A 56,164-nucleotide genomic window follows, 5' to 3' on the forward strand; every position below is an offset into this window, starting at 1 on the left:
CTGCGCACTATAAGATAGGCACAAAAAAACCGCTAGACTACGGGAGCGGGTACCGCTGACGTGAGGTTTCTAGGCCTCACATATGAGTGTGAAACACAACCCCACAACCTGTCAACGCCCAAACCCAAAACCTCCCCCACTCATGCATTTCTGCAACGGTTGGGTGAGGCCCCCCGATTTCCCTCAGTACAGGTCATCGCTGGTAAAGCTACCCTACTGTGTCATCTCCCTCGAAGCAGCCCCTACGGTGTCATCCCGGGCGAAGCGCAGCGAAGACCCGGGACCCATTCCACCTCACCACCAACGCCACACTCACCAATCAACAAAGCCCTCACCACAAACACCCGAAAGCTCTCCAACCATAGTGCTCGCAATAAAACGCAAAGCAGCCCCCACGGTGTCATCCCGGGCGCAGACCCGGGACCTATACCCCCTGTATTAATGGGTAAATTAGCGCAGTAGCGACAAAGGAATGCCAGCTGCATACTCAGTGCATGCCTTACTACATGTACATTCTGGCGAGCCGAAAGCATGGGACACTCTACATGGGCGTGACCAATAACCTGCCTGAGCGTGTGCATCAGCATAAGACCAGGATGAACTCTGGCTTTACGGCAAAGTATGGCGTTTCCAAGCTTGTTTACTATGAACTCTACGAAGAACCGCACGAGGCTATCCGCAAAGAAAAGCAGGTAAAGCGCTGGCGACGGGAGTGGAAAATCCAGGCCATCGAAGAGATGAACCCTCATTGGGAAGACTTGTCACTCTCATTGCACTTTGAGCATACGTAAGTGGTTATAGATCCCGGCTCTTTGGCCGGGATGACACCCGAGGTGACCGCTCTGCTCATCTGTCTCACTGCAAAGCCAGCCCTCACCTCAAACCATAGCGCCCTCACGCCCTATGCCTCCATTCAAAGCCTGCAACCCTGGATCCCCTCCCTGTGTCATCCCGGGCGAAGACCCGGGATCCATAATCACTGAGCTAGGTGCTTCAGGGGATGATCACTCCTCTTTAAGCCTTTCAGCTTTTACCTCGTCAATTACTGCTTGTAGGCGCTCCTCTCGCTCATCAATAAACCCATCTTCATAATGAGCTTCTCTCTCGAGTATTCTTTGATCAATTCGCTCTCTCTCGAGTTGATCAGGGAGGCCATACCGATCAAATGAACGAGCATAATGCTCCAACATTTCAAGCCGTCTCTCTATTCTCTCAAGTTTTCGAGAAGTAGTTCCAAAGAAACCCAAATCTCCTCCTAAACCATCAAGTTTCTTATTAACTCGGTAGTTTAGCTCTCTGAGGCGATATGTATTCCAAGCAATAGACGCAAGAAGACCAACCACTAAGTATATGATGTAATCGAAGACCATAGATTTGCTTTAACTCAAGCCCATAGATACATGTAGTAATTCGGAAATTGTTTTAAATGAAACCTTAAAATGGCTTTACGTAGTCACCAACCTCTGCATTTAGGCTGATTAAACTCGATTCTCGTTCTTCAATAACTTCTTCTGTTCCGAATGCCGATAAACCATGACTTTTTTTGAGTATTCTCTTTCGGGGGAGTGAATTTTCAAATTCAATACTCTTTAGGGTGGCTATTTTTTCTTGAACATGAATGACTTCTGCCCGCCCTCTGACTAACTCTAATTGGCCCAATGATTGGCCATCTGTTGGGTCAATGATTTCGTCGCCTAATTCAAATATTAGAAACTTATCGCCTAGTTCAACATCAGAAGATGAGCCTGCATTAATTGCAACTGTAAGTCTGTCGATGATTTTGACGACGCGGTGCATGTTTTTATAATAATCACTCATGAAACTACTCCAGGCTTAATTAGTAACTCTTCTTTGTTTTCTTTTATTGTTCTAAGTAATTCTTGATCGTCATATTCAGTCGATTGAGTGGCAATCTGAACTAAGGAGTTTTCTTGTACGTTTATTACTACACCTTGGCACAACATTTGTTCAAACTCATTCTGAAGTAAGAAAATTGAGACTTGCACTCGGTTTCCAAGCCATGGACTCCTGTTTACTAAGAGAATGCCATCAGCTGTAACATTTCGTACCTTTGGTAAAGCATATGGATCATTCGCTTTGGTGGAGACGTGATACCACAAGCCGGCTAAGATGATTGCAATATAGATCATATGCACAAAGATAAGCAGCTTATTAGCGTCTATCCAGACCGGCCCCATGAACAAACTTAGCAACACGTATGTGAAGCCTAGAACTCCGCCGATAGTAGCAAATGCTATTAGTGAATCTTTAAACCAATGTCGCAAAGCGTGGCCCTAGTCTTTTAAACTCCTGAAGTATTGTCATAAATTACATGATTTCAAATTTTCCCTCCAGTAAAAACTTCCCATCATCACCCATTTCCGCTACCCTCAACACACCACCACCAATCCTCAAAGGATTCCCAATGCCGTTGCGCGTGCACATCGCTGTAAAAATCACCGCCCGTGTCCATGATGGTCCGGCGTGTGGGCGATTTATGCGCTTGGCTTAAAAGCTCCTAATGCACGAGTGAGAACCGCACTGCAGAGCTATTGTGCTCGCCCGTTTGTGCGTGTGCATTCAGGCAAGAGCGTTTAGGCAGCGGGGCAGGGCGTGCCATTCCACGAGCAGCCCCAGCGGGTGTTTTCATCGTAATTCCTCAGTTTCCGCTGAAAAACGGGAGTATTGAGGAAATCTAAGAGGCTGATTATCAATCAGCCCCTTTATTGCGCTGCCAGCATTCGCTAAAAGACCTCCACGAATTTTATTTGCCCGGCTGGGACTCAGGTCCCAATTAGCTGCTGGCACATCCAAACCCTTGAGGGATTATGTCCGACCTCGAAACACTCGAAGCCGAGATTAACACCGCGATTGCCGGTGCTGACTCCGAAGCCGCACTGGAAGACGTGCGCGTTGCCGCCCTTGGCAAAAAGGGCAGCGTTTCTGAAAAAATGAAAACGCTTGGCAAAATGAGCCCGGAAGAGCGCAAGGAAATGGGTCCTGCACTCAACGGCCTGAAAAACCGCGTTGGTGAGGCGATCACCGCTCGTAAAGACGTGTTGAAGGTTGAGGCACTCAACGCGCGCCTCGCCTCTGAAACCGTTGATGTGAGCCAGCCACTGCGCGCCACTCCGGCAGAAGAAGGCCGCATCCACCCGATTTCTCAGGTGACTGACGAGCTGATCGCCATCTTCGCTGACATGGGCTTCTCCGTTGCTGAAGGCCCGGACATCGAGACGGATGAGCTGAACTTCACCGCGCTCAACTTCCCGGAAGGCCACCCGGCCCGCGAAATGCACGACACCTTCTTCTTCAACGAGAAGGAAGACGGCGAGCGCATGTTGCTGCGCACGCACACATCCCCAGTGCAGATCCGCGCGATGAAATCTCAGGAGCCACCGCTGCGCCTGATCATGCCAGGCCGCACATACCGTTGTGACAGCGACCAGACCCACACACCAATGTTCCACCAGCTGGAAGGCCTCGTGATCGACAAGACCACGCATATCGGTCACCTGAAGGGCACATTGGAAGAGTTCCTCAAAGCGTTCTTCGAAGTGGATGATGTAGAGCTGCGCTTCCGCCCAAGCTTCTTCCCGTTCACCGAGCCATCCATGGAAGTGGACGTGAAGTGCGACCGCTCCGGCGCTGAAGTGAAAATCGGAACCGGCAACGACTGGATGGAAATCCTCGGCTGCGGCATGGTGCACTCCAACGTTCTGCGCAACTGTGGTCTCGACCCGGATGTGTACCAGGGCTTTGCATGGGGCATCGGCATCGACCGTCTGGCAATGCTGAAATACGGCATGAACGATCTGCGCGCCTTCTTTGATGCAGACGTCCGCTGGCTCAAGCACTACGGCTTCCGCCCGCTGGATATGCCAGCGCTGGTCTCCGGTCTTTCCAAGTAATTTGGTCCAAACGTAAAGAGCTAATAAAATGAAATTCACCCTTTCCTGGCTCAAGGACCATCTTGAGACCGATGCAAGCCTTGATGAAATTGTAGAGCGCCTGACGCTGATCGGGCTGGAAGTGGAAGAAATCTCCAATCCAGCTGATCGCCTTGGCACGTTCAAAATCGCCCGCGTTCTGGAAGCCGAGCAGCATCCAAATGCAGACCGTCTGCGCGTGCTGAAAGTGGACACTGGCGAAGGTGAACCCCTGCAGGTTGTCTGCGGCGCACCAAACGCCCGCAAAGGTCTGATTGGCGTGTTCGCAAAACCGGGCGATTACATCCCCGGTCTCGACGTAACATTGTCCGTTGGTAAAATCCGCGACGTGGAAAGCCACGGCATGATGGCCTCCGAGCGCGAGCTGGAGTTATCCGACGAACACGACGGCGTCATCGACCTGCCAGAAGATGCACCAGTCGGCACCCCGTTTGTTGCATATGCTGGTCTGGACGATCCGGTCATCGAAATCGGCCTGACCCCGAACCGCTCCGACTGTGCAAGCGTGTTCGGAATTGCGCGTGATTTGGCTGCTTCCGGCTTAGGAACGCTAAAAACCCCGCAAAAAACGCAAGTGAACGCACATAGCAACGCAAACGACCTAAAAATCCTTTTGGATCTAGGGGATAGCCCGGAACACTGCCCTGCATTCGGCTATCGTGTGGTCCGTGGCATCAAAAACGGCCCGTCTCCTAAATGGATGCAGAAGCGTCTGGTTGCTATCGGTCTGCGCCCGATTAATGCCCTCGTGGACATCACCAACTACATGACCTTCGATCAGGGCCGCCCGCTGCATGTCTTTGATGCAGATAAGGTTTCCGGCAACCTGACTGTTCGTCACGGTAAGGCTGGCGAAGAACTTGTTGGCCTCGACGGAAAAACTTATGCCGTTGACGAGAGCGTCGTAGTCATTGCTGACGACAACGGCCTGGAGTCTCTCGGCGGAATTATGGGTGGAGAATCAACAGGTTGCGACGAAAATACCACAAACGTGGTGATTGAAAGCGCTCTCTGGGATCCGCTCAACATCGCCCGCACAGGTCGTAAACTGGGAGTATCTACCGACGCCCGCTACCGCTTCGAGCGCGGTGTAGACCCGGCGTACATGGTAGAAGGCCTTGAAACTGCAACGAAATTGGTCATGGACCTGTGTGGCGGCGGCGAAGCATCCGACGCGCACGTTGTAGGAGAAGTGCCACAGGAAGAGCGCATCATCGACTTCCCACTCAGCGAAGTCAAACGCCTCTCCGGTCTGGAAGTATCCCACGGTGAGATCAAAGCTATCCTCTCCCTGCTCGGCTTCTGGGTCGCTGGCAACGGCGATGTCGTGAAGGTTTCTCCTCCTAGCTGGCGTCCGGACATCCATGGAAAAGCTGATTTGGTAGAAGAGGTTATGCGCATTGTCGGCATCAACAAAGTGCCAACTGCTACCCTGCCGCGCATGGAGCCAATCTCCCAGAAGGTTCTGACTGTTAGCCAGATCCGCCGCTCTAATGCCCGCCGCGCACTCGCAACACGCGGCATGGATGAGGCCGTTCTGTGGTCCTTCATTCCAAAAGCCCACGCCGAGCACTTTGGCGGTGGTAACCCACTGCTATCATTAGCAAATCCGATCTCCGCAGACATGTCCGACATGCGTCCGTCCCTGCTGCCTGGCCTGCTCACCGCAGCACAGCGCAACGCAGACCGCGGCTACGCCGACGTAGCTCTCTTCGAAGTCGGCCAAGTCTTTGAAAACGATAGCGAAAAAGGCCAGAAGATGGTCATCGCCGGCATCCGCCGCGGTACCGCCAAACCAACCGGTTCTGGTCGCCACTGGTCCGGAAACGCTGAAAACATTGATGTTTTCGACGCGAAGGCCGATGCGGGTGCGGTCCTGCAGTCCATCGGTGCGCAAGTTGGCAACCTGATGGTCTTCACCGACGCCCCATCCTACTACCACCCAGGCCGCTCCGGCGCCCTCAAAATGGGTCCGAAAAACACCCTGGCGTACTTCGGTGAGATTCACCCTAAGACCTTGGAAGCATTGGACATTGAAGGTCCGCTCGTGGCGTTCGAAGTCTTCATTGACGCTGTTCCTCAGCCGAAGAAGAAAGCGACCAAATCCAAAGGTGCGCTGAATGCTGCGGATCTTATGCCGGTAAAACGGGACTTTGCGTTCCTGGTAGACAGCTCTATCCCGGTTGAGAAGCTCCTGAAAGCTGCCAAAGGCGCGGATAAGGCGTTGATCACAAACGTGAATCTCTTCGACATCTACGAAGGGCAGGGCGTGCCGGAAGGCCAGCGCTCTCTCGCGATTGATGTAACCCTGCAGCCGACCAAGAAGACCCTCACCGATGAGGATATCGAGGCGGTCTCAAACAAGATTGTTGCGTCCGTTCAAAAGGCTACCGGCGGTACCCTGCGCGGATAACTCCCGCTGAACGGCGCTGACGAAACACAAAAACGCGGATTCCGGAAAATTTCGGAATCCGCGTTTTTTAATGCAAAACCGGCGAAATTCGACCCGTCAGCAGGGGCATAACCTCACCCGCCCACGGGGATATCCAGCCCGTCCAGCACAGCCCAGCCCCAGAACCCAGCCCAGAAACCCAAACCACCCAGCGTCAGCCTAAACCGCCCCCTCGTGCCCGTCCGCCTCATCCAGCTGCACAGGCTCAGAGATCACACTCGCCCGCCCGCAGAACCCGCGCCGCCGACGCCGCTGCATACGCTGGCAGTCCTCGTCACTCAACTCCGCTTCGGGCAGGCAGGAGTCGTCCGCTGCAACGGCACCGCCCTCAATCTTCAGCGCCAGCCCTTCGGTCAGCACCGTCGCAACCACCGTGCGGGCATGGGAGACCAGGCGGGAGAACGTAGGCCGCGAAATCCCCATCAGATCAGCAGCAGCCGTATGTTCCAGCCCTTCCGCATCGGCCAGACGCAACGCCTCCATCCCGTCCTGCGATAAAACCGCCGCCTGAAGCGTGCGCAGCGGCACGCCCTGCGGCTTGAAAAAGCGCACTCCCGCGGCTCCATGAATTCGGCGTGGTTTTCTTGGACGTGGCATAACAAACACTCCTTTCACAGCCTCTCCCATAAGAACCATCAGTGATTTAGGCAGGGGAGACGCACAGCAACATAAATCTAGAGCAGGGAGTGTGAGGAAAAGAGAACGCGGCCAGCTCTAATGAGCATATGTTCATTATACTGCGCCTTTCATCAGGGGCTGACAAGCTAGGAAAAGAACATATGCTCATAATGTCACCGCACCACAACGGGCATAACCAGCAGCATACAAGGGCATAAACAGCAAAACCGCCCGAAGCTTCCACCCCGAGCGCGCCAACCCATCTAAAATTCTATGCTACATGTTCGCGGTAATAAGTCCGGTGCGAACCTCGTCCTCCACCTCAATCATGGAATAGTTCCTCAGCAAACCGTCCTGATCAAAAAACAGGGCCACTTCCTTGGTGGTCACATCCTGTCCGCTGGCAAGCAAATCAACCACCGGAATGAAGTTCTCAACCTTCGCCTGCGTCCGTACATGCCTGTATTTCCAAATCTCATTGCCGCTATCGGTAAAATCAGTGGTATTCGGATCACCCAACGCAACGCGCACATCTTCCTTGGTTGTCTTGCCGTTCTCCAACTGGCTTTCCAGCCCTTCACGCGTCAAATGCCGAAGGCTCTCATTGCCAACAGAAGCGCAGCCAGCCACAACTAGCCCAAGCCCCAGAGCGAGGATAACGTGCACAATTCGCAAATCTATGCCCCTTTGCGTTGGTTTGCGTTGCTCCGTAAATGCAACGCACAGCGAGTTCTTCTTAACTGGGAATAGAACTTCGTTCTCTTAGCCGAGCGTGCCGCCAGAGCGCAGCCCTGTAAACCTGAGATAAGACTCGTGTAAGAACTGTCAGGGGGCAATAGAAAGAGGGAATTGCAAAATTAAATCAAAGCGCTAGAGGGCGCCTCAGTGCGCACCAAACACCAAAGCCGGCAAAAAAACCTGCACACTTCATGTGGAAGAATCCACCACACGCCCACGTGCACCAACGGGCATAACCCGGCAAACATCATTTTGCGTTGCTATGCGCAACTTTGCGTTTTTCTGCGTTCCTATGAAATTCGGGAGGTCAACGAACCTGAGCACACCGCTAAACCCGAAATCTACGGCAAAAAAGGGGAATAAGTACAACAGCCCTTCGCCTCATACAGTGCACCAACCACACCACCCAAAATCCAACTTATCCCCGCACACTCAAACCACCTCTCCCTCCACCGTCATTCCACACACCTCCCTCTCGTCACTCTACACACCCCCTCTCATCATCCCGCACACCTCCATCTCGTCATCCCGCACTTGATGCGGACCCAGAGCCAAGTCCAGAAGTCTATCGAACCAACTCCAGATACAAGTCCCGCCAAGTCGGATTAACACCCTCAATCAAATCAAGCTTCCATGCCCGCCGCCAGCGCTTTAGCTTCTTCTCCCGAGCAATGGCATCCCCAATTCGTTCAAACTCTTCGAAGTAAACCAACCGTGACACGCTATACTGAGCGGTAAACGACACCGCCACTTTCTCCCGGTGTTCGTGAATCCGCCTCACCAGATCATTGGTGACGCCAGTGTAAAGGGTCCCGTTCCTCTTACTGGCTGTCATGTACACGTAATAGGCCATAGCCAACTCTGCACTGATGCCTTGGCAGTCGCAACATCATCAAATAACTAGTGTGTTTTTGGTGGCAAGTTCCAGCTGGGTCCCGCATCAAGTGCGGGATGACGTCCTTTGGGGCTCTCGCTTCAATAGCCACTGCAGTCGCTCCACATATTCTCCAGTTCAATCTCACGTACCACATCTGTTCACCGATATCTCACCAGCGCTTTGCACCAACAGCCATACCCCCTCCTGTCGTCATCCCGCACAAGCGCAGCGCGATGCGGGACCTAGAGCTATCACGATAGGCCTATCAAGCCAGTACTAGACTCAAAACAAGCATGCTGAATCAGCGCTCTGAATCCAACGATTGAGTATCACATCGTCTTAAAACTCCCTTCTTCAAGCAAGACACGGCGTAGAATGATTGTGAGACTGGCAGTTGAATAGATTTCACTTAAGAAGATATGATGGTTGAGGTAAAATTTATTAAATATTATTATATTAGTAAGGGTTACAATGACTAATTTTGTTCCTGCGGCCGCGGCTGAAGCTCCAGCACTCCCGGCGATTACTACGAACACAGATGATGCTCTTAGGCAGATCACAACTGCTTTGGGTGTCCCTAGAGACGTGCTACCATCTAAAGGGCAAATTGATCATACATGGAGTAATCTGCCAAGACTGCTTGAGATGATCCCCACAGAGCTTAGAGATGAGCGTTTGATCCGATTGTGTGTCGCGATCTCCTCAGGTTTGTTTGATAGTGCGCTAAACTATATTTGGAACATTACGATTGTTGAATTGCGACGCAAAGTCGTGCAATTTGGCTTGCCAATTGTAGGGCAACTAACATCACAGTCCCTTGATGAGAGGAAACTCTCAGAAATGATGGATCATGAGCTTCTCAAGCTTTGCTACGAGCTCAGTTTAGTTTCTGAAGATGGGTATTTTAAACTAGACCAATGCAGATCAATTCGAAATAATTTCTCAGCTGCCCATCCCGCCGTTGGAAAGTTAGATGAAGATGAAGTCGTGAACTTCATAAGTAGATGTACTCGTTCTGCTTTAAGTACTGCAGATGTCCCTGCAGGTGTTAATTTTACGGAACTGGTAAGTTCCATTAAGGCTGCGGCATTTAATGAAGATCAAAAGGAGTACTGGATAGGAGCGATCCTTAACACTCATGTTGCGCAACGGGAGTTAATTGCAACAGCTGTGCATGGAATATTTTGTGACGAGGCTAGCGGTCAGGGTGCGCGTACTAATTGTATCAATCTTTTTAGACCAATTATCAAACACGATTCTGTTCCATCTAAAGTAGTTGATCAGCATCAATCCTATATAGGGAAGGGAGTTGAAGTAAAAGCTGCCGCTTCGAGAGATTTCTTTACGCAGTTAGGCCTCTTAGATTTGCTTCCAGAAGCAGAGAGGCATTCTATCATCTCAAAGGCATGTGATAGGCTAAGCTCTGTACATAATGGAACTGACAATTTCTATAATGAGCCTCCTTTCGCTGCTCGATTGTTAGAAATCGTAGAGAACGCTGCAGTACCTTCTAGTGTGACGCAAAAGTTTGTTGAGACGGTCATCTCTTGTGCTATCGGAAACCAGTATGGTGATGCATGGGGAGCAAGAGCTGACTATAGGGCAATAATCAAACATTTCACTCCTCGAGAGTTGGAGGTTATGTTTGCTCTACAAAATTCATCGATATTGGTTGGTCGCAAAATTAACAGCTACACAAATTGTGCAAAGAGATTTGCTGGGCTGGTAAGAATGTTTTCTCAAACAAATATTCCAACAACATTGCAGACAGTTTACAATTCTTGGATATCCTATTCCAATCAACACGGATATCTATGATAACCTTGTAAATCTTACGGCGCTATTTCTTGGGAAATCGCGCCGTAGAGTTGAGAGCTGATTGTTTTCCATGTTGTCGGCCTCGTACCTCTTAACCCGTCTCCCCTCCGTCACACAACGCCCGCTTGCAAACCTTGGCCATTGACACCGCATGCATCTGGTTGCATGCTCTTGGGTGAGGCCCAAAACCTCTCCAAACAGCGGTACCCGCTCCCGTTAACTAGCGGATTTTTTGTGCCTTTTTTCCAAAAGTGCGCAAACCCTTCGTTATGAGCGGGAGGGCGGTGAATACAATACCTTTTCCGGAGGGGAATAAACCCGCCTGTCTGTTTGCAGGTTTTTGGCCTCCCGCTCGCCAGCGAGTCCCAAAAGCTCTTTGTCGTGCGGCCTTCAACACCCTAAACAGAGGGATTGAATATGGTCGACTCCGCATGCGCATGCAGCGCCACAAACACTCTTCAAAATGAAATTGACGAAGTCCAGATCGTCGTCTCTGATCTTCAAAACCTCGCGTACATGCAACAGCTTGTACTCAGCGAGCGCGTGAAGAACAGCTGCGAGCGGGATGCTTTGCTCACTCTGCACCACGCTTTATGTGACCGCCTGGAGGCACTGAAAAAGTCCTGCGGATTATTGGAGCGGGTCGCCCTTCCGCAGCCGGTCAACACCAATGTTGTGTCTCTGGATTAACGCACTGTGACAGGTGCTCGGGCGGTGTCACACGCACCCCGTGTTCACTGCCACAGGGAAGCCTCCACACCAAGGCCTCCAACCTCGGGTAAGAGGCACAACCCCGCAAATGAGCACCCTGCTGGTCTGCGGCCGGGCAACAAACGCCCGCAGGCCAGCATCCCAAAGGGCAGGGGATGCACTCCAATCTGATTAAACACAGCACGATCAGGCTCTCTGAACGTGAAAGTGATTCATGCCAATCAATCTAAAAATAATGGCAGGAGTTGCTAATATATAAGTTTATTGTGGAATAAATAGGATATTTTGACGAATCGTGAAGCCTGCCAAACCGGGTGATATACACCCCGTAAAACCCAAAAACCCTTGGTATTTCAGGGAGCTTGTAACGGCAGTTGTGTCGCGCCGCGGCAAGGCACCCCCGTCAAGTCACTGTCTCTAAGTAGTTTTTCCTTTTGACTTTCAGAGCAATTCGCCCAAACTCCGTTGTGTGTAATCAATTAGGTCTTGAAGTTACATTGGGACTAGGAAAATGCGCTGGTATCAGCTGTATTTGAATATCTTAAAGAGAGATAAGCTGCCTTGGCACATCGAAGATGTTTCCATGGCCAATAACCTGCATCTCGTCTGACGACCTCCGCCTGCAGTGGAGTCGCTCCTGCTGCACGGCCGCATGTAAGCTAGCCTCCTGCCTCCTATAGTCCACCAAAGATGCAGAGTGTAGAGGCCAGCCAAAACATGCAGTACCCCCAAAACAAGTAATATTAGGCACTCATTCCAACACTGCATCCCCTACGCAGCAAAAGAACTGTGCTTTGATATTGGCAATACCATCGGCACCTCCGGTTTGCGCTGCAGGTGTGTCGTGATTGCTTCAGATAATGACGTTTGTCTTTGCTCCTGTCTCCCAAGTGTTGAGCGCGCTTGGGGCAGAAGAACGGCACCGCCATGCCTGAGACTTGCAGCGGGGAAATATACAGATCACAGCACAGCCAAGATTATGCAGGCAATAACTCTGTACGGTCAAGTAATGCTCATGTAAAAATCAGCGCCTTGTGTATTGCATAAAGGTACATGTGTATGTGATCTGTATATATAAACGATTATTTATTCACATATCCATATTGTTACTTATTGTGATGATCGAATATTTGGATAATTAATGAATACGAAGATTGGTGAAGCGAGAATATTTTCGATTCGTAAGTAAGTAAACTTCGAAATCGATAATTCCTTCACTCCTTGAGAATTCGGAGAGACATGGTCCCTCCGCCCTATTGGTAAAGAAGCAAGTAAGAGGACGTTCTTATGACTAAGTTTATGCCAGAGCCGTTCAAGATTAAATCTGTTGAACCAATGTACTTCATTTCTGACGAGCGTCGCGAAGCGGCAATCCAGGAAGCTGGCTTCAACACATTCCTGCTGAAGTCCAAAGACTGCTACATCGATCTGCTGACCGACTCCGGTACATCCGCGATGTCCGACAAGCAGTGGGCTGGCCTGATGGTTGGTGACGAAGCTTACGCTGGCTCCGAAAACTTCTACCACCTTGAAGAGGTTGTTAAAGAGCACTTCGGCTTCAAACACCTCATCCCTACTCACCAGGGCCGCGGCGCAGAAAACATCCTGTCCACGCTCACAATTAAGCCAGGCGACTACGTTCCAGGCAACATGTACTTCACCACAACACGTTTCCACCAGGAACGTAACGGTGCAACATTTGTTGACGTAATCTGCGACGAAGCCCACAACCCTGATCTGGCTGACGTGCCATTCAAAGGCAACGTGGACCTTGCAAAACTGCAGAAGCTCATCGACGAAGTTGGTGGCGAAAAGATCCCTTACATCTGTCTTGCTGTAACCGTGAACCTGGCTGGTGGTCAGCCTGTTTCCATGGGCAACATCAAAGCAGTAAGCGAACTCTGCCACAAGCACGGCATCAAAGTGATGTACGATGCAACCCGCTGTGTAGAAAACGCATACTTCATCAAAGAACGTGAAGCTGGCTTCGAAGACAAAACAATCAAGGCAATCCTCCTTGAAATGTTCTCCTACGGCGACGGCTGCACCATGTCCGGCAAAAAAGATTGCCTGACAAACAACGGCGGTTTCCTCTGCATGAACGACGACGACCTGTTTGCTGAAGCAAAAGGCATGGTTGTTCAGTTCGAAGGTATGCCTTCCTACGGTGGTCTCGCAGGCCGCGACATGGAAGCAATGGCAATCGGCATCAAGGAATCCGTAGAGTTTGACTACATCTCACACCGCGTAAACCAGATCCGCTACCTAGGTGAGCGTCTGGAAGCTGCTGGCGTGCCAATGGTTAAGCCTTACGGCGGTCACGCAATCTTCCTCGATGCACGCGCATTCCTGTCACATCTTGACCAGCAGCAGCTCCCTGCACAGGCACTTGCCGCAGCGATCTACCGCACCTCCGGTGTACGCACCATGGAACGCGGTATCGTGTCCGCAGGCCGCGACGTTAAGACCGGTGAGAACCACGTTCCTAAGCTCGAAACCGTTCGTCTGACTATCCCACGTCGCGTATACACATACGCACACATGGATTACGTCGCAGATGCGATCATCGAGCTCTACAAAAACCGCGAAAGCATCAAGGGCCTCGAATTCGTATTCGAACCTAAGGTACTTCGCTTCTTCACTGGCCGTTTCGAAGAAATCTAAGAACTAAGCCACTGAAGTGACTAGCAATAGTCAAAGACTAAACTGCATTGGAGGAGAGCCTGTGTGCTCTCCTCTGTTGTTATCAAAGCACAAATCTTACCCATCGTAAGTCTATGTGCACTTTTCGGGAAAGCTCTGCCACGGGGCACTTACAAAATCGGCAGGTGTTTTCTCAATTGGTCACGGCAAATGCCGGAGTTGGGAGGCTCAACATGACCATCGCTTCTGATCAGGTTCCAGCTGCTGAGACAGCCGAACCGAAGCCTACCAAAAAAAGTCAGGGCACTATCTTGGGCGCCAGTGTGATCGCTGCTGGCACCGCCGTCGGCGCGGGCATGTTCTCGCTCCCTGTTGCAAACAGTGGTGTTTGGTTCTCTGTCTGTCTGGTTCTGATGATCGTTGTTGGTTACATCATGCACACTGCATCGTTGTACATCATGGAAATCACGCTTCATTTCCCTGAAGGGTCCAACTACGACAGCCTTGCCAAGGGCACCATTGGTAACGTGGGCCGTGTGGTCAACGGTCTCTCCGTTGCCTTCCTGTGCTACGTTCTCACCTACGCCTACATCTCAGGTGGTAGTTCGATCATCACCTACTCGCTGTCGATTTTTGGTGACGTCAACATGTCATCAGGGGTGGCGAGTTTGATCTTCGCAGTCGTGCTACTATCGATTGTGATGATGGGGACCCGAGCTGTTGACCGTGTGAACACTGTTCTCATCGGCGGCATGATCATCACGTTCATGATCAGCTTGAGTTCATTGATCGGTAACTCATCTACAACGAACCTGTTCCCAGAGATCTCTCTCGGCGATCGCATGCCATATGCGTTCTACACCATCTCCTTCTTGGTGGCGAGTTTTGGTCTTCAAATTACAGTTCCAACTGTAACCAACTATCTGGGTCTGGATGCGAAGCGGACAAGCAAAGCGCTGCTGATCGCGATTTTCCTTGCAGGCTTCTTCTACTTCCTCTGGATGTGTGCAGTATTCGGAAACATCTCCCGTGATGACTTCCCTGCGATCATCGCTGAAGGTGGCAACATCGGTAACATTATCGGTGCTCTGAGTAAGTCCGGTATCAGTGAAAACATCTCTGTAATCCTGCAGATCTTTGGCAACATGGCTGTTGCAACATCCTTCCTGGGTGTTTCTCTCAGTCTGTATGATTACATCTCTGACTTGTTCAAGTTCGATACAGCTACCGTTGCTGGTAAAGCAAAGACTGTAGGCATCGCATTCGTCCCAACCATCATCCTTGCTATCCTGTACCCACACGGGTTCATCGCAGCAATCGGTTATGCTGGTGTGGTTCTGGTGATCTTCTCCTTGCTGGCGCCAATCGTGATGGTTCGCATCTGTCGTGAGCGGAACCCGGACATGTACCAGGTCCCAGGCGGCAACGCCCGTCAGGCAATGGTATTCGGCTTCGGTATCCTGGTGTTCATCATCACTGCATTCGAACTGACCGGTAACCTGCCAATCTTCGGCTAATCCGCTTGAAGAGAATGCAATAAAGACGACTATTCAGTCGGGGCAAAACTGATTGCGAGGCAAGCCACAAGCCCCCGCAATCAAACCAACTGACCCTCAAACGTCAGTAAAAGACTTGCCGCAGCCATTCCCGCTGCGGCAAGTCTTGTCTGTTCTAACACCCCGAACCCGCTGGGAGGCAGGCTTCGGGGTGTTCAAGTAATTTGCGACTAAAACTAATCAAGGTTAAGCAAACAAACGAAGCTGTCCGTGTTGTGGAGTTTGGCAACAGTCCAAGCCCACATGTGCGGGCTTGCCTTCCTCAACTCCGAACGAATGGAGATAAGTGCTCTTTAACGTCTCAAAACGAACTGTTTGTTTTGAGAAGCCGTTCCTGAACTTGCCCAACAGGTCTTGTTGACTTTAACAAGTCTTGCTGTTTCTCCTCCTGATTGCGATTTGAGCACAAGTTCTTTGCCTTCCAGATTCCATGTGGCGGCTTTACTCTTGCTCAATCCACAGCCCGACTTGGTATTGATCGCATGCTTCGCTTTATTCTGCGGATTGGAAGCCATTTCCAATGGACACGATTTCTTTGTATTCAAATCGACAAGTGTCCAATCACCCAAGAGGTCTTTTGTGGTTGGGGCAGAGGCTTCATTAGCAATAAACTTTACCGCTGAGGCGACGGCGCTGATTGATTTGGTTGAGACGTAGAAACCGAGTTCGGGTGTATAATTCAGTTTTGAAGCAGTGCTATCGGTCGAGCACAGTTCGAGCTTCGGCTCCTCTTTCACAGAGTTATTCGATGATGTTTGGCACCCTGCCAATGCAATCAATAATCCAGAAAGAGCAATGAGTGAGTAAGTGTGCTTAGGCAAATGAAAATCCTCGAGAAACATCAAACGAGAAGACATTAAATCAATAAATGTATTTTGCAATCATAAGTTGATAATTTTATATATTCTGCTGCATGAGTCGAACGAGCTAAACGTCACCTATGTTCACCAGCCCCCCCCCCCATCAAAATACCTCCCCCAATATTTCAAGATGAAAACACGTAACAACTTTATGTTGTGATTCATGTTTCTGTCATACAACTTTCCCACCCGCTTCTCAGAGTGCTTCAGCTCTATATCTGCGTCGGTCACTCAGATTTACTTGAGTACATACATTCCAGCGAACGATGTCCAAAACGAACAAAAACGATAAGGACACAGCATGAAAATTAACGGTAAGCCTCTCAATTTTTTGATTATTACGACGGATGAAGAGCGCTTTCCACCGGTCTATGAAAATGACAGTGCCAGGCAATTTCGGTTGCAGAACAGTGTTGCGCTCGGAAAGATGCGCCAACACGGATTGGAGTTTCTCAACCACCACACTGCAACCACAGCCTGCGCTCCCAGCCGAACCAGCATTTACACTGGCCAGTACCCCTCATTACACGGTGTCAGCCAGACGCTGGGTATTGGTAATGACATCCGTCACGCACTGGAACAGGTGCCGGTTGAACAGCGCCTGAAGAAACGTCTGCTTCCCCATACATTGAACAATGAAGACAGTTCCAGCTCCGGACCTTTGCGGCGCTGATGAACACTCTGACCGCGACATCACGACACCATAAGCAAGCAGATAAGCATCCCTGACTGTTAGCCCATAAGACGGCAACCGTTCAGCGCAAAAAGGAGATAACAAATGCCGCTGAAATCAGCTTCACGATTAGCAACGCTATGGCTCGTACTCGCGTTCCCTCTGCTCAGTATAGGTGCAGCCAACGCTGAAACCGGCACAGACGCAAGCACAGACCTAAGTCTTTTCAAGGAATGCCCGGTATCTCAGGATGATCCCAACACGTTCGCTCTATGTGCCACAGCCAAATGCTGGACCGTTGACACTGTTGCCTACTGCAAATGTGATGTGATGAACGAACAGAGCATTTCTCTCCCGTTTCACTATAAAGAGGGTGACGAGAAAAAGGATGTCTGTGATCTGTTAAAGGCCGGCATTGATAATGGGTTCACGGTAAGCACCTATGCCACACCGCGCCAGATGGAAACGGACTACGATCCCGATACAGAAAAGCTGGGACCACCCATGGCGACGTACAGCTGCCCTAACACCGAGAGCGCACCCGCTGGCTACTCTGCCCAATGTGACGGTGGTTTCTGTTTTAAGAGCACGCAAGGGAAAGACTTCCCCGGTATCGGAGCGGTCAAAGAAGACGAGATCATCTGTTCTTGTCCCGCAGTGCCCAGCCCGTCTGCAGGCTTTCAGATGGCTGGCCCCTGGTTATGCGCACCCGGCGATCGCAACACCGATGGCACGTGCTGCGATAAGTCGTTCCACGACAAGCTTTGTTCAGTCAAATCAGTCAATTCCACTGGCACTGAGCTTATGGTAGGTGCGCCTCTGGGAGTAGCTAAATTGCTTTCGAAAAAGTTGGACGGTAAGGATCCGGCCATCAACCGCTGCGTTTTTAAATAGGCAGCAAGTGCATCAGGCTGGCGCTTAGCAGCCAGCCAGCACTACGATGATGTTGTCATGATCCTTCCACCTGAAGCCATCAATGAAGTTGATTTCAGGGTCGTAACCGTAATATGAGCAGCCGGGTGAGAGCTCGATCGCTGTCTTTGCTAATTTCAACCTCTCGTTCACAGACAAGCTTGGCGAGGCGATGGGCGCACGGGTCTCAGGATCAAGTTCAGTAAACGTCACGGCGACCAAGCTTAGCGTGCTGCCAGTTTGCTCCTGAAATGAAGGCCTTTCTTGCCAGGAAACGCTCATATCACCGATGGCAACATGGTGCGGCTGTGTAGAGACAACCACATTCTGAGCTGAGGTGGTTGAGGCAGCGTCATAAACAGGGTTTGCAGCGTCTTCTGCATTGCTGGCAGTGGCCAACACACAAGCAGCAAAACACAGCCCGAAACGCTTCATAAACATGGCTGAAATTTCCTTCGCAACTTTCCGCCCTGCAACACTCTGAATATGAGCGGGTAATGAGAGATGAGCGCCTGGCCTCTGGAAAGTTAAAGGAGAGGAGGCGAGATCTTTCCCTCCCTGCCTGAGCCACCCCTTACAGTCAACGGATCTACTGAAGAAACTAAAGGTTTTACAAAGTCTCAGTCTGTGAGGGAGTGCCTTCTGATAAATCTCTCTTCGCCTCTGCTTCAGCCGAAACTTCAAATCCCCAAAACCGTAAAGCGTCAGGGCCGATCTGGCGCAACACCTGCTCAAAGCGGGGAAGGTCAACGCGGCTGCGCAAAACCTCAACCACACGTGCAGGCGTCTTATCATCCGCAAAGTTGTGATGTGCCCTGAGAGCTTTCACCTCAGCAGCCCAATCGTCTTCATCGCCAAAGTCCGCAGTGTAGTCGCTGCTGCTCCAGCCTGACGTGAAAATCGCCCGAAGAACCGCTGGCAGCGTATCAGCAAAGGACAGAACCTGCTCAGCGTCCAGTCTCCGGCGGAACACCAGCAAAACAGCCTGGACGCATGTGTAGGTCTGATTGCGAGTGGTCAGGCCAAGCGCGTCCTGAGCATCAGCAAGGAAAGATTCGTACTGCTGAGAGGCCAGCTGATACTCCTGAGGCATAGGCATGAAGGTAACTCCGAAAATACGGGTGATTGCTCGATGTACGACCTTAGCTCAGGTTTTCGCGCTGCAAAAGTGACTGATTTTCAGGTGGCTCTTAAATCGATTTAATTTAGGTAATCTACGTATATGTACTATAGCTGCGAGTAAAGGTGAGGTCAGTGCTAGAAAGTTTGTGGTCAAGAATAATAAAAGAAATAATTATACTAAGTTGTGCAGTGCGAAATGAAATGATGAAGAAATATCGCTTCTGACCATGAGTAAATTTCACATTAGTCAAATTATAAATTCATATTGACATAGGTCAAAATGCTATCTACGCTTTAAATGTCATTGAAGTGGAGGCACTATGACTTTCGGCTTGATATTATTCATTTGCGTATTCTTAGCGATCCTCGGGATGGTTGTGATTTCAGAGTTTTCTTCACGGAATAAAACTGCAGATCGCATGATCGCAGGTTTAGACGCTGATCTCAGCAAAGAATAACTCGGACAGAGATCCAGTCGAAGTGTGAGGCGCTGACTTTAAAGGACGGTTTGAAGTCGGCATCACCTCATAACGATAAGGCGGCTAGAGCTAGGGTATAGGGGGACTCTAGCTCTGCCGCCTTCTTCGTTTTCAGGCAACCCGCAGATTCGAGCGGGAGTTGTCACAGCCTCAATCTGCCGTAATCATCAGCCGCTCAGAATGAATAGGCGCACCGGCTGAGCCAAATATCAGGCCGCCATAACCTGCTGCACCAACCTCCGGCAAACTCTCCGTCTTCACTGCAGAAACATGCTGAATTTCCAGCACCGTATAAGGCCGCTGATAGGTCCAGGTCCGGTTCTCAACTCCGGTGAGATCAGGGTTTGGAGGCTGTTCAGTCGTGAAGGCGTAAAAGTAAAGCGTGAAACCAAAAGGCTCGACAGGCTGAACAGAGAGCGGCGTCATACCCCAACTGAGAATATCGGGCTCAATTGCCGTAATGTCGCCAGTGCGCAAGGTCACAAGGCTGAGATGCGGACCTCCACCTAGTCGGCTTTCATCAAACTCCAGATCAGGCCGGTCGCCTTCAAACCAATGGTCAATCAGCTCAATCACAAAACCTTCCGGATCTGTGAGTTTGGCAAGGTACCCAACATCCCGAAACTGCTGCGGTCCTGTAACATAGACACCGCGCGCCTGAAGCTGGGCACAAGCCAGCTCGATATTGGGAACTGAGAGTGCGATTTTCCAATAAAGATCGGTAGCTTGCGGCGTGTAAGGCGCCTCCGCCTCGGTGAACAGAAGTGCCGTCTCTTCCGCACAATATCCGACCCGCCCGTCACCCTGATCGGACATACCCAGGACATCGCAATAAAATCGCTTTTGAGCCGCCACATCACGGACGCGTAAACGAAGAGTATCAAGCTTTGTCATAACGGGCTGTCCTTTATCAGGGCACAAGGCAAATACGCGTGTTTATTGAGCGATCTCGAAGTGGTCCTCACGCAGCAAAGCACGGCCATCCGGCTGCAAAACCCAAAGCTCATTGGTGATGACGCCATGGGCATTGTTCATCTTCCAGTTGGCTGCAACGCGGGCAGAGGCCTGGTCCAGAACAGTGGTGACGGTACTGCTGTAAACCACATCATCAAATCCCTTGGAGATGATGTCTGTCCAAAAGCCTTCAATCGCTTCGCGTCCTTTAAATGTACCAAATGGCTTCACAACCATCACGGCATCATCCTCATAAAGCGCAGCCGCAGCCGCTGCATCACCTGCGTTGAACGCATCACGCCATGCACGGCTTGCAGTGGCAACAGCGGTGTTGAGCTTGTATTCACCTTCTGCCAGTTTTCCTGCTTCGTCAGCGATGGCTTGTCCGCTCAATCCAACTGCGACAGTAGCAGCGAGAGCGATAGATTTAATGAAAGTCATCACGTGATCTCCGTTCAGATGCGATGTTGATGACTGTCTTTTGCCGCACTTGCATTGTTTGAAAAACACTCTATTTCTGAAATCACTATTCATATGAAGAGAACAATCATGCTCTCAACGCTTCCGCTCTCCTTCGTCACAGTTGTTGAAACCGGCTCAATCACCCGCGCTGCTGATGAGCTGAATATCGCCAAATCCGCCGTTAGCCAAAATCTGAAACGGCTGGAAGAACAGCTGGATGTAAAACTCGCCATCCGCACCACGCGCCACCTCTCTCTCACCCCGGCAGGAGAGCGGTACTACCAGCGTTGCAAAGAAATCCTAGCGCTCTCACGACAGGCAGAAACTGAGATGGAGAGTTTCGGAGCGGTCCCGTCTGGCCCGATCACCATCACAGCCCCCCACGCTTTCATCACGCCCGTCATCGCACCGGCTTTGGCTGTTGTGAAAGATAAGTTCCTGAACCTTCAGCCTTCAGTAATAGCGGAGGACAAGCGCCTCAATCTGATCACGGAGGGGATTGATGTTGCGATCAGTGTCGGCCAACTGCCAGACAGCACGCTTCAGGCGCGCCGCATAGGGACGCTGCGCGATATTCTGTGTGCCGCGCCAGCTGTAATTGAAAAGGCGCCTTCCGCTGATGACCCGCTCTACTGGCAATGGGTGCAATCCCTGCCATACATCGCTCATACACGAGAGCCAGCTGTGGTGCGGCATCGCCTCCCAGTTCAGGAAAGTTCAGAGAGCTTTGAGGTGAGCTTCAGATCTGTCGTCAAAGCCAACACCATTGAAGCCATCGCAGCTTTTGCCCGAAACGGCCTGGGCGTTGCGCTCCTGCCGGATATCGCGATTGTTCAGGACCTGAAGACTGGAACCCTCCAGCCTCTCCTTACTCTATCAGAGCCAGAACCAACGCCAATCTATGCCGTGCACAGCTACGATACTTTACCACCCAAATCGGTGCAGGAGACAATCACGGCAATTCAGCAGGCCTTGGCGAAAGCGCTGCAATAAGGCAGGTTTCACCTGATCTCCATCTCTGACAAATTACATAACATGTTCTGAAATCAGAGTGTTTCCGAGAATGAACTCATGAAACCTTCTCTTAAAAGCGAACGTTATATTTTACCTTCTAGCTTTACCTATACGTTAATATGTGATCCTGTGCGGCTATCGTAAGTTGAAAAGATACCGCTATGAAGCAACTGGAAGAAATGATGGCTGAAAGTGAGCAGCACGTGGAAACAATCACAATTCCCAGTGAGGGGGCCACGCTGATTGGCAAAGCCTACTGGCCTGTGGGTGACCCAAAATCCTCAGTCATCATTCATGGTGCAACCGGTGTGCCGCAGTTGTTTTATGCAAAATTTGCCCGCTGGGTTGCTGAGCAGGGCCATCTCTGCCTCACTTATGACTATCGCGACTTTGGTGCCTCTAAACAGATACATCCACGCAACTCTTCCGCCACGATGTCTGATTGGGGCCTGTATGATCAGCAAGCTGCCTTTGATGCGCTGCTGAAACTGGCTGATACGCCCAGCACTCACGTGATTGGTCACTCTCTTGGCGGCTTCATGTTGCCATTCCATCGAAACCTGGACATGGTCGATAAGGTCACCACAGTTGCCTGCGGTCAGGTTTATTGGCGTGACCACCATATGCCATATTTCCTGACTGTTGTTGCCTTCTGGTATCTGCTAGGGCCAGCTGTCACACGTATGAAAGGTTATTTGCCCGGTAAGGCACTTGGGATCGGCGCAGATATTCCTGCTGGTGTTTACTGGCAATGGCGTAAATGGTGCACTTCTCCAACCTTCTTCAAGGATGACATCGGTAGTGTTTTACCGTCCATGAACCCGAAGCCGTTCACTGGCCCGATCAAAATTATGTCGTTTACCGATGATGATCTTGCCCCGAATGCCTCCGTTGAACGCCTTCCACCTCTCTACAAAGATGCGCAGATCACGCGACAAATCCTTAATCCAGCAAACTTCGAGCTCAAAGAAGTTGGGCATCTGAAGGCCTTCGCCAAGCAAAACGCGGTCTTGTGGCCTGAGATTCTGGATATTGCTTGAGGCATGCCGTTCCATTAACAGAGGGCAAATGAAAAAGACCAGAGCTGAAGAGAGCACCTAACCGCGTTTTAGCGACAATCTGCTTTAACTGGCGAAAAAGCGGGTAGTCCCATGCTTCTTCGACTGATTAAAGTTCTGGTCTCCTTGGCGTTCGGCGGTTTTGCTGCTCTGGTTTGCTTCAACAACTATCAGGATGCACCGGCAAATCTGGCGTATATTGAAACCGTCATTTCCATGGTGGACACTTTCCCAACCAGCCCCAAGTTCCGGGCTGTGTTTCCTCTGGAAACCGCACCAACCTTCCTCACTATTATCCTGGCCATAGAAGGCTTCATTGCTCTCCTGCTGGTTCTGGGAAGCTTGCGCATGCTGGCCAGCATTCATCGGCCAGCGGCCTCATTCAATCGCTCCAAGTCCACCGTCTCCTTCGGCTTTTGCATCGCCATTCTGCTTTGGTTTGGCATCTTTGTTTCAGGAGCAGGAGAGTGGTTCCTTGCATGGCAATCTCCACTCGGGAGAGGGGCCATAGACACTTCCTACAACATCAGCATCATCGCGTTTTTGGCGCTGATCTTCGTGAGCCAGAAAGAGGAAGACCACGGCTGAGACGAAAGGAAAACCCTGAGATCCACCCAATTAGATGTGACCTAAGACTATCCATCTGAGGCATTTGAAGGACTGCTTTTGCCTAGGAATTGTTCCACGTTTGAAACATCGACCACTTGTGGTGACGGGGAACAGAGATGGATATCAGGTTTGGGAGGAATGTGTTTTCAGGTCAGCCAGCCGCTTCAAACAGGAAGTCGCATAAATCCATACCTGCGCGCTTTCTTGATGATGACTACTTGATTGGCCTTGGCCTGGCCCTGCAGAAGAAAAGGCGGGGCGAGTATCTGACAGGAAGTGGCAATACCGTCCAACGCTATATCGCCAACCAACCGCAGCGGGTGACACTCCAGTACACCAACAAATCCTTCTATTTCTCCTCCATTTGTGATGGCGCCATCGTGGTGTTTGATTATCTGCGGCATAATGAAAGCATGGCACACTTCAACGAGTACGCCCATGTCGGTAAGCGCTTCGCCACCATCAAAAAACCGCAGATCTGCGAAGTCCACCGCGTCGCTGAAGAAACCAACGCCGCCAACGCGATAGATCTGCTCCTCGCCGACTACCCCGGCAACCTCACCATGCTGCACCCGCTCAAGACAAACAAATGGTTCAACAAAGACCGCATAGATTGGTACGCGCGCCAAGGCGGCTACCACTACCGCATCGAAACCTCAAACCTTGGCTCAAGCCTCTATCAATGGAAAGACAACCAAATCCTCCTGCGCTTAACCCCCGAGCAAATCCAACTGCATTCGCAGATCGGTTTATCCCAGAACGATCAAGATTAACTGTTATTGCAAAGAGGAAAGGGGACGTTTTGACGTGGTTGACTTTTAAGCTTGTATCAAAATGCTCGATTTGGAGGTGGCGGAATTGGTGGTTCGGAGGAGATAGCAATTATGTTGAGCAGAAAGGACGCTGAGATACCTAAAAAAAGCGACCATTTAGGCCGCTTTCTACGTCTCAGGTTTCCAGTGCCAGTCCTTAGGACTTCTTCACGAATTCCGTCAGAATAACAATACGTTGATCGTTGACGCGGCCTTCGATGTGTTCTGTATTATCCTGCACCAGAGTAATGTTCCGCACCGCTGTGCCGCGCTTGGCAGTGAAGCCAGCGCCTTTGACTTTGAGGTCTTTAACCAGCGTCACGGTGTCTCCAGTGGAAAGCACAGCGCCGTGCGTATCCTTGTGCACGATAGCGTCTTCATCCTCTGCCGCTGGCATACCGGACTGAGCCCACTCAAGCGTTTCCTCGTCCAAATACAACGTATCCAGCAGGTCACGTGCCCAGGCCTCACTGGAGAGGCGGCCAAGCAGACGCCATGCGCTCACCTGTACCGCTGGCTCAGTGCTCCATGCGCTCTCATTCAGGCAGCGCAAATGGTTCACATCCAGCTCAGCTTCACTTTCTAGCTGTGCGGAGCAAGTGCCACAAACCAGAACGGATTTTTCTGCACTGCCATCGCTTTCCGGACCAACTGCAATTGCAGCAAGATCCTCTGTCGCACCGCAAAGCTCGCATTTATTGTCTGCGCGGCTGCGCAGGTCATTCTCAAGGGACATGGCTAAAGGCCTTTAGATCGTTGTTTCACGAAAAAGGCGACCAGAGGCCGCCTTAAAATTCTTTGCTGTAAGGTTGGCTTGCTGCAAAGCTCACCTATCCTGAGGTTTTGCTCGCCCGCTCGACGGCGCTTTGCGTCTTACCCTCGCGTGCCTTCGAAACTCGCAATGTTTCACTGGATCATTGCGTCGAGCCTACTGGCCCGACCGTTTCTTTTGCTCGCCGGCTCGCCGCAGCAAAGCTGCTTACTCTCGCGCGGCCTTCGCACCTTCAAACGATTCACTGGATCGTTTGATCTTGCTAAAGCAAGACCAGTGCTCAGTCATCCATCTTCAGCGCTTGAATAAACGCTTCCTGAGGGATCTCAACCTTACCGAACTGGCGCATCTTCTTCTTACCCGCCTTCTGCTTGTCTAGCAGCTTGCGTTTACGAGAGGCATCACCGCCATAACATTTTGCGGTCACATCCTTACGCAGAGCAGAGAGGGTCTCACGCGCAATCACGCGTCCACCAAGCGCGGCCTGAATAGGAATCTTGAACATGTGCCGAGGGATCAGCTCTTTCAGAACCTCACACATCGCACGACCGCGTTTATCTGCCTGAGAGCGGTGCACCAGCACAGAGAGCGCATCAACCGGCTCGTCATTCACCAGAATAGACATCTTGGCCAGATCACCAGCACGATATTCGCTGATGGTGTAGTCAAACGAAGCGTAGCCTTTAGAGATGGACTTCAGGCGGTCGTAGAAGTCGAAGACCACTTCGTTGAGCGGCAGGTCATAAGTGACCATTGCACGAGACCCAACGTAGGAAAGATCAACCTGCACACCACGGCGATCCTGACACAGCTTCAAGATGGCACCAAGATATTCATCCGGTGTCATGATGTTCGCGCGGATCCAAGGCTCACGGATCTCTTTGATCTTCACAACATCCGGCATATCAGCGGGGTTGTGCATCTCAAACTGAGAACCGTCTGTCATCTCCATCTCATAAACAACAGATGGTGCTGTTGCGATCAGATCAAGGTTGAACTCACGGGACAGGCGTTCCTGAATAATTTCCAAGTGCAGCAGACCAAGGAAGCCACAACGGAAGCCAAAACCAAGCGCAGCCGATGTTTCCATCTCATAAGAGAAAGACGCATCATTAAGGCGCAGCTTGCCCATGGCAGAGCGCAGGTCTTCAAAGTCGTTGGCATCAACCGGGAACAGGCCGCAGAACACAACAGGCTGTGCAGGCTTAAAGCCCGGCAGCGCTTCCGTGCAGCCTTTTTTGTCCGTGGTGATGGTGTCACCCACACGGGTATCAGCAACTTCTTTGATGGAAGCTGTCAGAACGCCAATTTCACCTGCTCCTAGACGGTCTGTCGCAACAAAGGCCGGGGTCATCACACCCACGCGGTCAACTGGATACACAGCGCCAGTACCCATCATCTTGATGGTATCGCCTTTTTTCAGTTCACCGTCGATCACGCGAATAAGAACCATCACACCAAGATAGGTGTCGTACCAGCTGTCCACCAGCATGGCTTTGAGCGGGCCATCCGGATTGCCTTTTGGAGCAGGGAGCTGTTTGACGATTGCTTCCAAAACATCAGGAATACCAAGCCCGGTCTTCGCTGAAATCATCACGGAGTCAGAAGTATCAAGGCCAATCACATCTTCGATCTGCTCTTTGATGCGATCCGGCTCGGCAGCAGGCAGATCAACCTTGTTGAGAACGGTCACGATATCGTGGTCGTTGTCGATCGCCTGATAGACGTTCGCAAGCGTCTGTGCTTCCACACCTTGGGAGGCATCAACCACCAGCAGGGAGCCTTCCACCGCAGCAAGGGAGCGAGAAACTTCATAGGCAAAGTCCACGTGACCTGGGGTATCGATCAGGTTCAGCGTATACTCTTCACCGTCATCTGCTTTGTAGATCAGGCGAACGGTTTGAGCCTTAATGGTAATGCCGCGCTCCTTCTCGATATCCATGGAATCGAGAACCTGCTCCGTCATCTCACGATCAGTGAGAGTGCCGGTAGACTGGATGAGGCGATCGGCCAGGGTGGACTTACCGTGGTCGATGTGCGCGACAATCGAGAAATTGCGAATATTGGACAAAGTTTTGGTCGTCATGGGCGCTCAATTACCACTGCTTTGCTCTATGGCAAAGCACATAATAAGCGCCCACGCGCTTTTTTGCCGTTTTCCAGCCAATAAAGTGAATAGCAATTGGCTTTCTCTCAGATTTTCGCTGCTATCTGGCTAAAAGTGATACTCAAAGCCAAGACCGAACAAATGAGCCGAAATATCCGTAGATGCAGAGCCTGTACTGGAGATATTATCAGACGCACTTAGTGTGAAGTCTGCAGTTTGAAAAAAACCGTACTCTAGTGTTGCTCCCAGCTTAGGGTTTATTGCGATCGTCACTCCACCTCTTGCGAGGAGTGCTGCAACTGTTGATTGTTCACCCTTCAATGTGAATGCATCCGTGCCATTCCCACCGGAAATTGTGCCAATAACTGGAAAAGCTGCACCAACACTAATACCAGCAAACGGAATGACTTTCTTTGTTAACGGGGTCAATGGCGCCGATAATACGATGCCTGCCATAACGTAAGCCGCTGCAACAGTTCCGCTTCCACCCGGTACTCCAGAAAGGCTTGAGATGCCGTTGCTGATGTAGCCGGTGTCTAGTTGCAGTTTGACAAAATCACCTGCTGTTACTCCACCAAAGGCTGCAGCATTCCATCCAATGTTATAATCGATAAATCGTGTCCGACCAGTTCCAAAAGTATTCAAGTCTCCGTCAGGTGCGTAAGAGACAAAGCCCTTTGCACCTGCATAAGGTTTGAGTGGAAACATGCCCATTGCAGCTTTTTCAGCTGCCGCCGCAGCTGCTTCTTGCGCGGCCGTCGCCAAATCCGCAGCATAGGAACGGGAAGAGAGTGCTCCTGTCGCCAATAACGCTAAAACTAACATGATCACAGTGGAGGAAAACTTTCCCATTGCGCACTATCTCCTGAAGTCCTGAAAGGGAGATTCGCGCAAATAGATAAGGCTTACCAAATAATTAATGATGTAATTCACAGAACATGTAAAATATAGGTATCAATTACAATGATGTAACTTGCATAGCATCTATAATATCTGATGATATTACCAGTAGTCTCCCATCATAAAACAAGGCGGCAACCTGCCGACTCTGTCAATCGTGAAAATTATCGAAGTACTTACATATGTTACCCACTAAAAATCATAACGAAGACCAACGCCGATCATATGAGTTTCAATGTTTGTTTGCAGAGTGTTTTTTGAAGCAGTAGGTGGGGTCGAGTTGTAACGTGTGATGTGCTTCACATCGAAATCACTTGTTCTGAGATAGCTATAATCTGCAATAAGGTGCACATTCCCAATCATTTCATAAGCGACACCACCGGAAAGCTTGAATGCAAAGGCGTAAACATCCTCCGTTTCCATCGTGCGTGTTTCAGTATAAGGCGAGCCTGATACATTAACTTCAGTTTTCTGCATGTTTGGTTTGGCAACACCAATACCACCACCAGCATAAACTGCGAGTTGATCATTTAGGGGCAAGTCAAAAAACACTGAGCCCATCAGGTAGGAAGTTGAGAAAGATGTGCCTCCTCCTCGTGTCAAGATAAACGCGTTACTGTCAATATCTTCAGTAGTATTTTTTAGATATCCAAGCTCAGCTTCGAGGCGAATAAAATCATTAAGTCTTGTACCAACAGCGCCGCTAACCGCCCACTCGTCAGAGAAGTCTGTCGAATATTTGTCCAACGAATTATTGTCGACAGGGTCATACGAGCTCCGCATGGTGAGTGCAGTTGCGCCTTTGAGTGTAATGTACATGCTACCGTCTTGAGCCTGCGCAGCGGATGTTCCGGCAATAATTAATCCAACGCCTGCAATAAGGGTGGAAATAGACAGAACCTGTTTCACTTCGAATACTCCAGATATGAAAGTGTAAGCAGGATGATGTTTAAGGAGTAAGATAATTGCCGTTCAGTAGGGCGTTTACTCTCTGTTAAGTAACGACGACCCGTAGTTGCAGTAATTAAGTGCTAACCTTAAAATCAACCATTGAAATTTGATGTAATGATCAAAAATTATGGTTAAATTTACGTAAAATAATCTCATAATTAGCAATTTTCATCTATCTTGGATTCATTGGGTGTTGAGCCAAGGCACCAGATTATCCTGCAATAAACTCAAGTGTTTGGAGACCGCAAGTTCTTGAGATGCACGGAAAAATATGACAATTCGTAAGAAAGTTAATGCGTATCTCTCGAAAATGCGCAAAAAAGTAGGCTTCCCGGGCAGCGTGCGCGGCTTTATTTGAGCGTGAGTTGCTTCGGTGTTTTTTAAGGGCTTCCATGAAACTGCGTCGTGCAACCAAATCTGATCTTCCCGTCATCCTGGGAATTCACAATGATGCAGTCAAAACTCTAGCTGCCATCTGGACCGATTCATTAGAGACTTTGGAAGATCGCAAGAACTGGTTTGAAAGCCGGATTGCTGGCGGATATCCGGTCATCGTAGCTGAAGACGACAACGGTGATGTGCTGGGTTGCGGCAGCTATGGCCCGTTCCGTGAGAAGTCTGGATATAACAAAACCATGGAACACTCAGTTTATGTAACGCCGCAATCTCGTGGAAAAGGGGCCGGATCTGTGCTGCTCGAGAAACTGGTTGAACTTGCAAAACAAGACCAGCTTCACGTCTTAATCGGTGCCATCGACAGCGACAACAAAGGCTCAATCCGCCTACACGAACGCTACGGCTTCAAAGTCAGCGGAGAGCTCCCACAAGTCGGCTTCAAATTCGGCCGCTGGCTGAACCTGACCCTGATGACGCTCATCCTGAACAACGACAAAGCCCCAGCGGCTCACGCGCATGACGAATAAAAAGGGATCGTCTCTGCTCGCAACTATCTGCTTCTGCAACGCCTTGAAGGCTTCGTATCTTCAGCGCAAGTCTATTTGAGCCAGACTGTTGTTGCTGTGTGCTCAAGCATTGCAAGCAAAATCCCTATAGCCAAGATTGCGTTCCACCGATGCTATGAAGGACACCACAAGTGGATATAAGACTGGCACGACAGTTTTGCCCCATGAATATAGTTTTCTGTACCTCAGCCTCTTTCAAAAGGCATGGATTAAAAACCAGCACATGAAAGCAGTCACCGCCGAACAAACCAGAGATTGTTAGTTCGGTTACATCAGCAGGGCGCCAAACTTACTCCGTTCTCAAAACCGTCGTACAGCTGTTAGGCAAGTCAGCAACAGCAAGCGGAGGCTTAGGCTTGCGTGGTTTTGGTTTTTCACCCGGTTTCGGCTTTTTAGGAACCCAGGGAGCATCAGAAAGCCAATAAGTCAGCTCCTTGCCGCAGCCATCACCAGCAGCTGGCACGGCCTGATTTTTACACTGTGTGCTGCCGTCTGGGCAGGCCATCCGTACGTGGAAGTGATAGTGGTGTCCCCACCAAGGCCGTACTTTACGCAACCAGTCGCGATCACCAGTCTCAAATTCACACAGTGCTTTCTTGATTGTCGGATTTACGAAGATGCGTGCAACACCATCGTCCTGGGCAGCGCGGCGGATCAGTTTTGCATGGGCATCCGTCCAGCGTTTCGGGTTGACGCGGCGGTCCGCCCCCGGTTTGCTCAGGTTGCCATTCAGCATGGAAATCGCACTCTCTGACTCGCGCTGCTTGGCGCTGAAGCGTGTGTCTGGCATTTGTCTCAGCCAGATATCAGCATCCAAACCGATCTGATGAGAAGCATGACCCGTCAACATCGGGCCACCACGCGGCTGCGAAAGATCGCCAACCAGCAAACCATTCCAGCCCAGATCGGGCGCATCAGCAGCCAGACGCTTCAGGAAATCAATGAGAACAGGATGCCCCCAATTGCGGTTACGAGACAGGCGCATGACCTGCCAGTTCTCACCGTCTTTAGGAATGGAGACAGCCCCTGCGACACAACCTCTTGCATAACTGCCAAAGGAGAGAGGCTTTGTTTTGGCAGGTGTTTTCTTGTGCCCGAAGTGATACTTGGCAGCTCCCGGAAATTCGGGCTGCTTTTTCAGGGCTTCGCGATAATCCTCAGCAGAGAGCGGAGGCTTCGTGTCAGGAAGAGGTGCAGCATGAGCACCAGCAGAAAGCAGGCTCACAACAATTCCACCAGCCATTAAGGTAATCGTGCGCTGATGACCTCTCAACCCTAACATGATCCCTCCGACGGTTCCACGGCTCTAACGTGAATCACTTTCACTATTCATCCTAGTGGTTGTAGCAGGGGCGGAAGGATTGTGAAGCCTAAAAGCCAGGGCCATCCTGTCTTTCTTCCATGATATCTGCCAGTTTGTCGAGTACATCTCCGTTGCCGGAAAGCAGGCCATCCGCAATGCGGTTGAGCTGAAGCACCTCACCCGGACGCACGCTGTAAATGTCGCTGCCAAAGTGTGGAAGGTCAGCGTTGAGGCGAATGTACTCAATCCCTGGCATGTCTTTAAACAGCACATCAGCATACTGACCAGTGGAGGCCGTTTGCCCATGCATGTAACTGGAAAGCAGAGGCGTGCCTTCTTCAGGAGAAAGCCAGCCACTCGTACCCCAGTTCACTGCCTGGTTAAAGCTATGCTTCTCTTCAACCGGATTGCCCGTGCCAAGCGAGAGAATAATAATGTCTTTGGGTGCCCAGCCATGACGGCGCGCTTCCGCATACGCGGCAAGCACCGGGTCACTCAGGAAACCGGCAGCATCAATCATGATCTCTTCATCGCCAGTTGTCAGGTTCTCAACACGAGCTGGTTCAAACCATGATGGGGAAGAGGTCGTAGCCCTTACCGCCTGCCAGAAGTAATAGTCATCCCGTCCAGTTGTGTTGTTGCTCATGGAAACGACGCGGCGATTTTTCAGGTCATACGCAGTCAGCAAAATAGCCGTCATACTGCAAGAAAGTGCACTCCATCCAATATGCTGCTTGATGGCTTGCTCAACCGGACGCTCCTGAATGCCTTTATTGAACTGCCCGAAGGTATGGTAGATGCGCCGAGGCAGCCAGTGCCTGCGGTTGTTCATGTAAAGCTCGCGGGCTTCGATCTCAAAAAACTCTTGCAGTTCGCGGAGCGTCATCGCTGGCTGGCCGGATTTGTTACGGTCTGGGTTCGGTGCCGTTAGCCCAGCAGCAATCAGGCCGCCACTGGATGTTCCGCAAATCAAATCAAAGTATCGGCAAAGGGGAGCGGATTTTCCGCGCTCATACAATTTGGTCTCAAGGCCGCGCAGCAGACGAATTGGAATAAGGCCGCGCGCACCGCCACCGTCAATGGAAAGAATAATGCGTTTTCTTTTTTTCATAGACAAACCCGATACAGTGATCTTGTGTTTTAATTTGCTCTTATACGTATCGAGTTTGTCCAAAAATGAGGTGAAGAGATGGCACCTGTACCCGCAGAAATACAAGCACTTGCAATTGCAGTGAATTAAGGGTTAAGCCGCTTCGCTCACAAGGGTGAGGGAGGCTGCAACCTTCGCAATTCTGCCACCAAGTGCTTTAGCTGTGTCCTTATCGGCTGTTGGCGGAACAACCTCCGGCCCTTCATCTGCATTGGCCTGTGCCATAACACCCAGCGTGCTGCCCAAACGGTTGAGGTCTTCCTCAGAGCCTTTGCTGCTGTTGTTGCCGGGCATAAGATCCAGCCCAACCCAAATCATGCCATGCTGCGCAGCAAACACACTCAGCTGTGTCAGTGTGCCAAGTTTATCGCCGCTGCGAGAAGCGGAAACCGTAAACGCTCCAGCGACTTTGTTCACCCAACCGCGCTCCATCCAAACTTTGGAACTGGCATCCATAAAGGTTTTGAACGGTGCACTCGCACTGCCCATATATGTCGGCGAACCAAAGATAAGGGCATCAGCCGCGGCCAGCTTGTCCCAGTTCACATCATCCAATGTGGCAACAGACATCAGTTCAGCATCCGCACCCACATCCAAGGCACCCTGAAGCACGGCTTCCGCCAGCACCTGAGTGTGGCCATACCCACTATGATAAACGACGATGACCTTGCTCTGCACGCTCATTGCAACTTCCTTTTCCTGCACTGTGAGATCGACAGCCCCTGTCTATTCGGCTAAGTATCATTCGTCTAATGCATGTAAGGTATAATCATTATGCGTCAGGTGAATTTACGCAGTGTAGACCTGAACCTCCTCGTCGTTTTGGAGAAGCTGCTGGAAACGCGGCATGTATCTGTTGCTGCCACACAATTGCACATGAGCCAGCCTGCAGTGAGCCGTGCCTTGCAGCGTCTCCGCGATGCCCTGCAAGATCCCTTGTTGGTGCGCATTGCCGGAGATTATGAGTTGACGGAAAGAGCTATAGAGATCCAAAGGCTGCTCCCGTCCGCTCTGGCAACTATCAAGGATGTGATCGCTAAACCGGAGTTTGACCCCACAACTGCAGAAGAAACCATTCGTTTCTCTGGGCCGGAGTTGGAGTTGAATCTGTATGGCCCTCCACTTCTACGACGGATGAAGCGTGAAGCACCTGGCATGAAATTGGAGATGAAGAGCGACATCCGCAATCAGTTCGAACCGCTGGAAAATGGAAAAGCCCACTTCGTCTTGTCAGGCCAAACCCCAACCACAGCAACAAGCCAGCTTCACTGCTTTTCGCTGGGCCGCTTCAGCTACGTGTGTTTGATGAGCAGGAACCATCCACTTGCACGCAAGCCCGTCTCATTGGAGGATTACCTCAGTCAGGACCATATCTCGGTCATGATCACCGGGGCGGGGCACAGCATAATTGATGAGAAACTGGCAGTGCTGGGCCACAAAAGAAACGTCGCTGTAAAAATCGGCAGTTTCTTCGCCGCCATGCATTTCTGTGGCCAATCCGACATGCTCTTTTTGGTGCCCTCCATTTTTGACACCCAAATCTACAACGGCCACAACACCGTTCCCTCTCCAGTGCCCGACTTCCTCAAGGACCACCACCAGGAATTCTTCCTCTACTGGCACGAACGCTACCACCACGACCCCATGATCAAATGGACCCGCAATCTGATGAAAGAGACCACAAAGCAATATAGGTCAGGTGAGTGAGGTAAGGTGCCTTGCTGCAACTTTAGCGGCCTGATGAAACATACGAAAAGTGGACAGGCGCTCATATTGACACGGAACAACAGGCCACTCTATCGTTACGAAAATTCCAATAGGCTGCCTGCCTCGATAGATAAGCTGTCAGCGACCTAGCAAATCTGAGAAAGCATCATTTCGTGAAGAAGAATATTCTGATTGTTGGTGGTACGTCTGGCGTGGGCCTTGAGCTTGCAAGGCACTACTTAGAAGAAGGCCATAATGTTGGGCTGACCGGACGTCAAAATCCTGAACTTGAAGGGACCACCTTTCATAGCCTCTCGATAACGGATGATCCCGTTCAGTTAGCGCAAAATATTGATCGGGTATTGGATGGCTTCAAGAATGTTCACACGCTTATCTATGCCGCAGGTTTTCTTCAGCGCGGGCATATTGATGAGCTTGCTGATGCTGAACTCGGGACTATGGTCAATGTCGGCCTGCTGGCACCTATGATGCTGATACAACGCCTGAAAAGGAGATCAGATCATCCTCTCAAGATTATGCTGATTACCTCAAGTTCGCAATATACGCCTCGTGAGTTGGAGCCTGCATACTGTGCGACCAAATCTGCACTGGGAATGTTGGGCGCATCGCTCGTGCGCGACAAAGATCTTGGTAAGGTTCTGGTCGTAGCTCCTTCAGGTATCCAAACTGCATTCTGGGACAATACCGATGAAGATACAGACACGATGCTGTGTCCTTCTTGGGTATCACAACAGATTGTCGAACTCTCCAGTGGCAGCTTCAAATATAAGTTCGCAAAGATACTGCGAGATCCGGCGCGTGTGGAGATCGTTGAAACTCTGGATAACAATCTGGCGACAATCTAGGCGGTTAGGCAACTTGCTAGTGGGAGGAGCCTTGATGGAACACAACATAATCCTCGTTAAGCCAGACTCGTCTAATCAAGAGAGGTTTGTAGAGGCCATCAGTGCTGATCTTTTGGAGGGCGGATACGAGATTGTTGCAATTAAATATAAGCAGCTGAGCTCTGAGGAATTTGAAGGCAACTTTATCTGTAAGAATCGCCAGCATTTAGCGTACATGATCAGTGGCTCAATCGCAGCAATACTTTACCGCGGGCATTCTGCTGTTGGCTTCGGAAGGAACTATAAGTTCCATTTCAGAAAGCAGCACTCAACGGATAAGCTCAAAAACATACTGCACTCGACAGAACCGGGCAATGAATTTGCCGTGCAGTTCGAATTGTTCTTTCCAAACCTGAATATCACCGAGCATCATCAGTTTGCTGATCAGGGCGTCTATTTTAGTAGTTTGAACGAGATACAGTCGGGCGAGCTATCGAGACTTGCCAGCTTCAATCTGATTGCAGCTAATAACGAAGAGGCGAATTCGCGGCAGTTCAGGGAAACATGCAGCCTGAGAAACTGCAGGTATGTTGGATACCGCGAACGCACTCATACCAACACAGAACTGTTGCGGTATCGAAGGAAAGCAGATTTAAGCGCTAAAGATATGCCTGAAGTGAGGGTCTTGCTTCTGCATGATCTGCAGGAATATTCGCAGCATATCAGACACATGAAAGAGACGCATAAGATACACGGAGTGGTGTGCTACAAGCCGAAACTCACACTTCTGGAAACGGAAATGCTACGCACAGCGATACTAGAAAACAATCTGTTCTGTGTTGGTGGCAGCTTCGGCGAGCAATCGCCCGGTTCGATCAGAGCTTCGCAAGAGTTAGCCGATATGTTTGATGCCCACTTTGAGCATAGCTAGAAAATCGGACTCTCTGCCCATCTACCCATTCGAAACAAACTTCAGCCCGACGATTGCGGCGATGAGCATGGCTATGAAGAAGAGGCGGAGGAAGGTGACTGGTTCTCCAAAGAGGAAGATGCCAAGGATGGCAATGCCGGAGGCACCGATCCCCGTCCACACGGCATAGGCCGTGCCAAGCGGTATGGACACCATGGCTTTGGTCAGGAAGTAAAGTGACAGTAAGGCCGTGATGATGAAGGCTATCGTATAAAAAGGCTTGGTAAAGCCGTCAGATAGCTTGAGGCAGACGGCAAAGGTCATTTCAAACAGTCCAGCGATGATGAGCCAGATCCATGCCATTCAGTTGCCTCCAACGCAACGTCTACAGCGTAACCTCTGTTCACCACCAACGGTGCACCTATGAGAATACGCGATGAAACAAAAGCTTGATGCCGTTTGAGCGTTCCACTCCAAATTAAGTCACCTATAAGAAACGCGGTTTAAGCCCACAGTGTAAAGGGCTCTTTCTTTGAGATGGATGGTTTTCTCCACCTTCCACCCATCGGCGTGTCGCCTTTGCAATGCGGGCGCCATAGGCAAAGGCCGTGTCTCTGTCGGATTGAGGAGGAGCCACTTCTGGCCCTTGATCCATGTTGGCCTGCGCTGCTGCGCCATAATACACGCCAAGGCGATTGAGATCTTCGTCGCTGCCAAAGCTGTAATTATTGCCCGGCGGCATGCCAAGGCTTACCCAAATCATGCCATGCTGGGCTGCAAAGGCTGCCATTTGAAGAAAGACGTTGTGCCGGTCGCCGCTCATGGAGCCTGATACGCTGAAACCACCGGCGATCTTGTTGATCCAGCCTTGTTTGTACCAAACGGTTGCAGAGGCATCCATGAAGAATTTGAAGGGGGCAGCCACACCGCCCATGTAGGTCGGGCTTCCAAAAACGATGGCATCAGCGGCTTCCAGAGCGTCCCAGTCCGTGTCCTCATAGTCGCTGACAGGCACATAAGTGACCTTGGCACCGTTTTCACTGGCGCCACGAGCGACTGCATGCGCCAACGCCTCGGTGTGCCCGTTGGCAGAAAAAAAGGCGATTGCTACCAGAATGTCTTTTGACATGGACCGTTACTCTTCAAGCCTGTCAGAATTCCGGTCTATTTGGGAGCAAACGCCTTTCAGCTACTCTAAGATAGCTTGGGCAGATTTAGATGTGCTCGATTAAAATTCTTCACGCACATACCTGTTTACCTAGGATTCCTTATAGGCTCCGCTGGAATAATGCAGCTCATAGGAGTGGCTGTAGATTTCCAGAATGTTGCCGAATGGATCTTCCATGTAGATCATGCGGTACGGCTTCTCTCCCGGATAATAGTAGCGTGGCTCCTTCATGCGGCGTTTACCGCCAGCAGCCTCAATCTTGGCAGCCAGACCTTCCACATCCGGGTCCTGAACACAGTAATGGAAGATACCGGTCTTCCAATATTCGAAGTTATTTTCCGGGGTCTCGTTCTGCGCAAACTCAAAAAGCTCCACACCAATGCCATCACTGGTGGAAAGATGAGCGATCTTAAAGCTCTTCCAGCCTTTACCAAACACGTCAGTACACATTTCACCAATTGGACTATCATCTTCAACAATCTCACTTGGTTCCATGATGATGTACCAGCCCATCACATCACGATAAAACTTCACTGCGGCTTCTACATCCGGAACGGAAAGACCGATGTGAGAGAAACGTCTTGGATAAGGTGCGGACATAACAGACCTCGCTACGCTAAACTTTACAGGCGGAATGCCTTGGATACGTTGGATGTAGCAACTCTGTGAGAAAACCAGAAATTATCATTTATTAGTTTTATGATAATTTAATGTTATGTATGCTTGGGCCATGTTGAATTCCCAATGGCTTAAGACCTTCGTTAAACTAACTGAAACTGGTCATTTCACCCAGACAGCCAATCAACTTGGTATGACACAGCCGGGTGTAAGCCAGCACCTGAAAAAGCTGGAGCAGCAAATCGGTGCGCCGCTCATCACAAAAATCGGCAAGGGCTTTGAGTTGACGCGGGAAGGGGAGCTTCTGCTGGGCTTTGCATTGAAAGCAGAGAGGCAGGAAGCAGACCTTCGCGCCGCCATTCAGCAAGATGATCCCAATATCGGTGAAGTCCGCATTGCATGTTCCGGGTCCATGGCGCTCTACCTCTATCCCAAACTTCTCAAGCAACAGAGCGTCCATCCCGGTTTACTGCTGAAAGTCGAAGTGGCTCCCAACCATCGCAGCCTGCAATTGTTGCAAAACAATGAGGTCGATCTCTGCATCGTTACTCAGCAGACTGTTCAGTCCTCACTTGTGCAACACCACATCGGTGATGAACCGCTTTGCCTTGTGGTGCCAGCCGATTTCAATGGGAACCCGTCGGTCTTCGCGGACCTGGAGTCGCTGGGCTTCATCGATCATCCGGATGGACTACACTATGCAGAGCGCCTGCTCACGCCAAATTTCCCAGAGATAAGTGCTGTTTCTGCTGACCTTAGAACAACCGGTTACATCAACCAGCTCAGTCAGATCCTTGTACCTGTTGCGCAAGGACTCGGGTACACGGTTTTACCAGAAACCGCCGTTCGCAGTTTTGAGGCACAAGCGAACATCAGAATTGTGGAGCTGAAAGAACCCGTCAGTGACCCGCTCTATCTGACGGCGAAAAAACATCGCACTTTGGCAGCGCGTTATGACTGGTTCAGCAAAAAAATCGCAGAACTATGCGGTCAAATGAGCAGCAGTTAGGCTACCATCACAGAAGCCTAACCACAAAATCAGATTAGCGCCCCGCCAGTTCCGCCACAGCAGCAATCATGCGGTCCAGATCTTCTGGGCGAGACAGGCGGTGATCGCCGTCTTTCACCAGTGTCAACACCACATCGTCATGGGCCATGCCCTCAACAATACGCAGCGCATGCTGCCATGGCACTGCATCATCCTTCTGACCTTGTAAAATGATGGTCTTGCAATTGGTGATGATCGGCGCGCCAAGCAAAAGGTTTGTCCTGCCATCCTCGATCAGATCGCGGGTGATGATGTATGGGCTGTCTTCATACTCAGATGGGCGCTCAAAGCGACCTTTCTCCATAATCTCCTGCTTGATTTCATCGGTAAACTCATGCTTCCACATCAGCTCCTCGGTGAAATCCGGGGCAGGGGCAATCAGGACCATGCCGGAGAGGGTGCCCTCAATGGTATCAGAGGCTTCATGCAGCGCCTTTGCCAGCAACAGTGCCATCCAGCCGCCCATGGAAGAGCCAACAACAATGGTCGGTCCTTTACAGAACTGCTTGAACACAGCAACGGCTTCTTCCAACCAAAGAGAGATGGTGCCGTCAACAAACTCACCGCCGGATTCGCCATGACCGGAATAATCCATGCGCGTGCAGGTCAGGCCTTGCTTCTCAGCCCACTCACAAAGCACTTCGGCCTTGGTGCCCAGCATGTCGGATTTGAAACCGGAAAGCCACAGAACACCCGGCGCACCGCGTTCATCATGTCGCACTGCGATCTTCCGTGCACTGTCTCCTTTGCCAACGCTGATGAATTGCGGTAAGTCAGCACTCATTCATAACCTCCAAACACTTATCGGCTTATACTGGCCGGCAATTGTTCGGAAACCTGATTACAGTGCCTCCACAGTTGCCCGCCGGATATTTTGGCGAGCATAGTTGGATCACTCTCAAAAAACATAGAGAAATGTCCAAAGTGCCGACCATTTTGCAAATTGTCCCCGACCTTCAAACCGGCGGAGCCGAGCGCACCACAGTGGATGTCGCAGAGGCGATCGTCAACGAAGGCTGGAATAGCCTTGTGATTTCGCAGGGCGGACGCATGGTCCCCGAGTTGGAAGCAACAGGGGCAGTACACTTTGAACTGCCAGTGAAGTCCAAGAACCCTTGGACCATGTGGCGTAATTCCTATTTGATTGAGCGTATCTGCCAGCAGAACAGAGTTGATCTGGTGCATGCCAGATCCCGTGCCCCCGCATGGTCGGCCTTGTGGGCGGCTCACCGTCTCAACATTCCTTATGTCACCACCTATCACGGCATCTATAAGGAAACGAACAAGTTCAAGGCGTTCTACAACTCCTCCATGACCCGCGCGGATATAGTGATCGCCAACTCCAGGTTCACAGCGGATCTGGTGGAAAAGCGTGACCCGCGCACCAAAGGCAAAACCTCGGTTATCTATCGCGGCCCGGATGTGGAATCCTTCAACCCCGACAATATCAGCGACGAGCGTATCACAGACCTGCGTGCGCGCTGGGGCGTCTCTGACAACCGCCGTGTGGTGATAAACCTTGCCCGCCTGACAGAATGGAAAGGCCAGCGCGTGCTGATTGAAGCAACGCGCCAGCTCATCGAACGTGGCGGCTATGATGATGTGCTTGTGGTTTTAGCGGGCGATGATCAGGGACGCGAATCCTATCGCCAGTCATTGGAGCTTCAGATTGCAGAATCTGATTTGACTGAACGTGTGCGTATCGTCGGCCACTGCTCAGATGTTCCGGCAGCCCTCGCAATAGCAGATGTTTCTGTCGTTGCTTCCATTGAAGCCGAGGCTTTCGGTCGTGCAGCGGTAGAAGCGCAGGCCGCTGGCGTGCCGATCATCGTCTCCAACATAGGCGCAGTGCCAGAAACAGTTCTTGTACCGCCTGTTGTAAAGGCAGAAGAGCGCACTGGTTGGCATTTTGAAAATGGTGATGCTGAGGAACTCTGCGAGTTGATGGCTCAGGCCTTGGATATGAGCGCCGAAGACCGTGCCAAACTCACCAAACGGGCTCATGACCATGTAGAACGGTCATTCACCAAGCAGGCTATGTGTGATGCCACACTAAACGTTTACCGCGAGCTGTTACCAACAGGAAGCTAACTGGTTGTAAATGTCGCGTCAGAACCAACAAAACTAGTGTTGACTTACGTGGCATTTTTCCTGATTCTAGCAAGGCAGTGCAATTGATGCCCTTCCCACGCGTTTCTCGACTTGACGAAACAGTCGGAACCAGTCATTGAACTGTTACCAAATATTCGCAAGTTCGGCAGTCTAAAGAGGAGATACTCACATTCGCCGTCCGTTTCGCGCACCGCCACCCACTAAGGAAGGGCCGCGCACCAATAAAGAGATTCGCGTTCGCGAAGTGCAGCTGATCAACACCGAGGGTGACAACCTCGGCCCAACTCCAACCGAAGAAGCCCTCGCAATGGCGGTGGAACAAGGTTTGGACCTGGTCGAAATTGCTCCGAACAGTCAGCCACCTGTTTGTAAGATTCTGGACTATGGTCGCTATAAGTACCAAGCTCAGAAGAAAGCTGCAGAAGCACGCAAAAAACAGAAGATCGTTGAGATCAAAGAAATCAAAATGCGTCCGAACATCGACACTCATGATTATGAAGTGAAGATGCGGAACATGAAGCGCTTCTTTGAAGATGGTGATAAAGTGAAGGTGACACTTCGCTTCCGTGGCCGTGAAATGGCTCACCAGGATCTCGGCATGAAGTTGCTCCTGAAGGTTAAAGCAGAGACTGCGGACATCGCTAAAGTCGAGTCCCATCCAAAGCTTGAAGGCCGCCAGATGATGATGGTGCTCTCACCTATCGCTCGTTAATACGGTTTGGTTGAAGCGCTCCGGCTTTGTTTCCGTGTAGCTACTCAACCGTAGCCCCAGAGAATTTTGAGATTACCCGGCACACTGTGTCGGGTATTTTCGTTTGTACCTGAAAGTGGAGGCCTGATGATGAATGATGAGATGAAATTACATCACGAACGCATGCAAGAACTTGTTGCCTTCACTGCTTCCTCCTTTCAAACCTCGTATCCCTCTCCATTCGGTGGGGCGATTTATACTGCTGAAGGAAGGTTGTTGGCTCAGGCCTACGACAGTGTGATCCGGGAATGTGACCCGACCTGTCATGGAGAAGTCAATGCCATTCGGCAGGCGAGTAAAGTGCAGGGCTCTCGGTGGCTTGCCGGTTGCACCCTGTACAGTACCTGCGAACCCTGCGCCATGTGTACCGCCGCAACTATATGGGCTGGAATCGACCAGGTTGTCTCTGGTGCCTATACCAATGAGGATGCGACACGCTTCTGGCCTCAGGAAATGGACTTGAGGGCGCGGGATTTGATAGGTCATATGGTGCAACGCCCTCAGATTGCGGTGATTGAAGGGGTTGAGCGTGAAGCCTGTAAATCGCTTTTTGCGCAGTGGGAAAGCGTGATGCAAAAGCTTGGGATTGAAATTTAAAGCACTTCCTGGGCTTCAAAAAGAATGCATTTGCAAAGCGGGTAACGTTGACTTTGCCATGAAGACTTGAGGCAGATGCTTTGGAGTATGCCACTCTTCCTTTACAGCCGTTCTTCACGGCCCGGCAAACCTTTTGTAGAAAATTATTTGCCGTATAGGCTATTTCATTCGATCAAAATGCGCCTTAGCCTGATTTCGATATGTTTTGAAATTGGGCGATGATAATGCGACAGGTTATTTTCTTAATTAGCTTTAGTCTTGCGCTTGCGTATGGAGTGTATTTTTGCTGGCAAGACCCGTCACTACTGAAAACCGTTGTGAAAACAACAGCTCTCGGAGTTGTCGCTCTTTGGGCTTTTGTAACGCAAGCTCCGCTCCTGCTTGCATTGGCCCTGACGACATCCTCAGTGGGAGATGCAGCGCTGGCTGTGCCGGGTGAAGTTCGGTTCCTTGTTGGGCTTTGCAGTTTTGCGATCGCACATATTTTTTATATCCTCTTATTCTCTCGAAAAGTCAGGCATTTCGATTCCAGGATATTCATAGTGTCAGGAGCTGCTCTCTCAGTTCTGGTGCTGTCGACTGGCTGGTGGTTGCTTCCCTTTACCGGTGATCTCATGATTCCTGTTGCGATCTATATAATTTTGATAGCAACTATGGGAGGGATGGCAGCACAGGTTGGTGGCTGGGTTTTGATAGGCGCTCTCGCCTTCATGATGTCTGACACTTTGTTAGCTATCCAGCTCTTCCGTCTGGACGACATCAGCCCTCTTCAGCTGCCGGTTTCAGTAGCACTTTGGACACTATATTATTGTGGTCAGATGTTGATATTCTTGGCTATCAGCAGAGACCGGGTTCCAGTCAGCAAGTTCTCTTGAAATCTTCTTGCATTCCCATGCTGGCAGTTTTATAAGGCCTCGTTCAAAGTCGCCCGGCTGTAGTTTGCCTCCTAGGTATTTATAGGAAATCAGGCAGGAATTACAGGGCATGCCGTGGCGGCTTCTGATGCATCCATTGCAAATTTTTGATCAGTTTACTGATCATCACAAGAAAGGACGCAAAATGCCCAAGTTGAAGACGAAGTCTGGAGCTAAAAAACGCTTCAAGCTGACCGCGACTGGCAAAGTTAAGTGTGGCCAGGCTGGCAAACGCCACGGCATGATTAAACGCACGACTAAGTTCATCCGTAACGCACGTGGTACAACCACTCTGTGCGATGCAGATGCACGTATCGTGAAAAAATATCTGCCTTACGGCTAAGCCTTAAAACCTGACACTAGGAGACTACCATGTCACGTGTAAAAAGAGGCGTCACCGCCCACGCTCGTCACAAAAAAGTTATTAAGGCAGCCAAAGGTTACTATGGCCGTCGTAAGAACACCATCCGCGTTGCTAAGCAGGCAGTCGAGAAAGCGGCACAGTACGCTTACCGCGACCGTAAAGCTCGCAAGCGGAACTTCCGTGCACTCTGGATCCAGCGTATCAACGCAGCGACCCGTGAACACGGCATGACCTACGGCCGCTTCATCGATGGCTTGAACAAAGCTGGCATCGAAGTTGACCGTAAGGTTCTTTCTGACCTCGCGATCAATCAGCCAGACGCATTCAAAGCACTGGTTGAAAAGGCGCAGGCTGCTGTAGCTTAATTGCTATAGTAGAAAGCAGAAGCTTTTTTGAAAAAGGCAGGTTCCGCAAGGTGCCTGCTTTTTTTGTGTTCGCTCCCATACTCGACGAAAGAGGCCTGTTCTTCTGCCGCAGTATGTGAAGAAATAGCAAAACGACAAAAAAATGCGCATTCAGCGCTTTGGTGTATTGGGGGTGAGCATGGTCAATGGGAAATGCGACTGCGGTAAAGTGAGCTTTCAGGTGGAAGAGGTGAGAGACACAGTTACAGTCTGCCATTGCAGCCAATGCAGGCGCACAAGTGGCCATGTCTGGGCCTCAACGCATGCCCCCTATGAAAAAGTCAGTTTTACTGCAGATGAAGGGCTTACCTGGTATTCGTCCTCTGACTTTGCAAAACGCGGCTTCTGTAAGTTCTGCGGCTCGAGCTTGTTCTACCGAATGAACAATGAAGAAGGTATCGCTATAGCTGCTGGCTGTCTGAATGAGCCAACCAACCTACACATAGGCAAGCACATCTTTGTAAAAGACAAAGGGGACTACTACGAAATCACCGATGGCGCCCCTCAAATCCAGCGGTTCTGATCTGCAGGCAATATGACTCGCAGGAAGCAAGCCCAATGACCTATACTTGCCATCTTGCACCTGATCAATAAGATCGCAAAAACTACTGTCGGAAAGGTGCTAGCGAAAGTGGCCCAACTCACGAGTAATGTGCCTGAAAAGGTGGCATCAATTGCCCCGAAATTGTCCATTCATCCGATCACACAGGCCACAAGAGCAACATTTACGGATCTGTATTTTCGGCAAACGTTCCTCTCGTTCATTCATAAAGGGACGAAAAAGGTCATTTGTCCACTCAACGGCGAACTGATTGGCTCAGCGGGAGATCTCTTTATCTTCCCTCCCGGTTCCATAATTAGCCTCGAGAATAGACCTCTGGTGAATGATAAATATCAAGCTGATGGCGTTAGTATCGATAACGCGCTGGTTGATGCAGTCTTTGCAGATCAATCGGCTAATCCAGTGGCTACAGGTATTCAGATTGTGCGTGGTGAAGAGCAGCAGCCTGAAGAAGTACTCGCTCTAGTCAAAGAGACACTAACAAATGCTTCTCTTCCGGAAGCGTTAAAGCAACACCGCCTGTTGGAGCCGTTAATCTGGCTGCGCCATATAGGAGTTCATCTGCCAAAGCCTGATACAGTCAATTCGCTGAGCAAGCTACGCAGCCTCATTGAAACTGATTTGAGCTACGCATGGCGCGCGACTGATGTTGCCAGCCATTTCGCCATGAGTGAGGCAACCTTCCGCCGTTGGCTTGCCAAGTCTGGGCATGGCTTTGCAAAAGCTCTGCTCCACGCCCGCTTGGAGAAGGGGCTAGCCTTATTGCAATCCACTCATGATCCAATCTCGAACATTGCATTGGATTGCGGCTTCAACACACCTTCACATTTCTCCGAGGCTTTCAAAAAACGCTTCGGCATTCGTCCGAAAGAGATCCGATTACGAGAACGTTAATCGAAATTTGATAGTTTGTGAGTGAAACGCGAAAGCGCAAGCTGCAAGTACTGCCTATAGCTGGAATATGTTCAACGCACTAAGCCACTGGAGATAACATGTTACCGAAACCACTCACACTTGGTCTGGCCATCGCCGCTTCTCTTGCATCTGCCGCCCACGCGCAAGGCTTTAAGCTCACCAGTACCTCCATTGCTGAGGGAGCACAGCTTACAAACGAGTTCGTTTATAACGGATTCGGATGTACCGGAGGCAACCTTTCGCCTCAGCTCAGTTGGTCCAACGCACCAGAAGGCACCAAAAGCTTCGCTCTTACTGCTTATGACCCGGATGCTCCAACCGGCTCCGGCTGGTGGCATTGGAATGTGGTGAATATTCCTGCCTCTGCAAACTCTCTTGAAGAAGGCGCGAGCAATGACAAAACCCTGCCTTCCGGTTCAATGGAAATCACCAATGACTATGGCTCAAAAGGATTTGGTGGTGCCTGTCCCCCTCAGGGAGAAGTACACCGTTACATCTTCACTATCCATGCACTCGGCGTTCCTGTTCTGGATCTCCCTGAAAATCCTAGCAACGCATTGGTCGGCTACATGATTGGTGTGAACAGGCTGCAATCCGCCAAGATCACAGCCGTCTTTAATCACTAAACACACTCAGTTATTGCTAGCTTGGCATATGCAAAGTGAAATCACAGGTAAGAGGCTTTGCCAGGCTATGTTAGCAAAATCCCCTCCGGGACGCTCTGTCCCAGAGGGGTATCGTATGAGCTGTGACGTCTGCTTACCCAATCACACCGTTGTCGTCGCGTTTGATGACTATGACGGATGAGCGTGGCAGTTTGCCGCCGTCTGGCCAGTTACCGCCCGGATGCTGAATACCCACAAATATGCTGCGGCGATCAACAGACCAGGTCAGACCAGTGACTTCACTGCCGGTTGGTCCGGTCATGAAACGCTGGATTTCGCCCGTCACAGGATCACCAACCAGCATCTGGTTGTTACCCATTCCGGCAAAATCGCCTTCATTGCTGTCGTTACCATCCGTCTGGATCCAGACCATGCCCGTCTCATCAAATGCCATACCATCCGGTGAGTTAAACATATTGCCAGTATTGACGTTTGCAGACCCGGCCTTCGGACCTTCGTGAACAGCCGGATTGCCAGCCATCACGTAAAGATCCCAGTCGAACGTGTCAGCCGCATGATCTTCGTTATGAGGACGCCAGCGGACGATTTGGCCGTATTTGTTGGTCTCACGCGGGTTCGGGCCGTTGACGGAAGTATCGTCACCACCTGCATTTGGCTTCACACCGCGGTTCTTGTTGTTGGTCAGACAACAATAAGCTTCTACTGCATTAGGATTGGCAGAAATCCATTCCGGGCGATCCATGGTGGTTGCACCAACAGCAGAGCCAGCAATACGGCTGAAGATCAGGATGCTCGCCGCGTCCATACCAGTGGTTTCTGGAGTCAGTGCCAACCACTCACCTGTCTGATCATCGTTGAACTTAGCAACATAGAGCATACCCTCATCGAGCAAGCCATCAGTTGGCTGACCTGGAGCGTAAATGCCGTTGGAGACAAAGCGGTACATGAACTCACCGCGCTCATCATCCCCCATGTAAACGACTACGCGGCCATCTGGTGCCAGAACAGCTTCCGCATTCTCATGCTTGAAGCGGCCCAGGGCGGTGTGTTTCACAGGCGTAGAAGTCGGATCTGTCGGGTCGATCTCTACAATCCAACCAGCACGATGCGGCTCGTTTGGGTTCTTCGCGATGTCAAAGCGCTCATCGAACTTGTGGTAGTCATAATTGAAGCCTGTCTCGTTGATGCCATAACGCTGATAGCCAGCATCAACACCGTCCAGACGTGCAGCTGGAGCAGCTTCAGTCGCGCCAAAGTACCCGTTGAAGTTCTCTTCGCAAGTCAGATACGTGCCCCAGGGCGTTTTGCCAGATCCGCAGTTGTTGAAGGTTCCAAGCGACTGGGTGCCAGAAGGATCAGCATCCGTCTGCAGCAAGGGATGACCAGCAGCAGGGCCTGCCAGCATCATCGGTGTGTTGTGTGTGAGGCGGCGGTTGAATGGACTATTCTTCACGATCGCCCAGCCATCGTCCCCGTCTTCCACTTCAATAACAACCACACCTTGCAGATGTTGCAGTTTCAGAACATCGTCAGCGCTCTTCGGTGCGCCATCTTCGTTCTGAGGCAGGTTGATCTTGCGGTTGGCGTATTCATGGTTGATCGCGAGCAGTTGCTTACCCTGAAACTGAAAGCTTTCCATACCGTCAGTGTTCTCGCCAAACACCTTATCAGCACCAGCAGCTGAACCACCCGTCTCATGGTTGAAAGCTTCAGCACCATCCACCAGAGCATCGCCCCAGCGTGCCAGAATTTTCCAGCTGTAGCCTTCAGGCACATGCACGGTCGCATCTGTGTAAGTTGGAATAGGTTTGAATGCAAAGCGCGAAGTAGACGCTTTGGCTTCAGACATGGAGAGGCCAAGTACACCAGTGCCCATCACAGCAGCGCCGGAGCCAAATGCCAACACGCCACCCAGAAATCCGCGGCGTGAAATCGCATGCTCGACAACGCGGTCAAATTCATTTTCTTCAGCACGAGGGAAATTCTGCTCATCCCACTCATCTGCTGTGAGTTCATTCATAAATTCGTTCGTCATTGGAAATATCCCGTAGAAGAAGGTGAATGCATACTACGGTGCTAACATGACATCTTCACGAAGCAATTGGGGTATAAAAAATCTGCAAATGTAATATGAGTAATGTATTCAAGTTATAATATGCCGCATACGAGAATAATAATATCTGCTGGACGTCACATTAAACTGTTGTAGTTCATTGTTATTGTTTATTTCGCCTGATTTTATTTTATAGATTACTTAAATTTATTCAATAAATGCTATGATAATATATGAGTTGACGCCTAACAAGATGGTACTGCTAGCAAAATTCCAGAATACCTCGGATTGTACTTGTAAGCTTTCAACTGTTTCCAAGGCCCCTGTGAAATCTGCGCAAAAACGTCACCTCACACTGGTTCAATCACCTTTTGCAAACAGACGGAGTGGGTATCCGAGTACCCTTGTCCCTCATAGAAGCTGACAGCCTGCGTGTTATCTCCGCGTACAAGCAACTGAACCTTCCAAATACCTCGAGCCCGCAACCAATCCTCTGCTGCTGCTGTAATTGCCTTACCAAGCCCTTTTCCCTGATGGTTCGGGTGTGTGCTGACATAATAAAACCAACCGCGATGCCCGTCTTCACCGCACATAATGCTGGCAACAACAATCCCATCCAGCTGACCAATCAAAATCGTAGAGTGTTCGCCCTCGAGTGCTTTCTCGATATCCCGAACCGGATCATTCCATTCACGGAAGACCCCAGCAGCTTTCCAAAGAGCAATAACTGCATCCTGATCTGATAAGCACATTTCACGATAAATCATATGCACCGCACATAGTAGTTTGAAAATAGAAAAGTAATCACAGGATGTTTTGTGATTATCCTTTTTAATACAGTAACTTGAAATTGAGAAGAGGAATAATAACAAGGTTAATAATCTATAAGTAAAAATATGAAAATCTTTGCGCGATTGAGAGGTTTTCGATATGGCTTTTTTTAAGCGTAATACACAAATGCTTGCTGAAGCCGCTGCAAACGACCAAGGAGAAGTAATCGGTCAGTCTGCAGTGGTGGAATTTACAGAACCTAAGAATTCCATTGATAGTGCACGCTTGTTTGGCGAATTGGATGCGCTCGCGTTGGACATGGCATCAGCTGCGGGAGAGCTGGACGCCGTGAATAACACCGCAGGCGCTTTGAAAGTGGCCATGGAAAGCCTCCAGGACGCGTCTGGGCGCGTTGTCGAAAGTAACCGGGAAGTGAGTGCGGCGGTTGAACAAACTGCTGAGCAGACGTCTAACGCCCGCGATACCATGTCTAAGTCGCAGGAGGTGGTGACCGACGCGCTTGCCAACATCAACAGCCTGTCAACGGCCATCAGCAGTATCAACCGACAACTGGAAGGTCTTCAGGCTTCATTTGCCAACGTCCGCCAATTCTCCAGCTCTATCGATGCCATTGCCCGTCAAACCAACCTGCTGGCGCTCAACGCAACCATTGAAGCAGCCCGTGCAGGTGAAGCAGGGAAGGGCTTTGCGGTTGTGGCCAGTGAAGTGAAAGCTCTCGCAACACAAACGACTGTTGCAACGGAGCAGATCGACCAGACCATTCTCCAACTCGGCAAAGAAGCTGACACCTTGGTCGACTTGGGTAAGAGCGCGCTTGGTACCGTCGGAACCGCTGAAAGCAGCACTCAATCCATCAACGACCTCTTCCATGAGTTGGAAGCGATGGTTGACAACATATCCGCAAATACGGACTCCATACGAACGGCTTGTGCAAACAACGATGCCGATACCGAAGAGCTTTTGCGCAACCGTGATGAAATGATCGGTGTTGTCTCAACAAATGCGGAAAGCATCGAACAGGTTTCGGGCCAGATGCTGGGCACCTCTCAAACCGCCGACGCGCTTCTCGCCGAAGTGGCTGTCGAACATGGCGATAACCTCAATCAGCAGATGATCGAGGTGGCAAAAGAGACCGCTGGAAAGACCATGGAAGCGTTTGAAGCTGAAGTGGACGCAGGCCGGATCTCAGTGAATGACCTCTTCGATTTCAACTACACGCCAATTGAAGGCTCCAATCCAGCGCAGTTCATGGCGCTTGTCACCCAAATGACTGATCGGGTGCTTCCAGCTATTCAAGAGCCGGTCAAAGATCTTGATGACCACATCGTTTTCTGCGCAGCACTGGACAAGAACGCTTATCTGCCAACACACAGCAAAGACTATTCCAAACCGCAGGGCAACGACCCGGTCTGGAATGCAGCAAACTGCCGTAACCGCAGAATGTTCGATGACCATGCTGGCCTGAACGCAAGCAAGAACACCAAGGAATACAGCCTGCAAACGTATCGCCGAGATATGGGGGGCGGCAAAGTAATGATGATCAAACTGGTCTCGGCCCCAATCTGGGTCAAAGGCCACCACTGGGGCAACACCCTCATCGCATTCAATGCTTGATGAAAATGCAAACATACTCCATAGCCGCTTGTTTTGCGGCTGTGGACCTGCAGTATTTTGAGTAGTATTCGTTACTGGGATAATACTTCTTGCGTTTCAAGAGCATGGCTGAGTTGCGTGCTCATCACATGATCAGGGTCAGATGTTTTTTGAAGGACGACGCATTTGTTTTGGCACTGATCGACCCGCAAGGCGAACCCTTTTTCGATCACTGCTTTAATACACTCAGTGACAGCGTCAAATCCGTTGAGTTTGGGATGAAATTCAATAACTAACATGCGGATATTTGCCATATTCAAGGCTGGCAACAGACCAATCTCAGCTCCTTCAATATCCATCATCAAAAAACTGGGATTAAACTCCCTGATCAATCGATTGACATCGACTGTCTTCTGAAGAATTTCCCGACTTTCTTTTCGTTCAAGGACGGATGAACCAGTGATGCGCTCTCCAACATAAAACGTAGATTGAGCATTATCTTCCAAGTCTGCGATCCCGCTTACAATCGAGGGGGAGATATCGTTTAAGTAATGGTTGTTCTCAATAACTGGAATGAGGTTTGGGTTGGCTTCTATGCACATCACGTTCTCGGAACCGCAAATCATAGAAGCTGTTGCTGACAGAAAACCAATACAGGCGCCTAGCTCCAGCACACGATCTTCAGGTTTCAGCAGCTGTGTTAGAAGATTGTGTTCTTCACTTTCATAGGTGCCACGTACAATTTGCTCTTTAACGAACAGGTCAATTTCAGGTTGGGAAACATCCAGTTTGATGCCACGTAGCGTTTTATAGCGCCTACGCATTTTCAAGTGGTGTTCGAGGCCTTTAAGAAAATGCATTACGACACTCCATTAACTAGTAATTGGAACAAACTAAGCAACTACGGTTTCCAGAAGAGATGCGTCTTTCGCAGGGGAAAGTTGTTTTAGATATCTATGTAATGAAAGAGAACAGTAAGCCTGTTGAGAGGTATACACATCACTTACGTTTGTGAACTTCATCGACCCTTCGTACATAGGTGATTGGTGAAGAATCTTCTCCATTCCTATGTAGTAAGCTTTGTATTCTTCACCGTTGGCGTGATAGGCCTGCCGGGTTATTTCCTCTTCAACGCGGAACTTGAAATCTTGAAAAAACTTAAAATGCAGCATTGCACCCCAATCTTCAGCAAGGTTGGTTCTTATATCAACCTCGTGAGTGCCCCATAATTCAGAATAGGTAGGGTTCCATCTGATGAGCGGGACTTTGGTAAGTTGTGGGCATTGCTTTTTCAGAAATCGCTTAAGTCGTCTTTCCAGATAATTTCGAAAAGGGAGCTTCTGGTGAATCTTTGCAGGTGCAAGATACAGATTCCGTAGTTGACCAAGTGGAGCAACTTCTTTCCTTTTGGGAGGGATCCCGAAAAGGCGGCCTCTGATACCCCCACGAATTTCAAAACTTGGGCCTTTGCCTTCCGATGAAACAGGAACGGCCCAGGTTGATGTCGTATCGAAATATGGGCATGTTTGAAGAAATGGGTCGCCTTGCCTGTAATCAACATCAACTAGCGGTTTGTCAGAGTACATGTCGATAAGCGGAGCAATGACACCTTCCACACCAACACTATCCCAATAAACAGTCAGATCAGTCAACTTGGTTTCTGGCCAGCCTGGATAAACGAACTGTTCGTCGGTATCAGCCAAAATGGTCCATCTGTTTGTGCAGTATTCATTGAGAATGGCGAGTAGCCAGTTTCGTTTGAACTGCTTATAAAGCTTGCTCGTGTGAAATCTGGTCACGTCTGGCTGTGCTTCCAGATAAGTCGCTGTATCATCGGTGGATGCGTTGTCGACGACGAAAATGTGGCTTGCCCCGATGCTCCGATAATGCTCGAGAAAGAACGGTAGTCTCAACATTTCATTACGCGCGCGGGTAATGACGATGATCCCATCTTCTGGCAAATTGATTTCTGGAAACTCGTCAAAATCAAAAATGTCACGAACGCTTGTCAACGCACAAATCCCATTCTTAGAGCCCAAAAAACAAAAGCCCCACACTCATCCCTCATAGTGAGGTGAGAGTGTAGGGCCGTGGTGAAACAGCGTCTTCCCTTGAATTGGGAGGGGCTTACAGCTCGCCGCGGATCACGTAACGAAGCAGATCAACCACCTGGTCAGGGTCTTCAGCAACAGCAAGGGCTGCTGCATCCACTTCCTTCAGTGGGTGCGTCAGAGCAGGTTCGTGCAACACGATGATGCTCTTGCCCAATGCTGAGGCGAACCCTGCATCGAATGCTGCATTCCATTGCCAGTATTTGTCGCCAAAGCGAACCACAACGATATCGGCCTCAGAGAGCAGCGTGCGAGTGCGCATTGCATTCACCTTCGCACTCTTGTGATCTCGCCAGAAGTTGTTTTCTTCCGGACCTAGAATTTCGACACCGCAATCATCACTGGCTTCGTGATTGGTAACAGCACTGTCAAAATGAACAGGTAGGCCTGCATCAGCCGCACCATGTTCAATACGCTCTCTCCAATCACTGTGGATTTCACCTGAAAGATAAACACGCCACGTTTTCATCGGCTCGCCTTCCCCTAAGAATCTGCATTTGCCTACAAATTTTAAGAGGGGTTGTAGCTCGGTTCAAGGTCAAGCAGCTTATTGGTGACTTCTTTTCGGACACGATCGCGCTGGCGTTCGCGCGAGAATAACCGATTTTGTGCAAGCAGCAGGTCTGCACGAGCCAGATACGAGTCTGTACGGGCGGAATCTGCAGCTTTCCGGCAGGCCTTGCCTTCCTTGCCAGACTTGCAATCCTCACCACGTGCCTCTTCTTCAAGCCGGTCAATGCGGCGTTGAATTTCCCAGACAGCTTCCTGAGCTTCACTGGCAGACTCGTTTGCCGAATAAAGCTGGTTGCCTAGAGAGTAGCCGACTTTGAAGCTCTCTTCTGTGGCGATTGGGCATACACCACGATAGCTCTTGCCCTCGCGGCCCTGCTCAAAGCCAGAAATTGGCGTGCAATAGCTTTGCAGGCCAATCGTTCGCCCAGCCATATAAGCTCCCACATCCGGCGTGACACCGTACTTGCCGCAAGCTTTAGTATGTTCATTCAGCTTGTCAGAGGTATAACCAGCGCGCCCATCAACAACGCCAATGCCTTGCCAGTCGCCGACCTTGCAATCTTCCTCAGAAAGGGAGGCGCAACCGCTAAGTGCCAGCCCCAACCCCACAACAGTAAACAGTACCCGCATCCCCAACATGCCTTCCCTGAAGTCCAATCACCTTGTAGTGCCCCGCACATCTGATTGGACAAAAATTGAATCTATGAAATCCAGATACGAGACTTAACCTGAACGCTTGCTGAATACAAATGTTCGCTATATGTTCTCTTTAAGGAATCGCATAGCCCTCGATTCGAGAGGCCATCTTATTTCAGTAGGTATTGGAAAATCAGATGACGAAGACCATTGAATTTAAAGGGCGCTGCCTATGTGGCGCGGTCGCTTTTGAAGGTGAAGCGCCAAATGAACCAGTCAGCAGCTGCCATTGCAAGCAATGCCGTCAGTGGGGCAGCGGCCCGTTTGAGGCATTCAGCTTGCCGCTGGCAGATCTGAAGTTCATCTCTGGCGAAGATGCCGTCAAATACTATGAATCCTCCGAGTTTGCCCGCCGCGGCTTCTGTTCAAAATGCGGATCAAACCTGTTTTGGCATGCAGACCGCCATCCTCAATGGAAAGACCGAATTGCGATTGCCGTGGGTACGTTGGAGCAGCCAACAGGCCTCACAGCAGGCAATCATATCTTCTGTGCCACAAAGGGTGACTACTATGAGATCGAAGATGGTCGCCCTCAATATGCCTACGAAGATTGATGAGGAAATTGATCTTATCCCAAACCGTGGCCCTCGGCTAAGGTTACCCAACAAGCTCTAAGGGAGAGAGAGATGACTGACTTGCGGATTTATAAAGCGAAATGCCTTTGTGGCGAAGTCTCATTCAAGGCTGAAGCGCCCCAAAAAGATATTGGTTTATGCCATTGCACAATGTGCCGTCGTTGGAACAGTGGACCGTTCCATGCAATCGCGATTCCGTTTGATGCTTTGAAGGTTGAGAGCGGAGAAGAGAACATCTCATATTACCGCTCCTCTGATTACGCGAAGCGCGCATTTTGCAACAACTGCGGCAGCAGCCTGTTTTATCACGGAGACAAAATCCCCGAGATTGCTCATGAAGTTTACTTCAGCGCTGGGCTTCTGGAAGAAACGACAGGCTCGAAACTGGCAGGTCACATCTTCTGCGCCAGCAAAGGCGATTACTACGAGATAGAAGGAGACCTGCCTCAACACGAAACAGTATAAAAATCCGCTCTGCGGTCAAAACCGGTGCAAGGTGAGCGGTTGGATCAAGGCGTGTTCTTCACACGCTCTAGCTCCAGCCGTTCTCCCACATATAATCCAACGCTTCCCGATAGTTCGGGAATTTGAATTTATACCCCAAAGCGCCTTTCAGCTTTGCATTGCTCGCGCGTTTCACTTCGCCGTAAAACGAAATCGCCATAGGTGAAAGATCAGCATCTTCAAAGGCGATTGCTGGCGGTGGCTCTACGCCCATCAGACGAGCAGCATATTCCACCACATCTTCTGGCGGACACGGCGCATCATCACACACGTTGAAAATACCGGAGGCGTTGTCTTCAAACGCATGCTGGACAGCTCCAGCAATATCACTCACGTGAATACGGTTAAAGACCTGACCTTCTTTGATAATCCGGCGGGCTTTGCCTTTGTCCAGATTGCAAAGTGCATTCTGGCCACGGCCATAAATGCCGGCAAGGCGCAAAATGCTGACTGAAATGCTGGTCTCTTCTGAGAATGCAAGCCACTCGTGCTCTGCTTCCAGACGCTGCTTGGAGCGTTTGGAGGTTGGATTGCACTCCGCTGTTTCTGTCACCCAACGACCTCCGTGGTCGCCATATACCCCGATGGTAGAGAGATAGCAGATCGCCGTTGGCTTTGCTTTCGCAACTGCGTCACGCGCAGCATTCAGCAGAGGATCACCATCGTCCGTTGGCGCGGCAGAAACCAGAATATGAGTGGCGGTGGCAATAGCCTCCAACAGCTCATCGCTTGCTGTTTGTCCGTCAAAGAGGATCGGCTGAACCCCTTTGGACTGCAGTTCCTCCATTTTCTCAGGAGAGCGGGTCGTTCCGCCAATCCAGGAAAACTCGGTCCCGTACATTTTCACAAAGTGGCGAGCTGAATATCCAGCTCCCAAAATCAACAAGCGCATTCCAAGCCCCCCGGCTTACGTTTACAGCTTCAGATAGTTCCTGCGCACTTCATAAAGCATCACAGCCGTTGCAACAGCCAGGTTCATTGAATCAGCCTGCCCCGCCTGCGGAATTTTCACCAGATCAGAGCAGGTATCAGCCAGTTTATCACTCAGGCCAGCCTGCTCATTGCCCATCAACAAAATGACAGGTTCTTTATAATCTACAGCACGATAGTCCTTTGTGCCCCGCAAATGGGTGCCAACCACAGGTCCGGACCAGCTCTTGCGGAATTCAACGAACTCATCAGCAGTACAGCGCACAAGTGGCATATGGAACAGAGAGCCCATTGTCGCACGTACAGTCTCAACAGCAAATGGATCAGTTGTTTCGTCAATCAGAATAACACCAGTCGCACCAACCGCATCGCCGGTGCGGATAATGGTTCCCA

60 protein-coding genes (1 of these 60 cut by a window edge) are annotated in these 56,164 nt (G+C 50.4%); 30 read left to right on the forward strand and 30 right to left on the reverse strand.

Annotated elements, in window-relative coordinates; all coding sequences use genetic code 11:
* Positions 1 to 494: 494 nt before the first annotated feature.
* On the forward strand, positions 495 to 791 hold the full coding sequence (locus tag PsWM33_RS14545; protein ID WP_063300700.1) for a GIY-YIG nuclease family protein: 297 nt from the start codon (positions 495 to 497) through the stop codon (positions 789 to 791).
* 213 nt (positions 792 to 1,004) lie between these two features.
* Here PsWM33_RS14545 and PsWM33_RS14550 read toward each other — a convergent pair whose 3' ends face one another.
* The 3 genes from PsWM33_RS14550 to PsWM33_RS14560 form a co-directional block, all read right to left on the reverse strand.
* Positions 1,005 to 1,370, reverse strand: coding sequence for a hypothetical protein (locus PsWM33_RS14550; protein ID WP_063300701.1), 366 nt, complete (start codon positions 1,368 to 1,370; stop codon positions 1,005 to 1,007).
* Positions 1,371 to 1,434: 64 nt separating this feature from the next.
* Positions 1,435 to 1,818, reverse strand: coding sequence for a hypothetical protein (locus tag PsWM33_RS14555; protein ID WP_063300702.1), 384 nt, complete (start codon positions 1,816 to 1,818; stop codon positions 1,435 to 1,437).
* Positions 1,815 to 2,285, reverse strand: a complete 471-nt coding sequence (locus tag PsWM33_RS14560; RefSeq protein ID WP_063300703.1) for a hypothetical protein — start codon at positions 2,283 to 2,285, stop codon at positions 1,815 to 1,817. The genes PsWM33_RS14555 and PsWM33_RS14560 overlap by 4 nt, the downstream gene beginning before the upstream one ends.
* Positions 2,286 to 2,828: 543 nt before the next feature.
* Here PsWM33_RS14560 and pheS point away from each other — a divergent pair.
* Both pheS and pheT read left to right on the forward strand, forming a co-directional pair.
* Positions 2,829 to 3,911, forward strand: coding sequence for a phenylalanine--tRNA ligase subunit alpha (gene pheS / locus PsWM33_RS14565; protein WP_063300704.1), 1,083 nt, complete (start codon positions 2,829 to 2,831; stop codon positions 3,909 to 3,911).
* Positions 3,912 to 3,939: 28 nt separating this feature from the next.
* Entirely contained in the window at positions 3,940 to 6,363 is a 2,424-nt protein-coding gene (pheT, locus tag PsWM33_RS14570) for a phenylalanine--tRNA ligase subunit beta (protein ID WP_063300705.1), read from the forward strand.
* 198 nt (positions 6,364 to 6,561) lie between these two features.
* Here the strand turns inward: pheT and PsWM33_RS14575 are convergent, their stop codons facing one another.
* The 3 genes from PsWM33_RS14575 to PsWM33_RS14585 all read right to left on the reverse strand — a co-directional run bounded on the left by PsWM33_RS14575 (position 6,562) and on the right by PsWM33_RS14585 (position 8,611).
* The gene (locus tag PsWM33_RS14575; protein WP_342585926.1) at positions 6,562 to 7,038 is read right to left on the reverse strand and encodes a DUF134 domain-containing protein; all 477 of its coding nucleotides are present in this window, start codon (positions 7,036 to 7,038) and stop codon (positions 6,562 to 6,564) included.
* Between the two features lie 258 nt (positions 7,039 to 7,296).
* Positions 7,297 to 7,686: an outer membrane protein assembly factor BamE domain-containing protein gene (bamE, locus tag PsWM33_RS14580; RefSeq protein WP_244271719.1), complete on the reverse strand. Its 390-nt coding sequence runs from the start codon at positions 7,684 to 7,686 to the stop codon at positions 7,297 to 7,299.
* Between the two features lie 637 nt (positions 7,687 to 8,323).
* Positions 8,324 to 8,611 carry a GIY-YIG nuclease family protein gene (locus PsWM33_RS14585; RefSeq protein ID WP_063300707.1) on the reverse strand — a complete coding sequence of 96 codons (288 nt, stop codon included), beginning with the start codon at positions 8,609 to 8,611 and terminating at the stop codon, positions 8,324 to 8,326.
* A 495-nt stretch (positions 8,612 to 9,106) separates the two neighbouring features.
* Between PsWM33_RS14585 and PsWM33_RS14590 the strand changes: the two genes are divergently transcribed.
* From PsWM33_RS14590 to PsWM33_RS14605, 4 genes are all read left to right on the forward strand, one after another.
* The gene (locus PsWM33_RS14590; protein ID WP_063300708.1) at positions 9,107 to 10,453 is read left to right on the forward strand and encodes a hypothetical protein; all 1,347 of its coding nucleotides are present in this window, start codon (positions 9,107 to 9,109) and stop codon (positions 10,451 to 10,453) included.
* Positions 10,454 to 10,870: 417 nt separating this feature from the next.
* Positions 10,871 to 11,143, forward strand: a complete 273-nt coding sequence (locus tag PsWM33_RS14595; protein WP_057463957.1) for a hypothetical protein — start codon at positions 10,871 to 10,873, stop codon at positions 11,141 to 11,143.
* A 1,308-nt stretch (positions 11,144 to 12,451) separates the two neighbouring features.
* On the forward strand, positions 12,452 to 13,828 hold the full coding sequence (locus PsWM33_RS14600) for a tyrosine phenol-lyase (protein WP_063300709.1): 1,377 nt from the start codon (positions 12,452 to 12,454) through the stop codon (positions 13,826 to 13,828).
* Positions 13,829 to 14,040: 212 nt separating this feature from the next.
* Entirely contained in the window at positions 14,041 to 15,324 is a 1,284-nt protein-coding gene (locus PsWM33_RS14605; protein ID WP_063300710.1) for an amino acid permease, read from the forward strand.
* Between the two features lie 332 nt (positions 15,325 to 15,656).
* Here PsWM33_RS14605 and PsWM33_RS14610 read toward each other — a convergent pair whose 3' ends face one another.
* A complete protein-coding gene (locus PsWM33_RS14610) occupies positions 15,657 to 16,244 on the reverse strand; it encodes an AprI/Inh family metalloprotease inhibitor (RefSeq protein ID WP_153039673.1) in 588 nt (195 codons plus the stop codon).
* 280 nt (positions 16,245 to 16,524) lie between these two features.
* Between PsWM33_RS14610 and PsWM33_RS14615 the strand changes: the two genes are divergently transcribed.
* Both PsWM33_RS14615 and PsWM33_RS14620 read left to right on the forward strand, forming a co-directional pair.
* Positions 16,525 to 16,896, forward strand: coding sequence for a sulfatase-like hydrolase/transferase (locus PsWM33_RS14615; RefSeq protein WP_063300711.1), 372 nt, complete (start codon positions 16,525 to 16,527; stop codon positions 16,894 to 16,896).
* A gap of 105 nt (positions 16,897 to 17,001) precedes the next feature.
* Complete coding sequence (locus tag PsWM33_RS14620; protein WP_063300712.1) at positions 17,002 to 17,790, forward strand: hypothetical protein; 789 nt, start codon at positions 17,002 to 17,004, stop codon at positions 17,788 to 17,790.
* Between the two features lie 24 nt (positions 17,791 to 17,814).
* Here PsWM33_RS14620 and PsWM33_RS14625 read toward each other — a convergent pair whose 3' ends face one another.
* The 4 genes from PsWM33_RS14625 to PsWM33_RS14640 all read right to left on the reverse strand — a co-directional run bounded on the left by PsWM33_RS14625 (position 17,815) and on the right by PsWM33_RS14640 (position 20,804).
* On the reverse strand, positions 17,815 to 18,249 hold the full coding sequence (locus PsWM33_RS14625; protein ID WP_208994568.1) for a hypothetical protein: 435 nt from the start codon (positions 18,247 to 18,249) through the stop codon (positions 17,815 to 17,817).
* Positions 18,250 to 18,418: 169 nt separating this feature from the next.
* On the reverse strand, positions 18,419 to 18,907 hold the full coding sequence (locus PsWM33_RS14630; RefSeq protein ID WP_063300713.1) for a DUF2267 domain-containing protein: 489 nt from the start codon (positions 18,905 to 18,907) through the stop codon (positions 18,419 to 18,421).
* 652 nt (positions 18,908 to 19,559) lie between these two features.
* Positions 19,560 to 20,303 carry a VOC family protein gene (locus PsWM33_RS14635; protein WP_063300714.1) on the reverse strand — a complete coding sequence of 248 codons (744 nt, stop codon included), beginning with the start codon at positions 20,301 to 20,303 and terminating at the stop codon, positions 19,560 to 19,562.
* A gap of 42 nt (positions 20,304 to 20,345) precedes the next feature.
* Positions 20,346 to 20,804: an SgcJ/EcaC family oxidoreductase gene (locus PsWM33_RS14640; protein WP_193778405.1), complete on the reverse strand. Its 459-nt coding sequence runs from the start codon at positions 20,802 to 20,804 to the stop codon at positions 20,346 to 20,348.
* A 108-nt stretch (positions 20,805 to 20,912) separates the two neighbouring features.
* Between PsWM33_RS14640 and PsWM33_RS14645 the strand changes: the two genes are divergently transcribed.
* The 4 genes from PsWM33_RS14645 (at position 20,913) to PsWM33_RS14660 (ending at position 24,279) form a co-directional block, all read left to right on the forward strand.
* Positions 20,913 to 21,818: a LysR family transcriptional regulator gene (locus PsWM33_RS14645; RefSeq protein ID WP_063300715.1), complete on the forward strand. Its 906-nt coding sequence runs from the start codon at positions 20,913 to 20,915 to the stop codon at positions 21,816 to 21,818.
* Positions 21,819 to 22,000: 182 nt separating this feature from the next.
* A complete protein-coding gene (locus PsWM33_RS14650; protein WP_063300716.1) occupies positions 22,001 to 22,879 on the forward strand; it encodes an alpha/beta hydrolase family protein in 879 nt (292 codons plus the stop codon).
* 111 nt (positions 22,880 to 22,990) lie between these two features.
* Positions 22,991 to 23,485 (forward strand): DUF2165 domain-containing protein, encoded by a 495-nt coding sequence (locus PsWM33_RS14655; RefSeq protein WP_063300717.1) that lies wholly within the window; start codon positions 22,991 to 22,993, stop codon positions 23,483 to 23,485.
* 137 nt (positions 23,486 to 23,622) lie between these two features.
* Complete coding sequence (locus PsWM33_RS14660; RefSeq protein ID WP_063300718.1) at positions 23,623 to 24,279, forward strand: hypothetical protein; 657 nt, start codon at positions 23,623 to 23,625, stop codon at positions 24,277 to 24,279.
* A 196-nt stretch (positions 24,280 to 24,475) separates the two neighbouring features.
* Here the strand turns inward: PsWM33_RS14660 and PsWM33_RS14665 are convergent, their stop codons facing one another.
* The 4 genes from PsWM33_RS14665 to PsWM33_RS14680 all read right to left on the reverse strand — a co-directional run bounded on the left by PsWM33_RS14665 (position 24,476) and on the right by PsWM33_RS14680 (position 29,006).
* Complete coding sequence (locus tag PsWM33_RS14665) at positions 24,476 to 25,054, reverse strand: PhnA domain-containing protein (protein ID WP_063300719.1); 579 nt, start codon at positions 25,052 to 25,054, stop codon at positions 24,476 to 24,478.
* A gap of 316 nt (positions 25,055 to 25,370) precedes the next feature.
* Positions 25,371 to 27,176, reverse strand: a complete 1,806-nt coding sequence (lepA, locus tag PsWM33_RS14670) for a translation elongation factor 4 (RefSeq protein ID WP_063300720.1) — start codon at positions 27,174 to 27,176, stop codon at positions 25,371 to 25,373.
* Between the two features lie 129 nt (positions 27,177 to 27,305).
* Positions 27,306 to 28,049 (reverse strand): outer membrane protein, encoded by a 744-nt coding sequence (locus PsWM33_RS14675; protein WP_063300721.1) that lies wholly within the window; start codon positions 28,047 to 28,049, stop codon positions 27,306 to 27,308.
* A gap of 240 nt (positions 28,050 to 28,289) precedes the next feature.
* Positions 28,290 to 29,006 carry an outer membrane protein gene (locus tag PsWM33_RS14680; protein ID WP_063300722.1) on the reverse strand — a complete coding sequence of 239 codons (717 nt, stop codon included), beginning with the start codon at positions 29,004 to 29,006 and terminating at the stop codon, positions 28,290 to 28,292.
* A 434-nt stretch (positions 29,007 to 29,440) separates the two neighbouring features.
* Here PsWM33_RS14680 and PsWM33_RS14685 point away from each other — a divergent pair, with 434 nt between their 5' ends.
* A complete protein-coding gene (locus tag PsWM33_RS14685; protein ID WP_063300723.1) occupies positions 29,441 to 29,971 on the forward strand; it encodes a GNAT family N-acetyltransferase in 531 nt (176 codons plus the stop codon).
* A gap of 328 nt (positions 29,972 to 30,299) precedes the next feature.
* Here the strand turns inward: PsWM33_RS14685 and mepA are convergent, their stop codons facing one another.
* From mepA to PsWM33_RS14700, 3 genes are all read right to left on the reverse strand, one after another.
* Positions 30,300 to 31,292 (reverse strand): penicillin-insensitive murein endopeptidase, encoded by a 993-nt coding sequence (mepA, locus tag PsWM33_RS14690; RefSeq protein WP_063295120.1) that lies wholly within the window; start codon positions 31,290 to 31,292, stop codon positions 30,300 to 30,302.
* A gap of 88 nt (positions 31,293 to 31,380) precedes the next feature.
* Positions 31,381 to 32,424: a patatin-like phospholipase family protein gene (locus PsWM33_RS14695; RefSeq protein ID WP_063300724.1), complete on the reverse strand. Its 1,044-nt coding sequence runs from the start codon at positions 32,422 to 32,424 to the stop codon at positions 31,381 to 31,383.
* Between the two features lie 132 nt (positions 32,425 to 32,556).
* Positions 32,557 to 33,147 carry a flavodoxin family protein gene (locus PsWM33_RS14700; RefSeq protein WP_063295209.1) on the reverse strand — a complete coding sequence of 197 codons (591 nt, stop codon included), beginning with the start codon at positions 33,145 to 33,147 and terminating at the stop codon, positions 32,557 to 32,559.
* Positions 33,148 to 33,237: 90 nt separating this feature from the next.
* Between PsWM33_RS14700 and PsWM33_RS14705 the strand changes: the two genes are divergently transcribed.
* From PsWM33_RS14705 to PsWM33_RS14715, 3 genes are all read left to right on the forward strand, one after another.
* Positions 33,238 to 34,170: a LysR family transcriptional regulator gene (locus tag PsWM33_RS14705; protein WP_063300725.1), complete on the forward strand. Its 933-nt coding sequence runs from the start codon at positions 33,238 to 33,240 to the stop codon at positions 34,168 to 34,170.
* 173 nt (positions 34,171 to 34,343) lie between these two features.
* Entirely contained in the window at positions 34,344 to 35,036 is a 693-nt protein-coding gene (locus PsWM33_RS14710; RefSeq protein WP_063295123.1) for an SDR family NAD(P)-dependent oxidoreductase, read from the forward strand.
* Between the two features lie 34 nt (positions 35,037 to 35,070).
* Positions 35,071 to 35,946 (forward strand): nucleoside-diphosphate kinase, encoded by an 876-nt coding sequence (locus PsWM33_RS14715; RefSeq protein ID WP_063300726.1) that lies wholly within the window; start codon positions 35,071 to 35,073, stop codon positions 35,944 to 35,946.
* Between the two features lie 21 nt (positions 35,947 to 35,967).
* Here PsWM33_RS14715 and PsWM33_RS14720 read toward each other — a convergent pair whose 3' ends face one another.
* From PsWM33_RS14720 to PsWM33_RS14730, 3 genes are all read right to left on the reverse strand, one after another.
* On the reverse strand, positions 35,968 to 36,288 hold the full coding sequence (locus tag PsWM33_RS14720; RefSeq protein ID WP_063300727.1) for a DMT family transporter: 321 nt from the start codon (positions 36,286 to 36,288) through the stop codon (positions 35,968 to 35,970).
* Between the two features lie 124 nt (positions 36,289 to 36,412).
* Entirely contained in the window at positions 36,413 to 37,054 is a 642-nt protein-coding gene (locus PsWM33_RS14725; RefSeq protein ID WP_063300728.1) for a flavodoxin family protein, read from the reverse strand.
* Between the two features lie 129 nt (positions 37,055 to 37,183).
* Positions 37,184 to 37,693 carry a lactoylglutathione lyase family protein gene (locus tag PsWM33_RS14730; protein WP_063286729.1) on the reverse strand — a complete coding sequence of 170 codons (510 nt, stop codon included), beginning with the start codon at positions 37,691 to 37,693 and terminating at the stop codon, positions 37,184 to 37,186.
* Positions 37,694 to 37,823: 130 nt separating this feature from the next.
* Here PsWM33_RS14730 and PsWM33_RS14735 point away from each other — a divergent pair, with 130 nt between their 5' ends.
* A complete protein-coding gene (locus PsWM33_RS14735) occupies positions 37,824 to 38,720 on the forward strand; it encodes a LysR family transcriptional regulator (protein WP_208994569.1) in 897 nt (298 codons plus the stop codon).
* Positions 38,721 to 38,754: 34 nt separating this feature from the next.
* On the opposite strand, the gene PsWM33_RS14740 is transcribed toward PsWM33_RS14735, so the two are convergent.
* Entirely contained in the window at positions 38,755 to 39,543 is a 789-nt protein-coding gene (locus tag PsWM33_RS14740) for an alpha/beta hydrolase (protein WP_063300730.1), read from the reverse strand.
* Between the two features lie 131 nt (positions 39,544 to 39,674).
* Here PsWM33_RS14740 and PsWM33_RS14745 point away from each other — a divergent pair, with 131 nt between their 5' ends.
* The 9 genes from PsWM33_RS14745 (at position 39,675) to PsWM33_RS14785 (ending at position 46,004) form a co-directional block, all read left to right on the forward strand.
* Complete coding sequence (locus PsWM33_RS14745) at positions 39,675 to 40,850, forward strand: glycosyltransferase family 4 protein (protein ID WP_063300731.1); 1,176 nt, start codon at positions 39,675 to 39,677, stop codon at positions 40,848 to 40,850.
* A 190-nt stretch (positions 40,851 to 41,040) separates the two neighbouring features.
* Entirely contained in the window at positions 41,041 to 41,583 is a 543-nt protein-coding gene (gene infC, locus PsWM33_RS14750; protein WP_082596985.1) for a translation initiation factor IF-3, read from the forward strand.
* A gap of 126 nt (positions 41,584 to 41,709) precedes the next feature.
* Positions 41,710 to 42,219, forward strand: a complete 510-nt coding sequence (locus PsWM33_RS14755; protein WP_063300732.1) for a nucleoside deaminase — start codon at positions 41,710 to 41,712, stop codon at positions 42,217 to 42,219.
* Between the two features lie 317 nt (positions 42,220 to 42,536).
* The gene (locus tag PsWM33_RS14760) at positions 42,537 to 43,094 is read left to right on the forward strand and encodes a lysoplasmalogenase (RefSeq protein WP_193778406.1); all 558 of its coding nucleotides are present in this window, start codon (positions 42,537 to 42,539) and stop codon (positions 43,092 to 43,094) included.
* 184 nt (positions 43,095 to 43,278) lie between these two features.
* Entirely contained in the window at positions 43,279 to 43,476 is a 198-nt protein-coding gene (gene rpmI / locus PsWM33_RS14765; RefSeq protein ID WP_057464257.1) for a 50S ribosomal protein L35, read from the forward strand.
* A 29-nt stretch (positions 43,477 to 43,505) separates the two neighbouring features.
* Positions 43,506 to 43,862: a 50S ribosomal protein L20 gene (gene rplT, locus PsWM33_RS14770; protein WP_008553032.1), complete on the forward strand. Its 357-nt coding sequence runs from the start codon at positions 43,506 to 43,508 to the stop codon at positions 43,860 to 43,862.
* 178 nt (positions 43,863 to 44,040) lie between these two features.
* Positions 44,041 to 44,424, forward strand: coding sequence for a GFA family protein (locus PsWM33_RS14775; protein WP_063300780.1), 384 nt, complete (start codon positions 44,041 to 44,043; stop codon positions 44,422 to 44,424).
* Between the two features lie 357 nt (positions 44,425 to 44,781).
* Positions 44,782 to 45,357, forward strand: coding sequence for an AraC family transcriptional regulator (locus PsWM33_RS14780; RefSeq protein ID WP_244276702.1), 576 nt, complete (start codon positions 44,782 to 44,784; stop codon positions 45,355 to 45,357).
* A gap of 98 nt (positions 45,358 to 45,455) precedes the next feature.
* The gene (locus tag PsWM33_RS14785) at positions 45,456 to 46,004 is read left to right on the forward strand and encodes a YbhB/YbcL family Raf kinase inhibitor-like protein (protein WP_063300734.1); all 549 of its coding nucleotides are present in this window, start codon (positions 45,456 to 45,458) and stop codon (positions 46,002 to 46,004) included.
* Positions 46,005 to 46,137: 133 nt separating this feature from the next.
* Here the strand turns inward: PsWM33_RS14785 and PsWM33_RS14790 are convergent, their stop codons facing one another.
* Together PsWM33_RS14790 and PsWM33_RS14795 are read right to left on the reverse strand one after the other, a co-directional pair.
* Complete coding sequence (locus tag PsWM33_RS14790) at positions 46,138 to 48,039, reverse strand: PhoX family protein (RefSeq protein ID WP_063300735.1); 1,902 nt, start codon at positions 48,037 to 48,039, stop codon at positions 46,138 to 46,140.
* A gap of 368 nt (positions 48,040 to 48,407) precedes the next feature.
* Complete coding sequence (locus PsWM33_RS14795) at positions 48,408 to 48,824, reverse strand: GNAT family acetyltransferase (RefSeq protein WP_063300736.1); 417 nt, start codon at positions 48,822 to 48,824, stop codon at positions 48,408 to 48,410.
* 163 nt (positions 48,825 to 48,987) lie between these two features.
* Here PsWM33_RS14795 and PsWM33_RS14800 point away from each other — a divergent pair, with 163 nt between their 5' ends.
* Positions 48,988 to 50,463 (forward strand): methyl-accepting chemotaxis protein, encoded by a 1,476-nt coding sequence (locus PsWM33_RS14800; RefSeq protein ID WP_063300737.1) that lies wholly within the window; start codon positions 48,988 to 48,990, stop codon positions 50,461 to 50,463.
* A 71-nt stretch (positions 50,464 to 50,534) separates the two neighbouring features.
* Here the strand turns inward: PsWM33_RS14800 and PsWM33_RS14805 are convergent, their stop codons facing one another.
* From PsWM33_RS14805 to PsWM33_RS14820, 4 genes are all read right to left on the reverse strand, one after another.
* Positions 50,535 to 51,302: an FkbM family methyltransferase gene (locus PsWM33_RS14805; protein WP_063300738.1), complete on the reverse strand. Its 768-nt coding sequence runs from the start codon at positions 51,300 to 51,302 to the stop codon at positions 50,535 to 50,537.
* 33 nt (positions 51,303 to 51,335) lie between these two features.
* Entirely contained in the window at positions 51,336 to 52,454 is a 1,119-nt protein-coding gene (locus PsWM33_RS14810) for a glycosyltransferase family 2 protein (protein WP_208994571.1), read from the reverse strand.
* A 115-nt stretch (positions 52,455 to 52,569) separates the two neighbouring features.
* A complete protein-coding gene (locus tag PsWM33_RS14815) occupies positions 52,570 to 53,022 on the reverse strand; it encodes a YtoQ family protein (RefSeq protein WP_063300740.1) in 453 nt (150 codons plus the stop codon).
* Between the two features lie 41 nt (positions 53,023 to 53,063).
* Positions 53,064 to 53,696: a DUF2799 domain-containing protein gene (locus PsWM33_RS14820; protein ID WP_063300782.1), complete on the reverse strand. Its 633-nt coding sequence runs from the start codon at positions 53,694 to 53,696 to the stop codon at positions 53,064 to 53,066.
* A gap of 203 nt (positions 53,697 to 53,899) precedes the next feature.
* Between PsWM33_RS14820 and PsWM33_RS14825 the strand changes: the two genes are divergently transcribed.
* Both PsWM33_RS14825 and PsWM33_RS14830 read left to right on the forward strand, forming a co-directional pair.
* Positions 53,900 to 54,316 (forward strand): GFA family protein, encoded by a 417-nt coding sequence (locus PsWM33_RS14825; protein WP_063300741.1) that lies wholly within the window; start codon positions 53,900 to 53,902, stop codon positions 54,314 to 54,316.
* 72 nt (positions 54,317 to 54,388) lie between these two features.
* Positions 54,389 to 54,802 (forward strand): GFA family protein, encoded by a 414-nt coding sequence (locus PsWM33_RS14830; RefSeq protein WP_063300742.1) that lies wholly within the window; start codon positions 54,389 to 54,391, stop codon positions 54,800 to 54,802.
* A 67-nt stretch (positions 54,803 to 54,869) separates the two neighbouring features.
* On the opposite strand, the gene PsWM33_RS14835 is transcribed toward PsWM33_RS14830, so the two are convergent.
* Complete coding sequence (locus PsWM33_RS14835) at positions 54,870 to 55,733, reverse strand: SDR family oxidoreductase (RefSeq protein WP_063300743.1); 864 nt, start codon at positions 55,731 to 55,733, stop codon at positions 54,870 to 54,872.
* 21 nt (positions 55,734 to 55,754) lie between these two features.
* On the reverse strand, positions 55,755 to 56,164 hold the end of the coding sequence (locus PsWM33_RS14840; RefSeq protein ID WP_063291332.1) for a TrmH family RNA methyltransferase. The gene runs 427 nt beyond the window's last position; only the last 410 of its 837 coding nucleotides appear in the window; its start codon lies off the right edge, out of view — the gene reads right to left on this strand; the stop codon is at positions 55,755 to 55,757.

The organism is Pseudovibrio sp. WM33, assembly GCF_001623165.1.
Lineage (GTDB): Bacteria > Pseudomonadota > Alphaproteobacteria > Rhizobiales > Stappiaceae > Pseudovibrio.

Bases quoted from the DNA above. Each gene is read 5' to 3' on its own strand.
- PsWM33_RS14615 (WP_063300711.1), top strand. From the start codon at position 16,525: ATGAAAATTAACGGTAAGCCTCTCAATTTTTTGATTATTACGACGGAT.
- PsWM33_RS14645 (WP_063300715.1), top strand. From the start codon at position 20,913: ATGCTCTCAACGCTTCCGCTCTCCTTCGTCACAGTTGTTGAAACCGGC.
- PsWM33_RS14575 (WP_342585926.1), bottom strand. From the start codon at position 7,038: ATGGTTCTTATGGGAGAGGCTGTGAAAGGAGTGTTTGTTATGCCACGT.
- PsWM33_RS14595 (WP_057463957.1), top strand. From the start codon at position 10,871: ATGGTCGACTCCGCATGCGCATGCAGCGCCACAAACACTCTTCAAAAT.
- PsWM33_RS14640 (WP_193778405.1), bottom strand. From the start codon at position 20,804: ATGACTTTCATTAAATCTATCGCTCTCGCTGCTACTGTCGCAGTTGGA.
- PsWM33_RS14775 (WP_063300780.1), top strand. From the start codon at position 44,041: ATGGTCAATGGGAAATGCGACTGCGGTAAAGTGAGCTTTCAGGTGGAA.
- PsWM33_RS14675 (WP_063300721.1), bottom strand. From the start codon at position 28,049: ATGGGAAAGTTTTCCTCCACTGTGATCATGTTAGTTTTAGCGTTATTG.
- PsWM33_RS14805 (WP_063300738.1), bottom strand. From the start codon at position 51,302: ATGCATTTTCTTAAAGGCCTCGAACACCACTTGAAAATGCGTAGGCGC.
- PsWM33_RS14665 (WP_063300719.1), bottom strand. From the start codon at position 25,054: ATGTCCCTTGAGAATGACCTGCGCAGCCGCGCAGACAATAAATGCGAG.
- PsWM33_RS14700 (WP_063295209.1), bottom strand. From the start codon at position 33,147: ATGAGCGTGCAGAGCAAGGTCATCGTCGTTTATCATAGTGGGTATGGC.
- PsWM33_RS14820 (WP_063300782.1), bottom strand. From the start codon at position 53,696: ATGCGGGTACTGTTTACTGTTGTGGGGTTGGGGCTGGCACTTAGCGGT.
- PsWM33_RS14755 (WP_063300732.1), top strand. From the start codon at position 41,710: ATGATGAATGATGAGATGAAATTACATCACGAACGCATGCAAGAACTT.
- PsWM33_RS14590 (WP_063300708.1), top strand. From the start codon at position 9,107: ATGACTAATTTTGTTCCTGCGGCCGCGGCTGAAGCTCCAGCACTCCCG.
- PsWM33_RS14740 (WP_063300730.1), bottom strand. From the start codon at position 39,543: ATGAGTGCTGACTTACCGCAATTCATCAGCGTTGGCAAAGGAGACAGT.
- PsWM33_RS14720 (WP_063300727.1), bottom strand. From the start codon at position 36,288: ATGGCATGGATCTGGCTCATCATCGCTGGACTGTTTGAAATGACCTTT.
- PsWM33_RS14695 (WP_063300724.1), bottom strand. From the start codon at position 32,424: ATGAAAAAAAGAAAACGCATTATTCTTTCCATTGACGGTGGCGGTGCG.
- PsWM33_RS14705 (WP_063300725.1), top strand. From the start codon at position 33,238: ATGCGTCAGGTGAATTTACGCAGTGTAGACCTGAACCTCCTCGTCGTT.
- PsWM33_RS14825 (WP_063300741.1), top strand. From the start codon at position 53,900: ATGACGAAGACCATTGAATTTAAAGGGCGCTGCCTATGTGGCGCGGTC.
- PsWM33_RS14730 (WP_063286729.1), bottom strand. From the start codon at position 37,693: ATGTCCGCACCTTATCCAAGACGTTTCTCTCACATCGGTCTTTCCGTT.
- PsWM33_RS14660 (WP_063300718.1), top strand. From the start codon at position 23,623: ATGGATATCAGGTTTGGGAGGAATGTGTTTTCAGGTCAGCCAGCCGCT.
- rplT (WP_008553032.1), top strand. From the start codon at position 43,506: ATGTCACGTGTAAAAAGAGGCGTCACCGCCCACGCTCGTCACAAAAAA.
- PsWM33_RS14555 (WP_063300702.1), bottom strand. From the start codon at position 1,818: ATGAGTGATTATTATAAAAACATGCACCGCGTCGTCAAAATCATCGAC.
- PsWM33_RS14655 (WP_063300717.1), top strand. From the start codon at position 22,991: ATGCTTCTTCGACTGATTAAAGTTCTGGTCTCCTTGGCGTTCGGCGGT.
- PsWM33_RS14735 (WP_208994569.1), top strand. From the start codon at position 37,824: ATGTTGAATTCCCAATGGCTTAAGACCTTCGTTAAACTAACTGAAACT.
- PsWM33_RS14550 (WP_063300701.1), bottom strand. From the start codon at position 1,370: ATGGTCTTCGATTACATCATATACTTAGTGGTTGGTCTTCTTGCGTCT.
- PsWM33_RS14715 (WP_063300726.1), top strand. From the start codon at position 35,071: ATGGAACACAACATAATCCTCGTTAAGCCAGACTCGTCTAATCAAGAG.
- PsWM33_RS14620 (WP_063300712.1), top strand. From the start codon at position 17,002: ATGCCGCTGAAATCAGCTTCACGATTAGCAACGCTATGGCTCGTACTC.
- PsWM33_RS14600 (WP_063300709.1), top strand. From the start codon at position 12,452: ATGACTAAGTTTATGCCAGAGCCGTTCAAGATTAAATCTGTTGAACCA.
- PsWM33_RS14815 (WP_063300740.1), bottom strand. From the start codon at position 53,022: ATGAAAACGTGGCGTGTTTATCTTTCAGGTGAAATCCACAGTGATTGG.
- PsWM33_RS14630 (WP_063300713.1), bottom strand. From the start codon at position 18,907: ATGCCTATGCCTCAGGAGTATCAGCTGGCCTCTCAGCAGTACGAATCT.
- PsWM33_RS14685 (WP_063300723.1), top strand. From the start codon at position 29,441: ATGAAACTGCGTCGTGCAACCAAATCTGATCTTCCCGTCATCCTGGGA.
- PsWM33_RS14725 (WP_063300728.1), bottom strand. From the start codon at position 37,054: ATGTCAAAAGACATTCTGGTAGCAATCGCCTTTTTTTCTGCCAACGGG.
- PsWM33_RS14790 (WP_063300735.1), bottom strand. From the start codon at position 48,039: ATGACGAACGAATTTATGAATGAACTCACAGCAGATGAGTGGGATGAG.
- PsWM33_RS14625 (WP_208994568.1), bottom strand. From the start codon at position 18,249: ATGTTTATGAAGCGTTTCGGGCTGTGTTTTGCTGCTTGTGTGTTGGCC.
- PsWM33_RS14650 (WP_063300716.1), top strand. From the start codon at position 22,001: ATGAAGCAACTGGAAGAAATGATGGCTGAAAGTGAGCAGCACGTGGAA.
- rpmI (WP_057464257.1), top strand. From the start codon at position 43,279: ATGCCCAAGTTGAAGACGAAGTCTGGAGCTAAAAAACGCTTCAAGCTG.
- PsWM33_RS14585 (WP_063300707.1), bottom strand. From the start codon at position 8,611: ATGGCCTATTACGTGTACATGACAGCCAGTAAGAGGAACGGGACCCTT.
- PsWM33_RS14745 (WP_063300731.1), top strand. From the start codon at position 39,675: ATGTCCAAAGTGCCGACCATTTTGCAAATTGTCCCCGACCTTCAAACC.
- mepA (WP_063295120.1), bottom strand. From the start codon at position 31,292: ATGTTAGGGTTGAGAGGTCATCAGCGCACGATTACCTTAATGGCTGGT.
- PsWM33_RS14785 (WP_063300734.1), top strand. From the start codon at position 45,456: ATGTTACCGAAACCACTCACACTTGGTCTGGCCATCGCCGCTTCTCTT.
- pheT (WP_063300705.1), top strand. From the start codon at position 3,940: ATGAAATTCACCCTTTCCTGGCTCAAGGACCATCTTGAGACCGATGCA.
- PsWM33_RS14830 (WP_063300742.1), top strand. From the start codon at position 54,389: ATGACTGACTTGCGGATTTATAAAGCGAAATGCCTTTGTGGCGAAGTC.
- PsWM33_RS14605 (WP_063300710.1), top strand. From the start codon at position 14,041: ATGACCATCGCTTCTGATCAGGTTCCAGCTGCTGAGACAGCCGAACCG.
- lepA (WP_063300720.1), bottom strand. From the start codon at position 27,176: ATGACGACCAAAACTTTGTCCAATATTCGCAATTTCTCGATTGTCGCG.
- PsWM33_RS14545 (WP_063300700.1), top strand. From the start codon at position 495: ATGCCTTACTACATGTACATTCTGGCGAGCCGAAAGCATGGGACACTC.
- PsWM33_RS14800 (WP_063300737.1), top strand. From the start codon at position 48,988: ATGGCTTTTTTTAAGCGTAATACACAAATGCTTGCTGAAGCCGCTGCA.
- PsWM33_RS14795 (WP_063300736.1), bottom strand. From the start codon at position 48,824: ATGATTTATCGTGAAATGTGCTTATCAGATCAGGATGCAGTTATTGCT.
- pheS (WP_063300704.1), top strand. From the start codon at position 2,829: ATGTCCGACCTCGAAACACTCGAAGCCGAGATTAACACCGCGATTGCC.
- PsWM33_RS14635 (WP_063300714.1), bottom strand. From the start codon at position 20,303: ATGACAAAGCTTGATACTCTTCGTTTACGCGTCCGTGATGTGGCGGCT.
- PsWM33_RS14835 (WP_063300743.1), bottom strand. From the start codon at position 55,733: ATGCGCTTGTTGATTTTGGGAGCTGGATATTCAGCTCGCCACTTTGTG.